The organism is Arthrobacter sp. H5 (assembly GCF_000520595.1).
Taxonomy (GTDB): Bacteria; Actinomycetota; Actinomycetes; order Actinomycetales; family Micrococcaceae; genus Arthrobacter_D.
Genome location: NZ_KI914993.1, coordinates 38016 through 95087, shown reverse-complemented (window position 1 = coordinate 95087; position 57072 = coordinate 38016). Strand labels below are relative to the sequence as shown.

Annotated in this window: 54 protein-coding genes and 4 pseudogenes (1 of these 58 cut by a window edge); 26 read left to right on the top strand and 32 right to left on the bottom strand. The window is 60.6% G+C overall.

Features of this window, described 5'->3' with window-relative positions:
- From Y708_RS0110700 to Y708_RS0110655, 10 genes are all read left to right on the top strand, one after another.
- Positions 1–182, top strand: the final stretch of a protein-coding gene (locus Y708_RS0110700; protein WP_253905770.1) for a F510_1955 family glycosylhydrolase. It extends 688 nt beyond the left edge of the window; the window shows 182 of its 870 coding nt (coding positions 689–870); its start codon lies off the left edge, out of view; it ends in the stop codon at positions 180–182.
- A gap of 2 nt (positions 183–184) precedes the next feature.
- Positions 185–955: a spermidine synthase gene (locus tag Y708_RS0110695; protein ID WP_028279934.1), complete on the top strand. Its 771-nt coding sequence runs from the start codon at positions 185–187 to the stop codon at positions 953–955.
- Between the two features lie 129 nt (positions 956–1084).
- Positions 1085–1375: a DUF1540 domain-containing protein gene (locus Y708_RS0110690; RefSeq protein WP_028279933.1), complete on the top strand. Its 291-nt coding sequence runs from the start codon at positions 1085–1087 to the stop codon at positions 1373–1375.
- A 182-nt stretch (positions 1376–1557) separates the two neighbouring features.
- Positions 1558–2784 carry a glycosyltransferase family protein gene (locus tag Y708_RS24305; protein ID WP_081746701.1) on the top strand — a complete coding sequence of 409 codons (1227 nt, stop codon included), beginning with the start codon at positions 1558–1560 and terminating at the stop codon, positions 2782–2784.
- Positions 2771–4030 carry a glycosyltransferase family 4 protein gene (locus tag Y708_RS24300; protein WP_051478893.1) on the top strand — a complete coding sequence of 420 codons (1260 nt, stop codon included), beginning with the start codon at positions 2771–2773 and terminating at the stop codon, positions 4028–4030. The genes Y708_RS24305 and Y708_RS24300 overlap by 14 nt, the downstream gene beginning before the upstream one ends.
- Entirely contained in the window at positions 4030–5160 is a 1131-nt protein-coding gene (locus Y708_RS0110675; protein WP_028279932.1) for a glycosyltransferase family 4 protein, read from the top strand. The genes Y708_RS24300 and Y708_RS0110675 overlap by 1 nt, the downstream gene beginning before the upstream one ends.
- Positions 5157–7010, top strand: coding sequence for an ABC transporter ATP-binding protein (locus Y708_RS24295; protein ID WP_051478892.1), 1854 nt, complete (start codon positions 5157–5159; stop codon positions 7008–7010). Before Y708_RS0110675 ends, Y708_RS24295 begins: the two co-directional genes overlap by 4 nt.
- A complete protein-coding gene (locus Y708_RS0110665; RefSeq protein ID WP_028279931.1) occupies positions 7007–8209 on the top strand; it encodes a phosphotransferase in 1203 nt (400 codons plus the stop codon). Before Y708_RS24295 ends, Y708_RS0110665 begins: the two co-directional genes overlap by 4 nt.
- Positions 8203–9327: a phosphotransferase gene (locus Y708_RS0110660; RefSeq protein WP_028279930.1), complete on the top strand. Its 1125-nt coding sequence runs from the start codon at positions 8203–8205 to the stop codon at positions 9325–9327. The genes Y708_RS0110665 and Y708_RS0110660 overlap by 7 nt, the downstream gene beginning before the upstream one ends.
- A 101-nt stretch (positions 9328–9428) precedes the next feature.
- Positions 9429–9719, top strand: coding sequence for a hypothetical protein (locus tag Y708_RS0110655; RefSeq protein WP_028279929.1), 291 nt, complete (start codon positions 9429–9431; stop codon positions 9717–9719).
- Between the two features lie 103 nt (positions 9720–9822).
- Here the strand turns inward: Y708_RS0110655 and Y708_RS0110650 are convergent, their stop codons facing one another.
- From Y708_RS0110650 to rsmD, 4 genes are all read right to left on the bottom strand, one after another.
- Positions 9823–11160, bottom strand: coding sequence for a UDP-glucose dehydrogenase family protein (locus Y708_RS0110650; protein ID WP_028279928.1), 1338 nt, complete (start codon positions 11158–11160; stop codon positions 9823–9825).
- A gap of 150 nt (positions 11161–11310) precedes the next feature.
- Positions 11311–11655 (bottom strand): type II toxin-antitoxin system PemK/MazF family toxin, encoded by a 345-nt coding sequence (locus tag Y708_RS0110645; RefSeq protein ID WP_028279927.1) that lies wholly within the window; start codon positions 11653–11655, stop codon positions 11311–11313.
- Entirely contained in the window at positions 11649–11897 is a 249-nt protein-coding gene (locus Y708_RS0110640; RefSeq protein ID WP_028279926.1) for a type II toxin-antitoxin system HicB family antitoxin, read from the bottom strand. The genes Y708_RS0110645 and Y708_RS0110640 overlap by 7 nt, the downstream gene beginning before the upstream one ends.
- 24 nt (positions 11898–11921) lie before the next feature.
- Positions 11922–12503: a 16S rRNA (guanine(966)-N(2))-methyltransferase RsmD gene (rsmD, locus tag Y708_RS0110635; RefSeq protein ID WP_028279925.1), complete on the bottom strand. Its 582-nt coding sequence runs from the start codon at positions 12501–12503 to the stop codon at positions 11922–11924.
- A gap of 239 nt (positions 12504–12742) precedes the next feature.
- Between rsmD and Y708_RS24290 the strand changes: the two genes are divergently transcribed.
- Positions 12743–13690 (top strand): phospholipase D-like domain-containing protein, encoded by a 948-nt coding sequence (locus tag Y708_RS24290; protein ID WP_035775960.1) that lies wholly within the window; start codon positions 12743–12745, stop codon positions 13688–13690.
- Here Y708_RS24290 and Y708_RS31015 read toward each other — a convergent pair.
- A complete protein-coding gene (locus Y708_RS31015) occupies positions 13635–14039 on the bottom strand; it encodes a hypothetical protein (protein ID WP_081746700.1) in 405 nt (134 codons plus the stop codon). The two genes, Y708_RS24290 and Y708_RS31015, sit on opposite strands and share 56 nt — an antisense overlap.
- Between Y708_RS31015 and Y708_RS31010 the strand changes: the two genes are divergently transcribed.
- Genes Y708_RS31010 through Y708_RS0110615 form a run of 3 tightly spaced genes read left to right on the top strand, consistent with a single transcriptional unit; the run spans position 14032 to position 16075 of the window.
- On the top strand, positions 14032–14430 hold the full coding sequence (locus Y708_RS31010; RefSeq protein ID WP_155853816.1) for a class F sortase: 399 nt from the start codon (positions 14032–14034) through the stop codon (positions 14428–14430). The two genes, Y708_RS31015 and Y708_RS31010, sit on opposite strands and share 8 nt — an antisense overlap.
- Before the next feature lie 57 nt (positions 14431–14487).
- Positions 14488–15225: a helix-turn-helix domain-containing protein gene (locus Y708_RS0110620; protein WP_028279923.1), complete on the top strand. Its 738-nt coding sequence runs from the start codon at positions 14488–14490 to the stop codon at positions 15223–15225.
- The gene (locus tag Y708_RS0110615) at positions 15218–16075 is read left to right on the top strand and encodes a Fic family protein (RefSeq protein ID WP_155853815.1); all 858 of its coding nucleotides are present in this window, start codon (positions 15218–15220) and stop codon (positions 16073–16075) included. The genes Y708_RS0110620 and Y708_RS0110615 overlap by 8 nt, the downstream gene beginning before the upstream one ends.
- Positions 16076–16099: 24 nt before the next feature.
- Here the strand turns inward: Y708_RS0110615 and Y708_RS0110610 are convergent, their stop codons facing one another.
- The gene (locus tag Y708_RS0110610; RefSeq protein ID WP_028279921.1) at positions 16100–18319 is read right to left on the bottom strand and encodes an ATP-dependent DNA helicase RecG; all 2220 of its coding nucleotides are present in this window, start codon (positions 18317–18319) and stop codon (positions 16100–16102) included.
- A gap of 245 nt (positions 18320–18564) precedes the next feature.
- Between Y708_RS0110610 and Y708_RS30410 the strand changes: the two genes are divergently transcribed.
- Entirely contained in the window at positions 18565–18726 is a 162-nt protein-coding gene (locus tag Y708_RS30410) for a hypothetical protein (RefSeq protein WP_216699772.1), read from the top strand.
- Positions 18727–18890: 164 nt separating this feature from the next.
- On the opposite strand, the gene Y708_RS28355 is transcribed toward Y708_RS30410, so the two are convergent.
- From Y708_RS28355 to Y708_RS24280, 4 genes are all read right to left on the bottom strand, one after another.
- Positions 18891–19211, bottom strand: coding sequence for a type II toxin-antitoxin system RelE family toxin (locus Y708_RS28355; RefSeq protein WP_081746696.1), 321 nt, complete (start codon positions 19209–19211; stop codon positions 18891–18893).
- Complete coding sequence (locus Y708_RS0110595; RefSeq protein WP_028279920.1) at positions 19208–19471, bottom strand: type II toxin-antitoxin system prevent-host-death family antitoxin; 264 nt, start codon at positions 19469–19471, stop codon at positions 19208–19210. The genes Y708_RS28355 and Y708_RS0110595 overlap by 4 nt, the downstream gene beginning before the upstream one ends.
- 237 nt (positions 19472–19708) lie before the next feature.
- Entirely contained in the window at positions 19709–20107 is a 399-nt protein-coding gene (locus Y708_RS0110590; protein ID WP_028279919.1) for a hypothetical protein, read from the bottom strand.
- Positions 20104–21855 (bottom strand): carbon starvation CstA family protein, encoded by a 1752-nt coding sequence (locus Y708_RS24280; protein ID WP_051478891.1) that lies wholly within the window; start codon positions 21853–21855, stop codon positions 20104–20106. The genes Y708_RS0110590 and Y708_RS24280 overlap by 4 nt, the downstream gene beginning before the upstream one ends.
- 177 nt (positions 21856–22032) lie before the next feature.
- Between Y708_RS24280 and Y708_RS0110580 the strand changes: the two genes are divergently transcribed.
- Positions 22033–22848: a hypothetical protein gene (locus Y708_RS0110580; RefSeq protein WP_028279918.1), complete on the top strand. Its 816-nt coding sequence runs from the start codon at positions 22033–22035 to the stop codon at positions 22846–22848.
- A gap of 56 nt (positions 22849–22904) precedes the next feature.
- Here Y708_RS0110580 and Y708_RS0110575 read toward each other — a convergent pair whose 3' ends face one another.
- Both Y708_RS0110575 and thiL read right to left on the bottom strand, forming a co-directional pair.
- Positions 22905–23852 (bottom strand): DAK2 domain-containing protein, encoded by a 948-nt coding sequence (locus Y708_RS0110575; protein WP_051478900.1) that lies wholly within the window; start codon positions 23850–23852, stop codon positions 22905–22907.
- Positions 23853–23874: 22 nt separating this feature from the next.
- Positions 23875–24890, bottom strand: a pseudogene (thiL, locus tag Y708_RS24275) (thiamine-phosphate kinase).
- 252 nt (positions 24891–25142) lie between these two features.
- On the opposite strand from thiL, the gene Y708_RS29125 reads away from it, so the two are divergent.
- The 6 genes from Y708_RS29125 (at position 25143) to Y708_RS0110540 (ending at position 32265) form a co-directional block, all read left to right on the top strand.
- The gene (locus Y708_RS29125; protein WP_155853814.1) at positions 25143–25316 is read left to right on the top strand and encodes a hypothetical protein; all 174 of its coding nucleotides are present in this window, start codon (positions 25143–25145) and stop codon (positions 25314–25316) included.
- Positions 25317–25367: 51 nt separating this feature from the next.
- Positions 25368–26498, top strand: a complete 1131-nt coding sequence (gene wecB, locus Y708_RS0110560; protein WP_275451106.1) for a non-hydrolyzing UDP-N-acetylglucosamine 2-epimerase — start codon at positions 25368–25370, stop codon at positions 26496–26498.
- Between the two features lie 53 nt (positions 26499–26551).
- Complete coding sequence (locus Y708_RS0110555; RefSeq protein WP_028279915.1) at positions 26552–27808, top strand: nucleotide sugar dehydrogenase; 1257 nt, start codon at positions 26552–26554, stop codon at positions 27806–27808.
- Between the two features lie 35 nt (positions 27809–27843).
- Positions 27844–30705 (top strand): glycosyltransferase, encoded by a 2862-nt coding sequence (locus Y708_RS0110550; protein ID WP_081746694.1) that lies wholly within the window; start codon positions 27844–27846, stop codon positions 30703–30705.
- Positions 30690–31460: a DUF6270 domain-containing protein gene (locus tag Y708_RS0110545; RefSeq protein ID WP_028279913.1), complete on the top strand. Its 771-nt coding sequence runs from the start codon at positions 30690–30692 to the stop codon at positions 31458–31460. The genes Y708_RS0110550 and Y708_RS0110545 overlap by 16 nt, the downstream gene beginning before the upstream one ends.
- Positions 31461–31572: 112 nt before the next feature.
- Complete coding sequence (locus tag Y708_RS0110540) at positions 31573–32265, top strand: FkbM family methyltransferase (protein ID WP_216699771.1); 693 nt, start codon at positions 31573–31575, stop codon at positions 32263–32265.
- A 509-nt stretch (positions 32266–32774) separates the two neighbouring features.
- On the opposite strand, the gene Y708_RS0110535 is transcribed toward Y708_RS0110540, so the two are convergent.
- From Y708_RS0110535 to Y708_RS0110465, 15 genes and pseudogenes are all read right to left on the bottom strand, one after another.
- Positions 32775–34100, bottom strand: coding sequence for a putative transposase (locus Y708_RS0110535; RefSeq protein WP_343212964.1), 1326 nt, complete (start codon positions 34098–34100; stop codon positions 32775–32777).
- Positions 34101–34170: 70 nt separating this feature from the next.
- Positions 34171–34734 (bottom strand): annotated as a pseudogene (locus tag Y708_RS31505) (putative transposase); the annotation flags it as partial.
- Between the two features lie 564 nt (positions 34735–35298).
- The gene (locus Y708_RS0110525) at positions 35299–36210 is read right to left on the bottom strand and encodes a hypothetical protein (protein WP_028279909.1); all 912 of its coding nucleotides are present in this window, start codon (positions 36208–36210) and stop codon (positions 35299–35301) included.
- A 283-nt stretch (positions 36211–36493) separates the two neighbouring features.
- Positions 36494–37942: a glycosyltransferase family protein gene (locus tag Y708_RS0110520; RefSeq protein WP_155853811.1), complete on the bottom strand. Its 1449-nt coding sequence runs from the start codon at positions 37940–37942 to the stop codon at positions 36494–36496.
- A 7-nt stretch (positions 37943–37949) separates the two neighbouring features.
- On the bottom strand, positions 37950–39224 hold the full coding sequence (gene wecC, locus Y708_RS24270) for a UDP-N-acetyl-D-mannosamine dehydrogenase (RefSeq protein ID WP_035775957.1): 1275 nt from the start codon (positions 39222–39224) through the stop codon (positions 37950–37952).
- Between the two features lie 11 nt (positions 39225–39235).
- A complete protein-coding gene (locus Y708_RS0110510) occupies positions 39236–41155 on the bottom strand; it encodes a glycosyltransferase family protein (RefSeq protein ID WP_028279907.1) in 1920 nt (639 codons plus the stop codon).
- Complete coding sequence (locus Y708_RS0110505) at positions 41152–41877, bottom strand: ABC transporter ATP-binding protein (RefSeq protein WP_253905769.1); 726 nt, start codon at positions 41875–41877, stop codon at positions 41152–41154. The genes Y708_RS0110510 and Y708_RS0110505 overlap by 4 nt, the downstream gene beginning before the upstream one ends.
- A 151-nt stretch (positions 41878–42028) precedes the next feature.
- A complete protein-coding gene (locus Y708_RS0110500) occupies positions 42029–42922 on the bottom strand; it encodes an ABC transporter permease (protein ID WP_028279905.1) in 894 nt (297 codons plus the stop codon).
- Positions 42922–44715, bottom strand: coding sequence for a glycosyltransferase family 4 protein (locus Y708_RS24265; protein ID WP_035775956.1), 1794 nt, complete (start codon positions 44713–44715; stop codon positions 42922–42924). Before Y708_RS24265 ends, Y708_RS0110500 begins: the two co-directional genes overlap by 1 nt.
- A complete protein-coding gene (locus Y708_RS0110490; RefSeq protein ID WP_253905768.1) occupies positions 44712–45908 on the bottom strand; it encodes a glycosyltransferase family 4 protein in 1197 nt (398 codons plus the stop codon). The genes Y708_RS24265 and Y708_RS0110490 overlap by 4 nt, the downstream gene beginning before the upstream one ends.
- A 171-nt stretch (positions 45909–46079) precedes the next feature.
- Complete coding sequence (locus tag Y708_RS28350; RefSeq protein ID WP_081746688.1) at positions 46080–46262, bottom strand: type II toxin-antitoxin system RelE family toxin; 183 nt, start codon at positions 46260–46262, stop codon at positions 46080–46082.
- Positions 46263–46342: 80 nt separating this feature from the next.
- Positions 46343–46564: a type II toxin-antitoxin system RelB family antitoxin gene (locus Y708_RS0110480; RefSeq protein WP_028279902.1), complete on the bottom strand. Its 222-nt coding sequence runs from the start codon at positions 46562–46564 to the stop codon at positions 46343–46345.
- Between the two features lie 109 nt (positions 46565–46673).
- Positions 46674–47248, bottom strand: a pseudogene (locus Y708_RS24260) (DedA family protein).
- 76 nt (positions 47249–47324) lie between these two features.
- Positions 47325–47549, bottom strand: a complete 225-nt coding sequence (locus tag Y708_RS0110470; RefSeq protein ID WP_028279901.1) for a hypothetical protein — start codon at positions 47547–47549, stop codon at positions 47325–47327.
- Positions 47539–48096: a PepSY domain-containing protein gene (locus Y708_RS0110465; RefSeq protein ID WP_028279900.1), complete on the bottom strand. Its 558-nt coding sequence runs from the start codon at positions 48094–48096 to the stop codon at positions 47539–47541. Before Y708_RS0110465 ends, Y708_RS0110470 begins: the two co-directional genes overlap by 11 nt.
- 273 nt (positions 48097–48369) lie before the next feature.
- Here Y708_RS0110465 and sigK point away from each other — a divergent pair, with 273 nt between their 5' ends.
- From sigK to Y708_RS0110450, 3 genes are read left to right on the top strand one after another with little or no spacing between them, the layout of a single operon-like run.
- Entirely contained in the window at positions 48370–48981 is a 612-nt protein-coding gene (sigK, locus tag Y708_RS24255) for an ECF RNA polymerase sigma factor SigK (protein WP_051478890.1), read from the top strand.
- A gap of 3 nt (positions 48982–48984) precedes the next feature.
- Complete coding sequence (locus Y708_RS0110455) at positions 48985–49254, top strand: hypothetical protein (protein WP_028279899.1); 270 nt, start codon at positions 48985–48987, stop codon at positions 49252–49254.
- A gap of 22 nt (positions 49255–49276) precedes the next feature.
- Positions 49277–49951 (top strand): nucleoside/nucleotide kinase family protein, encoded by a 675-nt coding sequence (locus Y708_RS0110450; protein ID WP_028279898.1) that lies wholly within the window; start codon positions 49277–49279, stop codon positions 49949–49951.
- Between the two features lie 683 nt (positions 49952–50634).
- Here the strand turns inward: Y708_RS0110450 and Y708_RS0110445 are convergent.
- The 3 genes from Y708_RS0110445 to Y708_RS0110435 all read right to left on the bottom strand — a co-directional run bounded on the left by Y708_RS0110445 (position 50635) and on the right by Y708_RS0110435 (position 53099).
- Entirely contained in the window at positions 50635–51954 is a 1320-nt protein-coding gene (locus tag Y708_RS0110445; protein ID WP_028279897.1) for a sensor histidine kinase, read from the bottom strand.
- Positions 51947–52624, bottom strand: coding sequence for a response regulator transcription factor (locus Y708_RS0110440; protein ID WP_028279896.1), 678 nt, complete (start codon positions 52622–52624; stop codon positions 51947–51949). The genes Y708_RS0110445 and Y708_RS0110440 overlap by 8 nt, the downstream gene beginning before the upstream one ends.
- An 82-nt stretch (positions 52625–52706) precedes the next feature.
- Positions 52707–53099 (bottom strand): MerR family transcriptional regulator, encoded by a 393-nt coding sequence (locus Y708_RS0110435; protein ID WP_028279895.1) that lies wholly within the window; start codon positions 53097–53099, stop codon positions 52707–52709.
- Between the two features lie 200 nt (positions 53100–53299).
- On the opposite strand from Y708_RS0110435, the gene Y708_RS0110430 reads away from it, so the two are divergent.
- A complete protein-coding gene (locus Y708_RS0110430) occupies positions 53300–54823 on the top strand; it encodes a SulP family inorganic anion transporter (protein ID WP_028279894.1) in 1524 nt (507 codons plus the stop codon).
- A gap of 37 nt (positions 54824–54860) precedes the next feature.
- Here Y708_RS0110430 and nhaA read toward each other — a convergent pair whose 3' ends face one another.
- Both nhaA and Y708_RS29120 read right to left on the bottom strand, forming a co-directional pair.
- Complete coding sequence (gene nhaA / locus Y708_RS0110425; protein ID WP_028279893.1) at positions 54861–56210, bottom strand: Na+/H+ antiporter NhaA; 1350 nt, start codon at positions 56208–56210, stop codon at positions 54861–54863.
- A gap of 252 nt (positions 56211–56462) precedes the next feature.
- Positions 56463–57072 (bottom strand): annotated as a pseudogene (locus tag Y708_RS29120) (hypothetical protein); the annotation flags it as partial.

Sequence of the window (57072 nt, the reverse complement as noted above, 5' to 3'; positions counted from 1 at the left end):
TCGTGAGCCCAGATGCCGGCTCCACCTGGGAGGAACGCGGAAGCATCGGGGAAACACCGGCGGCGTTCACCGCACATCCCACCAGTCACGGGCCATTGGAAATCTGGGTAGCCACCCAAGCCGGAGTGTCAGTATCCACCGATGACGGCCAAACCTTCACACCGGTTGCACCAAGGAGCTAGGCATGTATTCGAGCCAATTCCTCAGTCACATCGGCTCCCACGCTGAGATCGACGGCGACGCCTTTAATGACGGCGCTTTCATCCTGAGTATCGGCGGCGCCCAACAATCACACGTCGATCTGGCCAACCCCGGCAACGTTTTCTACGAGTACCTTCGCCGCATCGCCAACGTTCTGGACGTGTTCAAGCCAGCCGACCAACCCATTCGGGTGCTCCATCTCGGCGCGGGCGCCCTGACGCTTGCGCGCTACGTCCAGGCCACCCGCCCTGGATCCGAGCAGGCTGCCGTGGAGCTGGAACGTGAGCTCCTCGACTTTGTTGTTGAGCATCTGCCGCTCCCCGTAGGGACCAACTGCACCATCCTCATCGAGGATGCACGGGCCGCGGCGGCGCGCTTCCCGCCCGGCTCCTTTGACGCCGTCGTCCTCGATGTTTTCGCTGGCGCGGATGCGCCCGGGCATCTCGCCGATGCGGGCTTCTACCGCGAGCTGACCGAGCTGACCGCCCCGGGCGGGGTGATTCTGATCAATGTCGGCGATGATCCGCCACTTGCTTTCGCGCGCCGCCAGATGCGGTTGCTGCATCAAACCGGGTACGACGCCGCCGCGCTGGCTGATGCGGCAATGTTCAGCCGCCGGCATCCCGGCAATATTGTGCTTGCGGCCGTGCGGGACCAGTGGCCACCGGCCTGGACCGAGGCACTGCTGGCAGCCGGTCCGCATCCGGCCGCCGTCCTGACGGGTGTTGATCTTGAGGAATTCGCAGCGAATTAGCTAAGTGCAATTACCGGTTATTTACGATGCATTAATGTGCGCTATTGTTCGCCTGATTTGTACTGAATTATTTGGTCATCAGCAGTACATTGAATACACCGTTTCGACCGCAGCGATGATGGAGCAACCATGACCACGGAAGTAACCAGCGTTTCCGATTGCAGCGTCCACAACTGCGGGTTCAACCACGATGGCTGCACAGCGTACGCCATCACTGTCAGCGGAAGTCCCGAGCACGCCTCCTGCGCAACGTTCATCGACACTTCCCAGACTGGCGGACTGCCCATGGTCCTTGCACATGTGGGCGCCTGCCAGCGGACCGAATGCACATATAACAGCCACCTGATGTGCAACAAGCATGACGTGAAGATCGGCTCCGGCGCGGACGTTGCCGACTGCCTTTCCTACGCACCCCGCTAGGCGGTAGTCGACTCACGGATCTCTAAGCAGCCGCAAGCGGCTTTGGTCGATCACCGAAAACGTGCACGCCCCGCGCATGAGAGGTCTCTCATCCTTCCCTCACCCCCGTCTCATAGCGGCATGGCTGAATGGGTAACCTGCGGCAGATTCGACAACGCCGCAGGGAAAGTTGGGGAAGCACCATGGCTTCTAATGGGACCAAGGAACTGCGGATTGTCCTGTACTCGCACGACTCACAGGGACTGGGGCATACCCGCCGCAACCTTGCGCTTGCTCATGCCCTTGCGCGAAGCCTTCCGGAGGCAACAGGACGTGTGGTCAGCGGCCTGCTGGTAACAGGTGAGTCCACTGCAACCCGCTTTGAGGCTCCCGACGGGTGGGACTGGGTGGTGCTCCCCGGTATCCGGAAGGGCAGCGACGGCTACCTGCCCCGCAATCTTGCGATCAAACAGAAGAAGCTCATCCGGCTGCGCTCACAAATTATGAACGCGGTGTTGCGAGAGTTTGAGCCACACCTGGTGGTGGTGGACCGCCACGCCTTTGGCGTGGACCGCGAACTCACCAAGGCGCTCAGCCGTCTTCGTGAAGACAGGCCCAAATGCAAGGTGGTGCTCGGCCTGCGCGAGGTGCTGGACAGCCCCCAGGTTGCACAGCGCGAATGGCGTGAACTGGGCGATCTCCGTCAGCTCCGCAGGTGCTTCGATGAACTGTGGGTCTACGGAGACCCCGCGGTCCACAATCCGGTGACCACCGGCGAAATCCCCGCTGACCTGGCCCATCTTGTCCGGTTCACCGGTTACCTTTCCGCTGGCCGCCCGGCCCGACGACGCACCAGTGGAGCGTCCAAACCCTACCTTCTCACGATGGCCGGCGGCGGCTCCGACGGCCTCGCCATTACGCTCACCGCGGCTCGGGCCACGGTTCCCCACGGGTACCAACACATCATTGTCACCGGACCCCAGATGCCCAAGGAACACCGGGCACAGGTTGAGGACGCCGCGGGTCCACGCACAGAAGTGCTGGGATCGGTGCGCGACGCACTCGCCGAGATCAAGGACGCGTCGGCGATCGTGTCGATGGGCGGCTACAACACGGTGTGCGAGATCATGAGCACCAATACACCGGCGCTGATTGTGCCGCGGACCCATCCGCGGCGGGAGCAGCTGATCAGGGCCGCGTCGCTGGCGAAACACAACCTGCTGGACATCTGCCATCCTGACCAGTTCACCGCCGACGCGCTGTCCCGCTGGTTTGAATCCGTGGCCGGCACAGTGGTTTCCCGGGCGGGAATTCAGCTTGATGGACTTGAGACGGCCTGCCGTTACGCCACCCTGCTGCTCTCCGAGTTCAACGCGGCGCCCAACACGGCCGCGCATCACACCGATTGGCACAGCCATGCAGCCGTCTGACGCGCCCCGCATCGGCTACGTGCTCAAGATCTACCCGCGCTTCTCCGAGACCTTCATCGTCACGGAAATCCTCGCGCGGGAGGCGGCCGGCGAGCAGCTGGAAATCTTCTCGCTCCGGCCACCCGTGGACCCTCGGTTCCACCCTGAACTGGCACGGGTGCAGGCACCGGTCACTTACATCACCCGGCCCCACAAGCTGTCGGAAGCGTGGCCGATCGTTGCCGCCGCGCAGCGTGGTATTCCGGGCTTTCAGGGCAAGTTCGCCCGGCTGCTACCAGAGCTCGTGGACTCTGACCCCGGCGAAGTGCATCAGGGAATCGAGCTGGCCACGCTCCTGACACAACGCGGGATCACGCACATGCACGCCCATTTTGGGAGCATCGCGGCACGCACAGCCCATATAGCCTCAGCCATCACGGGGATCCCGTTCTCCTTCACCGCCCATGCCAAGGACATCTTTCACGAGCTGGTCGACCCGGAGCAGCTCGAACGTCTGCTGGCAGGGGCCCATCACACCGTGACCGTCAGCGATTACAACCTCGACTTCCTGTCCGCGTTCTCTCCGGAGAACGCCGCCGGGATCCACCGTGTGTACAACGGATTGGAGCTTGGCCGCTTTCCCTACCGCGCGCCCACGGCGCCGCACGCCCCGTTGCGGATTGCCGCCGTCGGCCGGTTGGTTGAAAAGAAAGGATTTCCGCTACTCATTGATGCCGTTGCGGACCTGGGCCGACAGGGCATTCCAGTGGAGCTTCGAATCGCCGGAGGTGGTGAACTCCAGCAGGACCTGGACCAACAGGTCCGCAGCCTCGGCCTTAGCCCCACCGTCACCCTGCTTGGCCCCCGCACGCAAAGCGAAGTAGTGGAGCTGCTCCGCTGGGCCGATGTTTTTGCCGCACCCTGCGTGGTGGGCGCCGACGGCAACGCGGATGGCCTTCCCACCGTGCTGCTCGAGGCAATGGCCATTGGAGTGCCGTGCATCGGGTCGGACGTCACCGGCATTCCGGAGGTCCTGAAAGGCGGCACCGGGCTCCTGGTCCGCGCGGGCGTGGTGTCCGATTTGGTGGACGCCCTTCGCACCACAGCCTCCCCCGCGTTCGACCGCGCGGGGGTGACCCGCGCGGCGCGCAGCCTGATCGAGGGAAATTTCGACGCCCGAAATCAGTCGACCAGGCTGCGGGAACTGTGTACGGGTGAGCATGCACTGTCCGGTGCCGCTCCGGTTCATGAGCAGGTGGCATCCTGATGCGCGTCGCCTATCTGTGCGTTGATCCGGGCGTTCCCGTGTTCGGTTCCAAGGGCGCCTCGGTTCATGTCCAGGAGATCATCCGGGCGTGGCGTAACCGCGGCGCGGACGTTGGAATCTACTGCACCCGTACGGGTGACGACATCCCGGCCGACCTCGCGGATGTGCCCGTGGTGGTCCACCGCCTTCCCAGTGGCTCCGGGGCGCAGCGTGAGCAGGCCCAGGCCGATGCCGCGGCAACCCTTGCGCAGCGGATTATCGACGACGGCGCCACAGCGGTGTACGAGCGCTACTCGCTGTTCAGCGATGGTCTGGCCCGGGTCACGGAGGCCCTGGATATTCCGGGTTTCCTTGAGATCAACGCACCGCTGATCGACGAGCAGCGCAAACACCGCGCGCTCCATGACGAACAGGCCGCTTACAAGACCCTGCGGACTCAGGTGGCGGCCGCGGCGCGCATTGTCTGCGTGTCCGAACCCGTTGCCCAGTGGGTGCGGGAGAGGGTGGACGCCGGGCAGCACCCGCGCATTCACACCATCCCCAACGGCGTGAATGTCGAGCGGATCCAGCCGGCGATCGAGGCTGACGGCTGCCCCGTCGTGGTCTTCGTGGGAACCCTCAAACCGTGGCACGGCGTCGAAACCCTGATCGAGGCACAGGCCGCGTCCACCCAGGACTGGACCGTCCGCGTGGTCGGAGACGGTCCGCAGGGTGCGCACCTGCGAAAGCTCGCCGCGAAGCTCGGCGCCAGGGTGCACTTCACCGGCGCTGTTCCCCCGGAGAGCATTCCGGCCCAGCTGGCCGGCTGCGCCCTGGCCGCCGCCCCCTACCCCGCCACCGACGATGCTGCGGACCAGTACTTCTCGCCTCTGAAGATTTACGAGTACTGCGCCGCCGGCCTGCCCGTGGTCGCTTCGCGTGTGGGGCAGGTACCGCAGATTATTGACGACGGCGTCACCGGGCTTCTGGTTGAACCGTCCAATCCGCGGGAGCTCGCGGAGGCCATCGATGACCTGTCCAGCGCGCCGGTGGCCCGGGCGGCGATGTCCGCCGCGGCGCGAGACATGGCCGCCGGCAGCCACAGCTGGACCGGCGTCCTCACACGGATCACGGAGGGCATCACACTGTGAAAAAAGACACTGTGAAAAAGGGCATTGAGCAAAAACCTCTCCGCAGGACGCTTGGCATCGTCAAACCCCATCTGGGCGGCCATAAGAAGCTGATGGCGGGTGGCGTGGTGGCGCTGCTCTTCGAGGTGCTGTTCCGAATCCTTGAGCCGTGGCCCGTGAAGTACGTTGTCGACGCCATCTCGCGCAGCCTCGGGGCGGACATCGCGGGAACCGGGCCGGAGGCCACTCCCCTGTTTCTCCTGGCCTGCGGCGGTGCCCTGGTGTTTTTCACTGGAATGCGTGCGGTCTGTAATTTCTTCGCCACCTTGGCGTTTGCGCTGGCCGGCTCGCGGGTTGCCACGTCGCTGCGCGGGAGCGTCTTCAATCATGTGCAGTCGCTATCTTCGCGCTACCACTCCTCGGCACGCACCGGCGACACAGTGCAGCGTCTGGTAGGAGATGTTGGAAGGCTGCAGGAGGTTGCGGTCAGCGCCGGCCTTCCTTTGCTGGCCAACTGCATCACGCTGGTGGCCATGGGCGGAGTGATGTTCTGGCTCGATCCCCTGCTGGCCCTCGTGGTGGCGTCGGCCTGCGCGGGATTCCTGCTCCTCTCAAAACTGAGCACCGGGAAGATTACCGTAGCCGCCCGGAAGACCCGCAAGGGTGAGGGTTCGCTGGCCAACACGGCGCAGGAAAGCCTGGGTGCCATTCGCGTGGTCCAGACTTACGGCCTGGAAAGCACCCTGGCCGACCGTTTCGGCAGCAGTAACCAGAAGACGCTCAAGGAAGGCGTCCAGTCGCGCCGTCTCGCAGCCGCGCTGGAGCGCCGCACCGACGTCATCGTGGGTGTGGCAACCGCCGTCGTGCTTGCCGGTGGCGGATGGCGGGTGGTGCAGGGCGCTATGACGCCCGGTGACCTCGTGCTCTTTCTGATGTACCTCAAGACGGCGATGAAGCCCCTGCGGGACCTCGCGAAATACACCGGAAGAATTGCCCGGGCCACGGCGTCCGGCGAAAGGGTGGCTGATCTTCTTGACGAACAGGTGGATATCAAGGACGGCCCCGGCGCAGTCCCGCTGGGCAAGGTGTGGGGCGGGCTCGGCTTCCGAAACGTCACGGCATCCTACGGCGATGCTCCCCCGGTGTTGCGGAACGTCAGCCTTGATCTCCGGGACGGCCGGAACACCGCCATTGTTGGGCCGTCCGGCTCCGGCAAGTCCACGCTGGTTTCACTGCTGGTGCGCATGATGGACCCTGTCTCCGGCTCCGTGCACGTCGACGGCCTGGACCTGCGCGGGGTGACCCTGGCCTCGCTGCGGTCCAACGTCAGCCTGGTCCTGCAGGATGCGGTGCTGTTCACGGGTACCATCCGGGACAACATCCGTTACGGACGGGTCGATGCCACGGACCATGAAGTGGAGAAGGCCGCCCGGATGGCGCACGCGCATGGGTTCATCGTCGATTTCCCGGACGGTTACGAGACTGTGGTCGGCGAGCGCGGCGGCACGCTGTCCGGCGGCCAGCGCCAGCGGATTGCGATTGCCCGCGCCCTCCTGCGCAACTCCCCCGTGGTGATCCTCGACGAGGTCACCACCGGCCTGGACCACGATTCACGCACCGAGGTCCTGGCCGGCCTCGCCACACTGACAAAGGATCGGACCACTGTGACAATCACCCATGAAGCCTCGGTGGCTCTGAAGAGCGACCGGGTGGTGTGGCTGCAGGACGGCCGCATTTTGATGGACGGCACGCCCGAGGACCTGATGCGCTTCCCACTCTTTTCATCGTGGGTGGGACAGCAACGTGCGGCGTCGGCTTTCCAGCCGGCCGGCCGTGCTGAGCGTGCAACTGTCGCGGGAGGCCCGGCATGAACATGGTGCGCACACAGCTTGATCCATCCCTCCCTGGCCTCGACGCGCTCTTCGACGAGGACCGCCTTAGTGGGCTGGTGGGCAGGCCCGTGAGCGCGGCCCACCTGCGCTGGAAGCCCGGCGTTTCGGCGGTTACACGCTTGCACGACGACGACGACGACGGCGGCGTCCGCTGGGCGGCAACGCACAGTGAGCACGCCTCAAGGAAACTGGAGAAGACCTTCCGCCGGGCTCACACTCAGGGACTGGAGGTGGAGCGGATTGAGTTGGGGCAGGATGACCTGGATGGCGGCACCCTTGTGAGCGGTCCCATCAGCCTGGACCCCCGGCTGTACCGGGCGCTGCAGCCTTTCCGCCGTGATGGGATGCGGGATATTTTCGCTTCTCCGGCGGTGAGGGTGCTCAATTACAACCCTTTCCGAAGGGTGGTGTTCGCGGTGGATGGCAGCGTGGTCTGCCGGGCCGGAGCCTCCCGGTCGGTTGACCATTCGCTGCTGGAGCGGCTTGCCGCCAGCGGCATCCCGGTGCTCACTCCGGTCCACCCCCCAAACCTTCCCTGGGGTGCGCACCTGCAGTACTTCCCCTGGTTCGGCAGCGGAGACTTGAGCACTGTGCCGCAAACTCCGGAGGCTGGACCGTCGTCGTACGCTGCAGGCGAGGCGCTCGCGCTGCTGCACGCCCAGCCTCCCGCTTCCGGGACGCACACCTGGCGCGCACCAGCCGGCCGTCTGGCTTCGCTGATCCGGGAGAACTCGCACCTGTTGCCCGAGAGTGCCGAGCGTCTCCAACGGGTGCACACCGGTCTTGAACCACTGCTTCGGCGTCCCGGCCTGGCCGCGCTGGTCCACGGCGATTTCTCCGCCGACCAGGTGTTAACCGCTGGGAACGAGGTACGGCTCACCGACTTTGACCGCTGCACCTACGGGGCTGCGGCGTCGGACCTGGGAAGCTTTGCGGCAGTGGAAATTCTCCACGCCATGCCGCTACCGCCGTCCACCGATGTGCTGGGGCTGCCGCGGACCGCGGCGCTGCTTGACGGTTACAGCTCCGGCCGGTTCGCGGTGAACACATCCGAAGTCCTTGGCTGGACGGTGTTTCATTTGCTCAACCGGCTGCGTGAACCGTTCCGTGCCTGCTCGGCCACCTGGCGGAGCGACATGACCGCCCGGCTGGACCTGATAGAGGAGATCCTGTGGTGATTCACGTCCCGTCGGTTTTGCCCGACCGGCAGGGCCGCAACCTCACTGTGCACCGGGCGTGGCCGCGTGACGCCGGCCGGCTGATTTTCGAAGCAATAGAGGCGGACAGCGGCCGAATCCGGGCCGGCTCAATCGATGCCTCAGGCCTGGTGCGCGTCGCTCCGTATGGGGAAGACCCGGTGCTTGTCGGCTTGCCGCGCGCGGCCGCAGAGGCCACGCTTCTGGTGCACCGGTACAAGCGCCGGGCGGTGGTGCGCGGAAGCAACGGATACACCAAGATCCTGGCCCGGGGAAAAGCGCGCTCGGTTGCGTCGTCGCACAATGCAATGACGCGGTTTGCAGCCGCTTCGGGCATTGTGGTGCCCGCGGTGATCGACCAGACCGCGGGCAACGTGACCGTGACCGCGGTGCCCGGACTCAGTCTGCATGACCTGGGCAGTGGGCTGCCCGCCTTCCCTGACCGGCGCAGCGACAGCCAGGATCACTGGCAACGGGCGTGGCAGTTGTGGTCGCTGAGGTGGCCGCGGCTGGCTGTAACGGCCCCGCCCGACGGCGGTTCCCGCGGAGCGCTGGCAGGTGGCACGTTGGCTGCCCACACGGCAAGGGACGAATGCGTGACTGTGTCCCGCTGGGTTGCCCACGCCGCGGCGTTCGGGGCGCTCCCCGTGGCGGAAGACCGCCTGCACAGGGCTGCGGCACGGGTTGCCCACCTGCTGTTGGCGGGAACCGGGCCCGCCGTTCTTGCACACCGGGATCTGCACGATAAGCAGTTGCTGTTCAACCCTGCGGGCAACTCGGTGGGTCTCATTGACTGCGACACGCTTGCGCTCGCGGAGCCCGCCCTGGATCTGGGCAACCTGTTGGTACACCTCGATTTCCGGGTTCTGCAGGGGACGCTGCCCGAGTATGCTGCCGCAGTTGCCAGACGGGCTGTGCTGGACGCGGCGGATGCCATGGAGGTTCCCAGGCCGCGGCTGCGCGCCTATGCGTCGGCAACGGCTTTGCGGCTGGCGTGTGTGTACGCGTTCCGGCCTCCCCACCGGGAGCTCGCCGCGCGCTGGTTCGATGCGACCGAGGCGGATCTGGCAGATCGCGATATGGGTTCCGCGTGCGCCTGATTCGCCCGGCCGGTCACCGCCGCATAACGGTGCAGTAGCAATTCGCTAACGGTCGCGCGCGCCGCGGTTCGCCGAACGCCGCGTGGCGCAATACTGGCTCCATGGGGATTCAAAATAACACCGAAAACTTCAGGTCGTACAGCTCACAATTCCAGCGCTCGATGCACTGGGAATACATTCCCGCGCTCATTGTCCTGACGGTTGTGGCCGCCTTCTGGGTGGGCGCCTCGCTGGGCTGGTTCGCGGTGCTGAAGGTCCCGGACTCGCCCGTGGGTAACGTCCTCTGGATGTACCTGATGCTGGCCGCAGTTGCTGCGTCCGTTGTGTTCGGCGGCGGCGCTCTGGCGGATCTGGCACGCAGAGTCAACCGGCGCGGCAGCCGCTCAAGTTGAACATCCTTTCTGCCCACTGAAACAGGCAACTGAGTGTGCAGGAGTACATCCTGCCCACCGAACGAGCCGAGTCAGTGGGCAGAAGTGTGGGTACAGTGCCGCATCAGGCCACAACCGGAGCCATCGCCGGGACCTTTGGGCGGCCAAGCGCACGGTAGGTCCAACCAGCCTCACGCCAGGTCTGCGCGTCGAGGCAGTTGCGTCCATCCACGACGGCGGCACGGGACACCAGCCCGGCAAGCCACTGCGGGTCGATTCCGCGGTACTGCTCCCACTCGGTCAGCACCAGGACGGCGTCTGCTCCGCGGACGGCCTCCTCGATCGAGTTCGTGTAGTTGAGATCGGGGAATCTCTTCGATGCGTTGGGAACAGCCTGCGGATCACTGGCTGTGACAGAGGCTCCCTGCAGCTGCAACTGCGCGGCGACGCTGAGGGCGGGTGAGTCGCGGACGTCGTCGGAATTTGGTTTGAAGGCCAGGCCAAGCACCGCGATGCGCTGGCCCAGCAGGGATCCGCCGCACACCTCACGGGTCAGGTCCACCATGCGGGACCGGCGGCGCATATTGATGGAGTCCACCTCGCGCAGGAAGGTCAGTGCCTGGTCGGCTCCCAGTTCACCGGCTCTGGCCATGAAAGCCCTGATGTCCTTCGGCAGGCAGCCGCCGCCAAAGCCAAGGCCGGCGTTGAGGAATTTACGTCCAATCCGGGCGTCGTGACCTATTGCATCTGCCAGCAGGGACACGTCGGCGCCGGACGCTTCGCAGACTTCTGCCATGGCGTTGATGAAGGAGATTTTCGTCGCGAGGAAGGCGTTCGCAGAGACCTTGACCAGTTCGGCCGTCTCATAATCCATCAACAGGCGGGGCTGGCCGTCGGCGAGCGCCTTTGCGTAGACCTCGTCGAGCAGGAGCTGCGCGCCGTTGTCCTGTTCGGGCAGACCGTAGACCAGCCGGTCCGGCGCCAGGGTGTCCTGCACGGCGAATCCTTCGCGCAGGAATTCGGGGTTCCACACCAGCGTCGCTTCGGGGCACTGGAGGCTGATCTTCTCGGCGAGTGCACGTGCTGTCCCCACGGGCACCGTCGATTTGCCCACCACCACGTCTCCGGGGCGCAGGTGTGGAATCAGTGCGTCGATGGCGGCGTAGACGTGGCTGAGGTCTGCCCCGTTTTCGTTGCGCTTCTGTGGAGTGCCAACGGCGACGAAATGCACGGAGGAACCGGCGGCGTCGGCCATATCTGTTGAAAACCGGAGCCGTCCGGACGCGATAGAGGACGAGAGGAGCTGGGGCAGTCCCGGCTCGAAGAAGGGCGGCTCCGCGGCGTTCAACCCGTCAACCTTGGCGGGGTCGATGTCAATGCCGACAACGTCGTGCCCCAGTTCCGCCATGCAGGCTGAGTGGACTGCTCCGAGATATCCGCAGCCGATGACCGACAACCGCATAAGGGACCCCTTAGGTGTGAACTTCAGGTGGCGCCCGGTGCGCTACCTGACATTGACGCTACGCACGCTCCATGGGGTGAAGATGAACCCTGGATGAGAGTTAGATGAGATCCAGCTGGCCATTGGATGCAGCGTAGAAGTAGTTCTGCGTCAAACGTCCAGGACCACGCGAAGCCCACGGTCCACGTCCTGAAGCACTGACATGGGGATGTCTCCAACATGCTCCGCGAGTTCCGCCTTGTTCACCGTGGCAAGCGCTGTCACATTGACCACAGAGTCCTTCGATAGACCCGTTGCCCCAGCAGGAAGAAACACATTTCCCGGCATGGTGGACAAGCCTGTGTTTGAGGTGATGACCGCGACCAGCACGGTTGCGAGGCGGCTGGTGTTGAAGGAATCAGCCTGAACCACCAGGACCGGCCGGCGTTTCGCTGGGCGGCTTCCGACAGCCGGTCCGAGGTCCACCCAGTAGATTCCACCCCTCCCGACTACCATTCGTCGGTGTTGCGTTCCAGCGTTGCGCGCCCGCCGGCCACCGCCGCGGCCAACGAATCATCAATGCCTGTCTGCTGCCCGATCGCCTCGTTTATCTGCTCCGTTATGGAGCGTGCATCAAGTTGATGCAGATAGGCGTCCGCAGCGCGCGCAAAAAACTCTGAACGGCTCATGCCAAGCGCGCGTGCACGTCGGGTGGCCTGATGATAGATCTCGTCGGGAACTGAGATTGCAGTCTTCATCCACTCAGTATAACCGGGTATAACCTACCTATTCAAGAAGGTGGCTGGCTCCGCGAACCAAAGCCGCGTCTCGCCGTACTTCTTCTCCGCGAACCGTTCCAGCCCGGCCGGCCACTCCGGTTCCGGTGACCGGGAGGAACGCTCAAGAACGACGACGGCGCCCTCGGCCAAGTGCGGAACAAGGCTCTCGAGAATGGTCACCAACGGGCCGTCGGCCAGCGGATACGGCGGGTCGAGGAAAACGAGGTCCCACAGGGTGTCCGCGCCAGTTTTGTCCAGGTAGGGCTCAACCTTGGAGCGGTGCGTGCGGACGCACGTCCAGCCAAGGGCTTTGTTGACCAGGTCCCCGTTTGTCCGGCACACGGCAGCCGCCTTGTCCGCAGACTCGACCAGGTCCACGGTGGCCGCGCCTCTGCTTGCGGCCTCCACCCCCAGCGAACCGGACCCGGCAAACAGGTCCAGCACGTGGGCACCACTGATCACGTTGTAGGCGTCGAGCCGTGAGAACAGAGCCTCCTTCACGCGGTCGGTGGTGGGACGGGTTGTCTGCCCGGAGACGCTGGTCAGCGTGGTGCCCCCGGCTGCTCCGGCGATGATTCGGGTCATGGGAATTTACTCTAATGGCGTTGCCGTCGACAGGTGCGATCCTGCGGCGGCAGGGTCCACGAAATCATGCCGCCGGCAGCCGCCGCCAAACTGCGGAAAAACTGAGGAAAATACACTGGTGTAATAGGGGTCCACATGGTCAAATTAGCTCAGCCGAGAAGCAGACGCATCCGCGAAAGTGCGACGGCGGATGCCACTCAAGGGGGACTTGAGGGCCACCTCAAGGAAAGAATCCTTCGATGAAAACTCGTTCATGCCTACTGTCCATTGGCTCTTCGGCCGCTCTGGTGGGCGGCTCGCTCTTCTTCGCAGCCGCTCCCGCAACCGCCGCCCCCGATTCACCCGCCTGCATCTCAGCAACGAGCGCTCTCAACGTTGTACTGGACTCAGCGACTGTTGACCTCGCCCTCGTCCAGGAGCTCAAGGTTTCCATCACGGCGATCGAAGCCGCGGCCCTCGAACTGCAAGCTGCATTCGAAGCCGCCGACTTGGCTGCAGCACCGCTGTATGCGGAATTCGAAACGGCGCTGCAGGCCGCCGAGACCGCGGCAGCCACCCTGGATCAGGCGGACATTGAGCTCGCTGCGGCCGTGGCCATTCAAGCTCAAGCGGAAGTGCGGCTGGCGGCGGCAAACGCAGCACTCATTGCCGCGCAGGAAGACGGCGACAACGACTTAATCGCCATAGCCCAGGCAGAGGTGGACGCTGCTACTGAGGCCGAGACAGCAGCAGCGTTGACGGTTACCGAGCGGCAGACGGGGCTCGATGCTGCAGTGGCAGCGTTCGCCGCCGCTGAGGAAAGCGTGATCGTCGCGGAGACAGCGTTGAGCGAGGCACTCTTCACCGATGCCATCGCAGCAGCGGAAACCAAGTACTTCACCGCCATCGAAACCACCGAGGCGCTGCTGGCCACGCTGGGCGCCCGCCCAGGAACCAATCCTGAAACCATTCGGTCCCTCGTGGACACCGTCATCGCGACCTGCGCGGCAACCGCTGTGGCCAACACTCCCGCAGCTCCCGCTCCGGTCGCCGCGAACGTTGAGGGCCGCGGTCTGAACATCCAGACGGCCGCGGCCGACGACGGCGTGGGCGGGAACGTTCTGTTGTTCGGCGGTCTCGCAGGTGCCGGCGTCATGTTGTCTGCGGCAGGTGCGTTCGCGCTTCGCAACAGGTCCAAGACCAGCTGAACCAGTCCATGCAAAACCCCGCCGCCACTGCTGCCTCCCGCCCCAGGTCCATCCAACGATTGAGAATCTGGGGTGCGGGTCTCGCTGTGGCGGCGGGCATCGCCATTGCGGCGGTGGCTGGAACGGGAATGGCCTCGCAGACACCGGCCGAACCGGTTGCCGCCAGCACAACGGCTACACCCGCTCCCAGCGAAAGCGCGTCACCGCCACCGTCGTCGTCGTCGCCGTCGCCGTCGTCGTCGTCGTCGCCGTCGTCGTCGTCGCCGTCGCCGTCGAAGCCCGGGCCGTCATCGGGACCTGCGGTGTCGGCACCGACCTGGTTGACGGTGGAGTCGGCCGGGATGGACATGAAGATTCTGCCGTTGACTCCCACAGCCGAGGATGAGGCGTCCCAATCCCTCGTGCCTCCGCTGACGGATGACGCTTACTGGCTGACAACATTCGGGAAGCCGGGCGACGGTTCCACGGACACCACGTACATCACCGGGCACAGCTGGGAAGGCCGTGAGGCCCCTTTTAACCGGCTGAGCGGCGACGCCAAGATCGGCGATACCATCACGCTGACCACCGAAACGGGCAAACTGGAGTACGTGATCGACTCGGTGACAACGCATGACAAAAACACACTGAAGGACAGCGATATCTGGGACGTCGTGCCCAACAGACTCGTGGTGATCAGTTGTTACACCGAGGATCTGTGGGGCAAGAATGTGGTTGTGACGGCGATGCCGAAGTGGTAAATGGTCCGCCAGATACTGTCATTGCCTATACGCAACGTGGCATCTAAACTTGTTTATATGCAAAATACTGTCTCCGCAGCCCTGGCCACGTCGCAGCACAACAAGCGAGAGCTTGCAAGGCGGGCCGGCGTTTCGGCCTCGACAGTCACGCGCATCCAGCAGGGCAGCATCGACCCGACGCTCGGAACGGCCCGCAAAATCCTCGCGGCGGCCGGCCTGCAGTTGCCAGCCTTCCCGGAACCATTATGCGATCCAACCCTGATCCGCGCGGCACGCAGCATCCTCTCAGAGCAACCGTTTTTAGCCGAAGATTCGGAGAAGGTCGAGGAGCTTATGCGCTGGTCCAGCCGGGACGGCGCCCCGAACCCGCGCGGTCTTGCCCGCGAGGCGGGACGGTCTGCTCCTGCCCCGCTTCGTCCAGGTTCAATAACTGTGCGCACTGACTGGAGTACTTTGCGCGTGTTCTCAACGATTGCCGCCACGAGGTCCGGCTGGGCGGCGAGCGGGTCCTCGGCTGCGGCGGCCATCGGCGCTGAGGAAACCTCCGGCCCTACCCTTATCTACGCCGAGAACCAGCGCGCGGCAACCCGGGTTGTCGAGGATCACTCCGCCGGCTCACATCAGTTCATCCTGCTTCCCTTCGACGGGTTCAGCGAAAACGGGGCCTGGCACCGCGGGGGCATCACCTGGGCGGATCCGTTGCAGATCATCATGGACTGCTATGGAATGGAAGAGACCGTCAGCCAGGCCGAGCAGTTGACGTCCACATGGCAACAGGAGCACCGCAATGACTGAGAATTCCGGATGGGGTGTGAGTTCAAGCCACTACAACACCGCCCGGCGATCAGACGTTCCACGCGAACAACGCCCCGGCCCGGATAGCCCGCAACAATCGACGGACCGCGTTGCGGCGATGGGATTCACGTGGGATTCGTCGGCCGTGGACTGGCACAGCATCCAGCACATGCCGATTGATCGTGCTTTGGCCAGGTTCCGCGGACAGCTTGCGGGACACGTTTGGGACGCGGCGGCGCTTGAAGGCAACCCGTACACCCTGCCCGAGGTCCAGACCCTACTCGAAGGGGTGACTGTGGGAGGACACCGTCTGGAAGACGAACGTCAGGTTCTCGCCCTCGCCGAGTCAACGGAACTGGTGCATAATCTGGTGCGGAACGGAAGATTTTCGGTTTCCAAGGAAACCGCGGACGCGCTGCACGCTGTGGTGGCGCCGCATGAGGCAATTGAAGCCGGCCACTTCCGTGGCGAAGGAAGCGTGCGCGGTGGCGGCACGGTCAACCTCGGCGAGATGGGAAGTTTCACCGCAACAAGCTCCGACGACGGCGGAGCCCTCTTACGCGCGGAGTACCGACACGGTGTGGAGTACCTGGCGTCCTCGGTTGATCGCCCGGCAGAGCGGGCAGTTGTCTACTTTTGCCTTGGCACGCGCCGGCAGTTCTACTTCGATGGAAACAAACGGACATCGCGGCTGATGATGAACGGACAGCTCTTACAGGCCGGTCTTGACGCGATTTCCATTCCGTTCAATCGCAGGCTGGAATTCAATCAGCACCTCATTACGCTCTACAGCGATGCTGATGCAACGCCGTTGATGCAGTTCATCGTGGGCTGCCGTCCCCGCGGTTGAATGCAGCCCGGGCGGGGGCGCCACTCACCCCTTCTCCAGGAACGCTTCCTTCTCCGGGTTCAGGTACAGGTCCAGCGCCACGGCCAGATCCGGGTGCTCCACCAGGTCGGGATCCGCCGCGACAATTTCCTGCGCGTCCTCCCGGGCCTTCTCAATGATCTTGCCGTGCTGAATGACCTTCAGGAAACGCAGCGCCGAGCGGCCCCCCGACTGCGAGGACCCGAGGATGTCACCCTCGCGCCGCAGCTCCAGGTCCTTCTGCGAGAGCTCGAACCCGTCGGTTGTTGCGGCTACGGCGGAGAGTCTTTCACGGCTGGGATGCTCGGGCTCAAGCTGGGTGACCAGCAGACACGTTCCAGGGTGGCCACCCCGCCCTACTCTGCCGCGGAGCTGATGCAGTTGGGAGATACCGAACCGGTCTGCGTCCATGATGATCATCAGCGTCGCGTTGGGGACGTCGACGCCCACCTCGATGACCGTGGTGGACACCAGAAGGTGGATGACGCCGTCGTTATAACGGGCCATTGTCTCCGCCTTGTCCGCCGGATCCATGCGCCCGTGCAGCATGCCAATGCTGACGCCTTCGAGGGCGGGCACCGAGCCAAGCGATTCGAAGATCTCATTGACGGAGGACAGCTCCTGTTTGAACCGTGAGGGTGGCGGCCCCTCGTAGAGTTCCACGGCGGTTGAGTCTTCCTCGTTGTCCCCGATCTTGGGGCACACCACATAGACCTGGCGGCCGGCGTCGACCTCTTCACGCGCACGCGACCAGGCGCGCTCCAGCCAGCGCGGGTTCTCGGCCAGCCCGACGACGTGGGTTGAGATGGGCGCGCGGCCCGCCGGGAGCTCCGAAAGGGTGGATACCTCAAGGTCGCCGAACACGGTCATGGCCACCGTGCGCGGGATGGGCGTGGCCGTCATCACCAGCACGTGCGGTGAGGTGGCGGCCTTGGACCGGAGGGCATCGCGCTGCTCTACGCCGAACCGGTGCTGCTCGTCCACCACGATAAGCCCGAGGTCGAAGAACTGCACGTTTTCGGAGAGCAGCGCGTGGGTGCCGATGATGATCCCTGCATCCCCCGATGCCGCTTCCAGGAGGGCCTGTTTCCGCTGCGCGGTGGGCATGGAACCGGTGAGCAGCACCACCCGGGTGCCGTCGGCGGCGCCTCCCAGCATGCCGCCTTCGGCCAGCGGGCCAAGGGTGCGGGTGATGGATTGGTAATGCTGGGAAGCGAGCACTTCGGTGGGTGCCAGGAGGGCCGCCTGCCCGCCGGCGTCGATGACCTGGAGCATTCCACGCAGTGCCACGATCGTCTTGCCGGAACCCACTTCGCCCTGAAGCAGACGGTTCATGGGGTGGGCCTGGGACAGATCTGCGGTGAGCTGCTCCCCCACCGTCTTCTGGCCGTCGGTAAGGGTGAACGGCAGCCGGGCGTCGAACTGCTCAAGCAATCCGCCGGCGCGGGACGGGTGCGACGTCGCTTCCTCCCTGATTGCCTGGGCCCGGCGTCGTGCCAGCGCGGTCTGCAGGACCAGTGCCTCCTGGTAGCGGAACCGGTGCTGGGCGCGGTAGGCATCCTCGATCACGTGCGGGCGGTGGATGAGTTCATACGCCTGGGTGATGTTCATCAGCTTGTCCCGGCGGGCAATGGCCTGGGGAATGGGATCGTTCAACTGGGAGTGGACCAGGTTGTCGAGGATGGTGGTCACGGACTTCTGGATTGCATCGCTGGTGACTTTTTCCGATGCCGGGTAAACGGGGATGGGTCGCTCCAGGAACGCGGGATCTACGGAGTCCTCATCCTCGAGGAGCACGTAGCCGGGGTTGGTGAGGGTGAGCCGCTCCCGGTAGACGGTGGTCTTGCCCGAGAAGATGGCTCGTGTTCCGGGCGTGAGTTCCTTTTCCGCCTTGTACCCGTTGAAGAAGGTGAGGCTCATGCCACCCAGGCGGCCGCCGTCGTCGTCCGTGATGACCACTTCCAGCAGCTTGCCCTTGCGGGCGCGCATGTGGCGAGAGTTGGCGGACTGCACCCGGGCAATAAGCGTGACGTCCTCATCGATGGGGACATCGGAGATGGGGGTGAGCTCCCCGCGTTTGAGGTAGGTGCGGGGGAAGTGGTTGAGCAGCTGCCCCACGGTGTGCAGGTCCAGGTGCTTGGCAAGTTTCTTGGCTGTGGGGCCGCCAATGGAGCGGTCCAGTGAGACCTGCAGCTCCGCCGGGAGCCTGTTGTCTACTGGCAGCATGGTTGATGCGCTGTGGTTGTGGTGGGCACCGTGATTCCTGGTGTGGGTTACGTCGGTGGGCCGTGGTGCCCGGCGACTCGGCTTTTTTCGAGCTTAGCGCAGGGTACTGACACGGCGGCGGATGCAGCGCGACAACAAGGTGCGGGCCGGGCGGTGAGCTTGGAATACACGCCGGTCTATTTAGTGGGGTTGGGCCAGCGTGGAAACATGGCGTTTCTGAAGGGGACATCCGGCACGCCGTCCGCATGGCTATGCGTCGGGTCGCCATGGGTGAGGGTCCCACGATGCTCATAGGTCCGGGGGAAGAAGGAACACTATTGGAAATCGGTGTTCTGGACGTCGATGGCGAAGACGCCGTGGTCATTCACGCAGTGCAGCTACGGCGAAAGTTCTACGGATTTCTATGATGAGAGGTAATCATGGTTCGGCACACAGACGATGAAATCGAGAAGGCGGCCAGCCGGTTTGAGGACCTGGCTGACCAGCTGGACCCTGAGACCGCTCAGGTGGACGATGCCAATGATCTACGGCAGATCGCGATCGCTTCCGAGCTGTACGCGCGGACGAGGCACTACTGTCTGAAAACATGGAGATCGCTCGGGCGCATGGTAGATCGTGGAACCAAATTGCTACGGCGCTGGGGGTTTCCCGTCAGGCTGCACGGCAGGACTACGGTGATGATGAGGTCGTCGTCGTGAATGTCATAGATTACGCGATAGTCCCCTACCCTGATCCGCCACGCATTTTCTTCCCCCACAAGTTTCGTTGCGCCGGGAGGCCTTGGATTGTTCTCAAGCGCGGCGACGGCGTCCAGGACTCGCGAACCTACCTGACGCGGAAGCTTCCGAATCTGCCGTGCTGCGGCCGTGGTGAATTGGACAGCATGGCTCATCCGTGCAGTTGGCTCCGCACCTCTGTAAGGCTCACCCTGGTGCCGTCATCTTCGGACTTCGCTGCGCGATAGGCAGCGACATCCTGCGCCGTTTCGAACTGCTCCAGCAACTCAAGGTCATCCACGCTAATCACCACCGCCGAGAGCTTTCCATTACGGGTGATACCAACGCGTTCATGACCATACATAGCGCGACCAATGACTTCGGAGAGCTGTGACCGCAGCTCTCGTGTAGTTAGGGTGGTAGTTACTGTTTCCATTGGCTAATTGTAACACTGTGTACACAGTGCCAAGTAGGTGCACCTTGGAGCGAAGGCCCGCTGCCCTGCCCCTCGGTCCGAGGGGCAGCTCAATATTGGTAGCGACACTGAGCCATCCAGATGCTTGAGCTGTTCGGTGAGCGGACAGCGCGAGACGCGCGGCATTCGCTGGGGAGCGAAAAAGGTAGGCGGCCTCCTTCAGTGCGTTGTATTCGCGAGCCAAGCGGCACACCCGCGTCAGCCGAGGACGACGGCGTCCATCACCTTGGCCAGCACGGCATCGGGACCGAGGTCCTCCACGCTTCCGATCACTTCGCCGTCCACCAGCACGGTGCCGGCAGTGGTGGATCGGCTCGCCTGCCGCAATGAACCCTTGACGCCGAGCCCCCTGCGCCAGGCAGCCTGAAAGGCGGTGGGCAGAAGGAAAATGGTGTTGCTGGCGGACGCCACCTGAATGTCAGCGTGCGGCAGTTCCCGCCTCAGCAGCTGATATGTGCGGGCAAAGGTGCCGCACTCGGACGTGCCGGCATGGTCATGGTCCTGCTTGGGCAGAGCAATGCCGTCCGCCCCGCCGCTGCAGCATCCTCCACCTGCAGCGGCGTCATTCCATGGCCTAACCAGCACTATCTGAGTCATCGCGGCGCGCTGTCCTGGTCCGCGTCAACGGATTCGCTGTCAGCAGGTCCCGTGATTTTTCCACTAGCCACGTCCGCCCGGGCTCCGCGCAGGGCAAGGAACGCTTCGACGATCAGCCACATGGCCAGGACAAAGATGATCAGGTCCAGTGGTGCGAGCACCCATTCGCCGGCCTGGACAAAGTTGATCAGGTTGGCGATCAGTGCCCAGCTGGTCATGAAGAGCAGGAAGACCAGCGGAATGATCACGGGCCAGGCGCGGCGTCCGCTACGGGTCACCCAGACGGCGATGACCGCCAGGGCAAGGCCCGCGGTGAGCTGGTTGGTGGTGCCGAAGAGCTGCCACAGCACACCGAAGGTATAGCCCTGTTCGCCGCCGCCGGGAAGCAGTGCCATGGCCAGCGGTACTGCTACAGCTATGGATGTGGCCAGCGTGATGTTCCGGGCGATCTTGGTCCAGCCGGCAAGTTCGGCGATCTCCTGCACCACGTAGCGTTGCAGGCGTACACCGGTGTCCATGGTGGTTGCTGCGAAGGCAATCACCACCACCGCTGCGAAGACCACACCGAGCTCCAGCGGAATCCCAAGGTTGTTGGCAAAGGCGGCAATTCCCTGCACAAAGTTATTGGTGGCACCGCCGGACGCTGTGGCGAAGTCCGGGTAGAGAACGTCCCAGTCCGCGCGGGTCGCGGCGGCGCCGGCTGTGACCGCCAGTACCGCTCCTACAGCGAGGGATCCCTCGCCCAGTGCGGCGCCGTAGCCCACGTGCCGGGCGTCGGTGTCCTTGTTCAGCTGCTTGGCCGTTGTTCCTGACGCTACCAATGAGTGGAAGCCGGATATGGCCCCGCAGGCGATCGTGATGAACAGGAACGGGAAGATTGACGGCGAGCCTTCGGGCACATCGTTGAATGCTGGCGCAACAACTGTTTCCCAGCCAACAATAATGCCGATCACAATGATCGCGAGGGCTACAAAGAGCTGGTGCGAGTTGATGTAGTCGCGCGGCTGCAGCAGCATCCAGACCGGGATGCGTGAGGCGATGAAGGTGTAGGCGAACATGATGATCACCCACAGGTTGCGCGGGTTGTCGATGCCCAGCATGTCTGCCAGCGGGGCGATATCCACCGGGAACTGCTGGCCAACAAAGATCAGGAAGTAAAGGATCACCACGCCTATCAGGGAGGGGATCAGCGCCGCAGTGCGTTTGCGGTAGATGTACTGGCCAATGGCAATTGCGAAGGGGATCTGCAGGAAGATGGGGATCACGGCGCCGGGGTTGGCGACAAACAGGTTGCCGATCACCACGGCGAAGACGGCGTTGACCAGGGTGAGCAGGAAGAAGATGATCAGCAGGAACAGTGTGCGCGCCCTGCGGTTGATCACGTCGCTGGCCAGGCTGCCGATGCTGCGGGCCTTGTGCCGTACGGAGACAACCAGCGATCCCATGTCATGGACGCCGGCGGCGAAGATGGTTCCGATGACTATCCACAGCAGCGCCGGTCCCCAGCCCCAGAACACTGCGATGGCCGGGCCCACAATGGGCGCTGCCCCGGCCACGGAGGTGAAGTGATGGCCAAAGAGAACGTGTTTGTTGGTGGGCACAAAGTCCACGCCGTCTGAAAACTCGTGGGCGGGAGTGACAAAGTTGGGATCCAGCGCATACGTTTTCCTGGCCAGATAGCTGGAATAGTAGCGATATCCGAGGAAAAAGAGCAGGCCCACTACGGCGGCGATAATAGGTGCTGGCATTACGGTCTCCCTCACGTCACTGTGATGACCAATTGCTCGCAGAACAATGGTTTACTGCTGATGGAAAGCAAAGTGCACCCCGAACTTCGCGGGCGCCAACTTGGGTGTCATCCTAACACCCCTGTTGCCTCGGGTAATGGATGCGGACGGGTATGGCAACGTATCAAGGAGAAGCCAGTGGATGTTTCCGGGACTACTGTGGTGGCCTCGTCGGTGAAGGCTTCATCGGTGATCGATCTTGCGTGGTTGGATGGCAGCGGGGCACCCGACGCCTGCGCCGCCGTCGCGCTGTGGTGGCAGGGCAAGCCCGCAGTCGCGTTCACGTACGCGTATGCCGACCTGGCGCGGCGGGTTGCGGCCTCTCCGGCAGCGGCCCTGGTTTTCACGGAGACCCGGTCGACGGGCAGATCCTTTGCACCGGCGGCCCTGCTGGGCCGGCCCCGTCTGACCGAGGACACCGACGGCGCGGTCTTCAGCGACGATCTACTGGAGCAGGAACTGCGGCGCTATCCGCCGTCGCGCGTTTTCGCTGACTCCTACCTGTTGCGGCGGGAAAACTGGTGGTACCTGCCGCGGCTTATTGTGCAGTTCGACGTGGACGCTGGCGTTCCGGTTCCGGTGCGCACCCCCGGTGCAGCGGATCAGCACCTGCTTGTCACGGCCGTGGACGGCCGGCTGGTGCCGCGTCTGGTGGCGGTGGGGCACGACGACGGCGGCGGCAGCCTTGCGCTCACACCAGCGGACGGGCGGGCGCTGCCGGAGGGGCAGGCCGTGTTGATCGGCCAGGATGCAACGTTCCCGGATATGGCTCAGTGGACGTCCTGGCGGTACCGCGGGATGAGTACCGGCAGCGAACTGGTGGTTACCGAACGGCCGGCCCGGGTGGGTCTGGAATCTACGCCGACCATCTGGCAGCGGTACAGGCTGCAGCGGGACTTTTCAAAGTCGTGCCGGTCCGGCATTGCCGAGGCAGAGAAACGCGCCCGGAGGTGAGACACCGCCAGTCATGCAGAGTTTCACGGGCGGTAGGAGGTTGTGCCGGAAGAGGTTTACCCGCTGGTCTCTTGGGCGATGACGGCTCCGGCGCTGGCAAGCTGCGTGACTGAAACGTTGGTGGGCTGGCCGGCGTCTTCGATGAGTTTCAATGCAGGTGCGGCGTCGGGGACGTGCACGTGGACGCGCCACCGGTAGCCCTCTTCGACTTCGGTGACGGCGCTCATGATCACAGAGTCACCCAGCTCGTCCAGGTGCAGTCGGAGCGTGGCTGCGTCCAGCGGGCTGAGGTTGATGGTGCACATGACCTCCACACCGTCGGTGTCGATGCCGTTATGGATGTGGGGCGCCTGGACGTCGTAGCCGTGCAGTCCGTCCAACAGCTCGTCCAGCAGCTCCTCGCCCAGGGAGGCGGCGCGGAGGGCGTCCATGATGAGCAGGAATCCCACTCCGCCGGCGTCCACCACCTTGGCTTTAGTGAGGACGCCGAGCTGGCTTTCGGTCTGCACCACGGCTTCCAGGGCGGATTCGACGGCGGCCTGCAGGGTCATTGCAAGGGCGTGGTTGCTGTCATCGCCATGCTGGACGTTGTCCACGGTTGCGGCACCGATCGCGGACGCTTCCAGAACTGACAGCATAGTGCCCGGCACGGGGTCGCTGAGTGCGGACCAGCTCCGGATCTGCGCACGGTTCAGCGCGGTGGCGAGAAGTGGTCCGGAGAGGCGGGCGGCGCCGTGGAGTGGCTCGGCCACTGCCGAGAGGAATACGGCGAAGAGTGTGCCCGAGTTTCCCCGGGCGTCTTCCATGGCTGCTTGGCCGGCTGTCTTGAGGAGTTCACCAAGGTCCTGGGTCTCCACTTCAGCGGCGGCGCGGGCTGCGGCTCGCACGGTTATGTAGAGGTTGGTGCCCGTATCGCCGTCCGCCACGGGGAAAATATTGATCGCGTTCAGGCGGTCGCTGTGATTGCCGAGGGACTCTTCAGCCTTGCTTAACCATCGCTTCATCGCAGCTGCGTTGGCGGTGATTTTAGTCTGCAAAGTGATCCCATCCCACGTTGGCTGGAGACTGTGACCCGATGGTCACGCCGGTCAATCCGGCCTCCACCGAGCCTACCGCAGCGAAGCCTTTCGGGAGCATAACGGTTGGGTCAAAGGTGGCTAACAATCCGTGGTCCTCTCCCCCGCCAATCACCCACTCCATCGGGGCGATTCCCAGCAACCGACCGGCTGAGCCGAGCGGCTCCGAGAGCGATGATAGAACCGACGGATCCAGGTCAATTCCGACGCCGCTGGCTGTGGCTAGGCGGTTTGCGTCTTTGACCAGTCCGTCGGAGATGTCCAGCATGGCTGTGGCACCGGCTGCGGCAGCNCCGCCGGTCCGGCTGCCAGCGGAGGCCGTGGTTGAAGCTGATTAGTCACCAGGCTTAGCAATTCAGCCTCCAGCGAACCTATCGCATGGGAGGACTCGAGGATCGCCCAGCCTGCTGCAGCACGGCCCACCGTTCCGGCGAGTGCAACGACGTCGCCGGGACGGGCGCCGGAACGCAGAACAGCTGGCCTGCCGTCGAGCGAACCGGTGACCGCAGCGGTGACGACTATCTCGCGTCCAGCGCCGAGGTCTCCCCCGATCACCCGGCAGCTGTCCGCACCGAGTTCACGGATGGCCGCGGTCAGTCCGTCCGCGAGATCCTCCACCCAGGCAACTTCCGTCTCGCCGGGAAGTGTGAGGCTCACTACCAGGGACGTGGCCCGGCCGCCCATCGCGTTTATGTCGCTGAGGTTCTGGGCGGCAGCTTTCCAGCCGACATCGAATCCGGTTGTCCTGTACCCGTTGGGCCACTGGAGACGAAAGTCCATGTCCTGTACCTGGGTGTCGATGGAAACCACCACGTGGCCGTCCGGCGCAGTGAGAACTGCAGCATCATCGCCGGGACCAACGACGACGGCGTCTCTTGCACTCTTGCTGTGCGCACCCGTGTCGAGACGCGGAAAGATCCGCTCAAGAAGGCTGGATTCGCTCAGTTCGGCGACTATGAGTGGCATGCTTCAACCGTACTGGGCGGCACGGACATCCTGCGTCGGCTGTGGACCACCGTGGATCCGGCGCGCGAGCGGTGCGCTATATAGTGGAACGGAATTTGATTGGTCCCCGATCCCGGTGAGTGGAGGTGCGCTGAGGTGAGCCCTGATGAACGTCAATTGCCGGTCGCGCGCCATATGAAGGGCGGCAAGAGTAGATTGGCCCACGGCCGACCCCCGGAAACACGCCGATCACGACGGCGCGATGCTGCTGAGATGCAGTCACCGCCTGAGGCCGCCACCCAGGATGAACTACCCACCGCATCCCGGCCAGCGATTCGGGGTCAGGATTCCTCTTACAAACGCAAGAGGACGGTAGCGCTGATCATCACGGTGCTGGTGGCGCTTAGCATTCCTGCGTTGATTTTGGCTCTGGTGCTGCTGGGATAAGGTTGTACCGTCAAATCGCCCAAAAGCTAGGGGAATTTTTTGCCCGTCATCATGCCTATCTATGGCACCCGGCCAGAAGCCATCAAGATGGCACCAATCGTGGCGGCTCTCAAAAGCTCAGAGCATTTCGAATGCATAGTAACGGTGACCGGGCAGCACCGGGCAATGCTGGATCAGGTGAACGAGCTCTTCGGTATTGTGCCTGATCATGACCTCAACATCATTCAACAGCGGCAGACGCTGAATTCCATCATGACCAAGACTATCGACGGACTGGATCAGCTCTTCGAGGCAGCCAAACCGGATGCGGTCATTGTGCAGGGCGACACGACAACCTCTACAGCTGCCGCCATCGCAGCGTTCTACCACGGAATCCCTGTTGTGCATGTTGAGGCTGGGCTCCGCTCTGGTAACCTTTTCTCGCCCTTTCCCGAGGAAGCCAACCGTAAAATTACCTCGCAGATCGCGAGCCTGCATCTCGCACCCACATCCACCAGCAAAGCAAACCTGATGGCGGAGAATGTCCCGGAGAAGGACATTGTGGTCACTGGCAACACTGTTATTGACGCTTTGCTGGCGACAGTTGCGAAACAGGTACCGTTCACCGACCCGCAGTTGGAGGAGCTTGCTTCGTCCGGCAAGCGCATCCTATTGGTCACGACCCATCGTCGCGAAAACCAGGGCGATGCCATGCGCGGAGTGGGACGGGCCTTGGCGCGCATCGCTGATGCCGAACCCGAGCTGATCATCGTCTTGCCTGCACACAAAAACCCCGTAGTCCGCGAGGCTGTGTTGCCTGCTCTTGAGGGAAAGAGCAATGTGATTGTCACCGAGCCACTGGCGTATGGCGAGTTCACCCGACTCCTGTCCCTGTGCCATGTTGTGCTCACGGATTCGGGAGGAGTACAAGAAGAAGCCCCCAGCCTGGGCAAACCCGTTCTAGTGATGCGCGACAACACGGAGCGTCCGGAAGCTGTGCACGCCGGTACAGTCACTCTCATCGGGACCGATGAGGAACGAATCGTAAATGAAGTGGATCGACTGCTCAACGATCAGGCGCATTCCGACTCGATGGCCAATGCGGTCAACCCCTATGGCGATGGACTGGCCGCGAAGCGGACTATTGCTGCTATCGGTCACCTGCTCGGTCTCGAAGATCGGATCGCCGATTTTTCTGCCTGAACCTAGAATGATCAACTGCGTTACATCTTGTAGTCACCAGAATGGAAGAGCACATGCAAAACATCGTTGTTATTGGTCAAGGGTATGTGGGTCTTCCGCTAGCCCAGGCAGCGGCAAACGCCGGATTGAAGGTTACAGGTCTCGACCTGAACAAAGAAACGGTAGATAATCTCAATTCGGCGATCTCTCACATCGATGATCTGAGTGACGCGGATATTCAACTGATGCTCGATGCCGGCTACACAGCCACGACAGACTCATCAGCAATCGCGAGCGCAGATGTCGTAGTCATTTGCGTTCCCACCCCATTGGGAGAAGCCGGAAGTCCCGATCTAGGAGCCGTAGCGGGCGCAACACAGGCCATAGCTGAGCATATGACAGCCGGAACCCTTGTAGTCCTCGAATCCACGACGTATCCGGGGACGACCGACGAACTTGTACTGCCAATTCTTGAGACATCGGGGCTCGTCCTTGACTCTGACTTCTCGCTAGCCTTCTCCCCTGAACGAATCGACCCTGGGAACCCAATCTATGGTTTGCAGAATACTCCAAAGGTTGTCGGTGGCACCACCGAGAATTCCACTCAGGCGGCCACGAAGTTCTACGCACAATTCATAGATACCGTCGTGCCCGTGAAGGGCACGAAGGAGGCGGAGACAGCCAAGCTTCTTGAAAACACTTACCGGCACATTAACATCGCACTTGTGAACGAAATGGCCAAATTCTGCGACGAGTTGAACATCGACTTGTGGAACGTAATCGAAGCGGCAAAGACGAAGCCTTTTGGGTTTCAAGCTTTTTATCCAGGGCCGGGCGTCGGTGGCCATTGCATACCAATCGATCCAAATTATCTCAGCTATCAGGTACGTAAAGCACTCGGTTATCCGTTTCGATTCGTTGAACTTGCGGAAGAAATCAATAACAGCATGCCTAAATACATAGTTCAAAGGCTTCAAAATCTACTAAATAACGACGAGCGTGCGCTCAAAAACGCCAAAATTCTCTTGCTTGGCGTTACATACAAACCAAATATCGCTGACCAACGAGAATCCCCGGCCCTCCCTATCGCGCTTCTACTTCGCGAGAAGGGAGCACACCTCGCTTATCACGACCCACGAATTGAGAACTGGACCGTCGGTAGTGACACGCTAGCATGCGTTGAGGATCTATACGTCGCCGTAGATGACGCCGATATCGTTCTGTTGCTACAGAATCACAATGAATATGATGCGGATAAAATCAGTGAACGAGGCGCCGTTGTTTTTGACACCCGGGGTGCATCAACGAATCCAAATATCACGCGGCTATAAATCAAGACCACACAGGAACAGGTAGCAAATTGAAGATGGACCTAGGACGCAATCAGGTTGCAGCAGGAGCCGCGACGTTACTTGGCACGGTGCTAATCACAATCGGCTATTTGACGAGCATAGCTGGAATCCTAGTTGTCGGCCTAATTGCTATCACTTCGGGCTTCACAGTTTTAATGCTGTCTATAGCGCGAAACCTAAATCGCTTAAAACTACAACAAGACCGAGCGTTCAAGAAGACCAATGCAAGAATTACAAATTCGAACGAAAATGTGCCAAACATTGTTTCGATATCTACTCCAGCTAAAGCTCCCTACAAACCCCAGAGCATAACATCCGCTGACAATCCAGGTTTCGGCAGCACACGAGGGTCGAGCGGCCTGTACTATGGCGTAACGCCTGAAGCATACTATGGAGAAAAATTTCACAAGGATATATTTCTGGGTGAACGCTTCTGCCTCAGGACGAACAGCCGGCGCGCAAGAGAAATCGTCGCAATGAGTGCAACAAACTTGCAGTTCTCCTATCGAGAGACAATTCTCCTCATACGCGCTGTCGCGTCGTCTCGGGTAGACAACAACGTGGTCGCGATACTGAGCAGATGGTACCTGAAATCGCTGACCAGCCTCGCGAGAATCTTGATCAATCAGAATATTGATCGCTCGGATCTATCAGACGCTGTTGCCATTTATGGCGTAATGATCAAGTACTTCGGCGTGCGCTCGCTAACAGGCACTGATGTTGCATACTACCTAGAAGCCCTCGAGCAGACTGATGAACCCTTAGTTCTTCGCGCTGGCTTGAACCAGCTTAATGGGCAACTCAAAAATCCGGTGCAATCGAGTCTAATTCGATGCAATCTGGCTCTGCGGGAGGGCCTCTCAGTCTCGACCTCCGAGCAGCAGTGGCTCGAATCATTGAATGAAATGTATCGCGTCAATGGATTCACCAACTTGGCGTTGCACGACGATGGTCAAGATCTCGTTGATCGGCTCAGACCGGCGGAAACCGGCAAATCAATCGACGGGCCACTCGTATCTATTATTATGCCTACCTTCAATGGATCCCATTTCATTAGAACAGCAATACAATCTTTGCTTAATCAGACTTGGCGAAACTTGGAAATTGTTATTATAGACGATGGTTCAGACCCCCAGCACGTTGCAGCAATTCGGAAGTTGCGGGAACTTGACGATCGAATATGCATCGTTGAGGTGTCCACCAACGTCGGTGGATATGCCGCCAGAAATATTGGTCTGAGTCATATCTCGGGGAAATACGTCACTGTACACGACGACGACGATTGGTCCCACCCTCAGAAAATCGAAATTCAAGTTCAGCATATGATTCAGAACCCCGACGGTATTGGCAACATGTCCTATCAGACGCGAATTGCCGAAAACGGTACTTTTCTGAGAATTAACGATAACCCCAGTTTCAATCAAAAGAACTATTCTTCACTCATGGTACACATCGAGCTTTTCGATCGAGTCGGAGTTTGGGATGAAGTGAATCGAGGAGGAGATGCCGAGTTCCATGAACGAATTATCGCCATAATTGGGAGGCGCATAGAGGGAATAGAAACTCCTCCGATGTCTTTCACGAGATATCGTCTAGGGTCTCTCACCGCCGGGGAGATTCGTAAAGGGCATCTGGATCTAACTAGACAGACCTACTCGATCCTATTTTCTGGCTGGCACGAAACCCTGCGACAAGATGCTGGGACCCCACGCTTCGATCTTAGCGCTCGACCATATGCAATCCCAGAAGGAATGAAACCAGGGTTGCGCCACGCCCATCGAGGCAAGTTTGACGTAATATTTGTGACTGATTTTCGATTCTCCGGTGGAAACTCCACCCTAGTTTTGTCTGAAATCAAGGCCCTAAAGAACCTCGGATTGCAAGTTGCGATTGCGCAACTTGACTCCCCAAGCTTGCGTCGGCCGCGGCCTTTCAATTCTGTGATACACCGATATGTCTTAGAAACAGAAATACCAATAGTCGCGCTGACGGATTTAGTTGATACTTCAATTATGATAGCGCGGCATCCGACCGTGCTTCAGTTCGCAGACCGCATAAAATCGAACATACGAGCTGAAGTTGTATACCTAGTTGTCAACAACGTACCCATGAGCAAGAATGCAGTTGACTCATACTTCGACCTCGACACATGCATGACGAACGCTATTTCGGCATTTGGGTCGCCAGTGCTCATCGCGCCGGAATCAACACAAACCAGAGAATTATGTGCGATGTTATCGCCAGGCGTCGAATTATCCGAGCAGAATTGGCCTGGGTTTATTGACATCGCGGCGTTTTCGCCCAAATTAGAGAACAGAGAATGGAGGGACCGACCCGTAGTTGGGAGGCACTCTCGCGATCATCGATCAAAGTGGCCCGATACGGTAAGCGAATTCCGTGATGCTTATGGCAGGAACGAAATTTTCGATACGAAGATTTTGGGTGGTATAGACACAGTTCGGTCTGAATTACCTTCAGAAATTCGTGACAGTATAGAAGTTATTCCATTTGGCGGAATGGAACCTTCGGACTATCTAGGCACGATAGATTTTTGGGTTTATCAGCATAGCGCTTCACTCACGGAGTCATTTGGCATGGCCATCGCCGAAGCGATGGCTTCTGGACTGGTGGCAATCCTACCGCCCTACTTGGAACCAATGTTTAAAAATGGCGCAATTTACGCAGACGCTGCGGAAGTGCCGTCCATCATACAAGATTTTTGGGCCAATAAAGACCGCTACGTTGCTCAGTGTCGTGCGGCCCGGCTCGTAATCGAGGATCTCTACTCAGAAGGTAGTTACCAAGAAAAGATTCAAGGCATTCTTCGAGACACTCGTGAAGCAACGCCATCGGAGGATGAATGGCTACGCAGATAAATATCTTCATTTTTGGAAGCTGCGTCTCGCGGGACGCCATTGGCTATTTACCAGCCGATTCTTACTCGTTGTCGAAGTACATAGCACGGCAGTCGCTGATTAGTTCGTTCTCGCCGTCGTTACGCGATCATCCTGCGCTAAAATCAACAAACTTAGATTCGGGCTTTCAACAGGAGATGCTGAGGGGCGACTTCGAGTCGTCCTTAGTAGCAGAGTTGTGCGACAACGCACATCAAATTGACCTTTTGCTCATAGATCTTGTGGATGAGCGTGGCGGTGTGTATGTAAAGGACGACGGAAGCGTCATATCTAATTCCCTAGTTGTCCAAACCAGCGGAGCCCTAAACCTTGCGTCTGAGAATTATCGATTGGTCCGCTTCGGCTCCGATGAACACTTCAGCCTTTGGAGCAATGCCTTCGACATGTTGGTTGATTTGCTAGGCAAAACCGGTCTAATTGGCCACTTGATACTGCTAGATAATCTGTGGGCACGTGAAACTATTCAAGGCGAAACGTTTCCTCTGTCAGAGGGGGGAGTAGATCCCAACTTGATGAATGATCGGTTTCAGCGATATTACTCTTATGCTCGCGAACACGTGGGTGAAGCAGTAGTGAAAGTTCCTGACATTCTCTGTGTCGCTGACGCCAAACATAAGTGGGGGTCCGCGCCGTTCCACTATTCCGATCAGTTTTATTTCTATGTCAGTCACCAAATCCGTCGACGATCTGAAGGCCTGAATGTCTCCTCAAGTTAGCTCGAGCGTCGCTACTATAACACGCGGGCGTGAATATTCTTTGGAATTTGCCAGCCGCACAGACCACCTATTTCAGTCTGTTGTTCAAACTGGGAATTTTTACGAGTCGAAGATGTTGGACGCTGTTTTCCCCTTTCTTCGGGAAGGCGATCTGGTTATAGACGTCGGAGCGAACGTTGGTAATCATTCGATCTATTTCGCAGGGGAGGCTGGATGTCGAGTTCTCGCTTACGAACCAGTCGCTGAGGCCTACGAGCTGCTCGAGAGGAACATTAGCGCCAATGGTGTCGGTCACTTGGTTGGATCTAGGAACTATGCTTTAGGGGAGTCCAGATCTTGGGCCTCAGTTAGTTTTCAAAACAATGAGAATCTGGGAGCGACGTCTCTGCGGGTGCAGGGGACGACCTCGGGGATCGCAGTTCGACGCCTCGATTCTATTCCCGAGCTGGCTGATACTTCAGTTCGGTTGATAAAAATCGATGTTGAGGGGATGGAGATTGATGTCATAAAAGGTTCATTTGAAACTCTCGATCGGGATAAGCCGATCGTCGTATGCGAGTGCCAAACTGAACCGTTGTTCGATGAGGTAGCAGCAAATCTGGCGATGTATGGTTATAAAGCGACAGAATGTTTCAATTCAACCCCGACCTATATATTTCTCGCGAAAGATTTTTGTGAGTCGTCGGATTACTCCATGGGTGAGTACTGGCAAGATGCGGTTCTCAGAAATAGCAGAAGGAACCAGGAATTGTCGAGCGAACTTCAACGTCTGCGTCGCCTTTTCGATCTTTCTCAGCGGAAGTAATGATCGCTTGATTATCAGTTTTGAAGAGCGACGTGGCCTCTACGGACCGGATCGGTCTTTGACCGTTTGGCGCCTCAGGAAGCGATCAACCAGGCCCCTGCTACGCTGCCGGAGTAAGCCTGTTGGTCTTTTTGCCCCGATGAGTATTTGAAGCTTTGAGCGCCACCTGTTCGTGCGGTTCAGCGCCGGGGTTCGTGCGAGAGAGCGCCAGCGGTCGCGTGGCCTTGGCGCCGCTGACGCCCTCCGTGACAAGTTGCTAGTAGTACTTTGTTAGGTTGGGGCGTCCGTGCGTTCTCAAAGCCCGGCCATTGGAATGGCGGCTGGAGGGCCAGGTGGTCGCCATCGCGCCGTCCGCAGCATTCCGCAAAACGCTGCGGATGTGGCTGCCCCCTCACCGCAGTCAGCGTCGATGCCTTCCATTGAGCATGCTTGGGAACGCCATGGTCAACCGCGGTCCGACAGCGCCTGACCCCAGGACTCCTGATGTGGCGACGGAATTTGTGTAGGGCTTAGGTGGGGTTTTTGATTTCGTAGCGCAGGATTTGGTTGGTGCCGGGGTACCTGGTTTTGCTGTTGGTGAGGTGTTCGCAGAGCTCGGCGGCGGCGGTGGTGGCGCGTTGGGTGGGTAGCGGGTCCAGGCGGATGGTCAGCTGTCCGGGGATGGTGGGGTCGATGTCGCCGCTGGTGGTGAGGATCTGGTGGATGAGGGTGTGTGCTTCATCGTTCGCGCAGGCGTAGGTGGTGTTGATCCGCAGGTCCCTGGCCAGCGCGGTGACGGTGTTGAACGCGGCGATCCTGATTGCGTGGGTCAGTTGCTTGGTTTCGGTGTCCAGGACGAGTTGGTCCGGGGCGATATCGCCGAGCCGGATGCGGGTGGGGATGGCGCGGTGGGCCGCTTTGGCGGCCTCGTGGTCCTGTTCGGCGGCGCGCAGCGGCGCGGTGATTGTGTTATGGGTTTGATTGCTGATGGTGATGGTGCTCCTGCCGGGCTCCGGGGTCCGTGCGGCGAGCAGGCCGGCATCGGTGGTGGCCACGGCGTTCTCGTAGCGGGCGCGGGTGGCGAGTACTTTTTGGTGCGCGGTTTTTTTCGCCGGGTTCGGGACCATCCGGTCGGGATCGTCATCGCTGGTTGTGTAGGAGTCGTGGGCGTCGAGGTCGAAGTGCATGCGGGCGTAGCGGAAATGGTTTTCCTGCCGCCAGCGTGAGCCCATCCGGTAAAGCAGCTCACCGGGTGCCAGGTCGGTCCGGGTGGTGAGCAGGTGGATCTGGCGTACGGCGCCTTTGCCGTTGTCGATCAGCCGGGTGATCTGACGCATGGTGAAGACTTCGCCGTTCTTCCTTTCCCCGACCGGCAGGTCCGCCGTGGTGTCGGCGGCAACCCACCGGTGGGTGCGCCCGGTGTCATCGGTGTGGCAGATGCCGGTGAACAAGTTGGCGGGGATGTCGGCAATGTTGCCCTTGCGCCAGGTGAGCACGTCGAACCCCTGGGCGTTCATGTGCTGGAACAGGGCCGGGGACCAGCCGCCGCGGTCGAAGCCGACCAGGATCCGCCGGTTGTCGCCGACGGCCCGGCGCATCTCTGGCAGCAGGCGGCGCAGTTCCATCGCCAGCGAGGCACCGGGTTCGGCCATCACCACCAGCACGGGGTCACCATTCGCGTCCGAGACCCAGGTTTCGACGGTGGCCGGGGCCGGGAACTTCAACCGGGTCGAGTGCGCCTTGCCGATTTTCCGGGTGCCCTGGTAAGCGCGTACGTGCCCGTCGACGTAGAGTACCGCGGCCAGGTCCTGGTCCTTGCCGGCCTGGAGTTTCAGTGCCGCCATGGACGCCAGCAATCCGGCGGTCTTGCCGGTGGCGGCCAGCTGCCCGATCCGGCGGCGGATGGTTTTGACCTNCCGGCGCCCGGTCCAGGCCCAGGACCCGTCCCAGCACGTGCGGGTCGATCCGGGTGGCGCCCTCGGCCCGTGATTCTCCCGTCAGGGTCCGGAACACGGCCTCGCACAGTACGGTGTCCAGGCCGTAGAATCCGTCCGGCAGCGCGCCGAAGGTCTGCCTGGCGCAGGAGAGCAGCCCGGTCATCTGCAGTGCCGGCAGTGCCAGGAACAGTCCGGCCAACGGTACCCGCGCCGCGGGTTCGAACACGGGATCTGCCTGTTCGATGAGCCCGGCGCGGGCAGCGGCGCGTCCCGTGGTCCTGGCCTCCGGCGCCGGCAGCACCGGCAGGGCCGGCGTTGATTTTCCGGGAGCCTTGGTTTGCCTGCCGGTGGTTTCCCTGCCGGTGGTTTCCGGTCCCGCGGCCCTCGGCTGCAGGGCGATGGTCCGGCGGACCGTGCCGTCGGAGACCCCGACGGCCGCGGCGATCCTGCGGAACGTTTCCCCGGCCCCGCGGCGGTGGAGGATCTCGGCTTGAATATCAGGGGTCACCCGGGAGGGGCCCTTCGGCCCGCGCTTGTCCTGGACCAGTCCCATCAAGCCGTCGGCCGCGAGCTGTTTGCGCCACCGCCACAAGGTCACGTCCTCGACGCCGAAGGCAACGGCAACATCGACCACCGACGCGGTCTTCGTCAGCGTGAGTTGGACCGCTGCCAGCCTGCGCAGCCCGTCCTCGCCCGCGTCCCAGGCATGGACCAGGCCGCCGTGGACGAAAACCCGGCCGCCGTCGGCATCCTCGACCAGGGCCGCCGCGGCCCCGACCGGTACCGCGCCGGGTTCGGCGACAAAGGGAAGCGTGGGCTGGGCAGTCATCACACCCATCTTTCCACCCCTCCCGCATCAACAATTTACTTACATCAATTATTGCTCAGAATGGTCAAAATTAATAGAGTTCACCCCAAAAAATCCCTGACAACCATCAGGATCCCGTCAAACGACAAGTGGCTATGTCAGGAGTCCTGGACCCAAGAGAGCAACCGTGGGCAGTTACGTGTCTTGCAGGTGACGACCGATGGCCAGCGCAGCGAAGGCAGCAGTTAGGTGGTCATCATTCCGGATGGACCACACACCCTCAAGGCTGAACTTCGCTTACCAATAGCATCAGGGAACTACAGAGTCGGGCGCCATCATTGCGCGTTGACGCAGGGCCCATCGTTCTTGGGCTCCTTGTTCGAAACCTAGGGCGGACATCGCTACACTCCAGTTCGGTGCGTTGTCGATCAAACCGCGGAGTAGATCAGTCACGATGGGACCATCTGGCATGACGTGTCGCGGACCGGTATCGACCAGATGTACCCAGACGCGATCGTTGCCTTGCGCCGCTCGGAGATACGGCAATAAATTACCTTCGAAATACGGGGTGTCCTGAACGTTCTGGATGTACGCAACTGTGTTTGTCTGCCCATTAGTGGGAATTGATGCGGTGACGGGCAAACGGGTTTCAAGCTCTGTTACAGGAATATCCGGAAACGCGCCGGGGGCCAACCTATGGAACTGAGTCGGCTTATTAAGTAATTCGACGCGCGGATTCACGCATAGGGTGACGGACTCGGGAATCTGGAGTCCGTATAGCAGGGCCCCGAATCCACCGGCAGACGCGCCGAAGAGCACGGCTTGTCCTTCTACGCCGGCTTTAGTCGCGTGGTTTACGATATCGGGTAAGTAATCCCCAATTCTATGGTTCGTGGTCCCCAAGAACCATCCAGTGGCTGGTCGGCCCTCCATCGCGAAATTGGGGTCGGACATGGACAAATGGTTTACCTTCAGGCCAATCGCCGTTTTTTCGCCAGGGAAAACGGGATAGGTGTCCCATCCCTTCACCGGGAGCGCCGAGGCAAACGTCACGAGGGTGGTTTCTGATCCGCGGTTACGGAAGAGCGCGTGAAATACTCGGTCACCGATGGCAATTTCAGAAACGCCTTCACGGATGGGTGTCGTCAAAAAGTCTTCGACGGATTCGTATCGGTGAATCTCTTCCGGTTCAAACTGAGAAATATCCAAGCTGCGTTGCATAACGAATATCCTACAAGTAGATGGCCCACATTGCCTACTAGCCACGGCAGTGACGAAGTGTAAGTCCTCCATTTCCAGAAAGCCCAATGGAACCACAGATGTGGCTTTGATGATATGTCCATGTTGGCTATCACATCGTCGAATTGGATCGACAAAACTAGCAAAATCGCCACTGCAGCGGCGAAACCGAGGGCAGTTCCCTTCGAGCCAGTCTGATATCCGATGCGCGCCAGAAATTTGTCAATACCTCAATACAGAGAGGCCTTGAGCCCAGTTACGGGACCTACCGAGACATAGCGATGATGTCTATTGCCTCTGCCGCACCGTCGCCAATCTTCAACTCGCTCAGACGCATCTTTATCAAGTCTCTTGTTTCCAAATCGGACAAAGCGTGAATCGCTCGTTCCAACTCGGTAACGTCAGCCGCCATCAATCCAAGCCCTTTTTGATTCATACCCTGCGCTCGGCGAACTTGGTCATCGGTACTGGTCTGGTAATTTGGAACCAAGACACAGGGCAATCTGTGGACGAGTGCTTCGTGGATGGAATTATAACCAGCCGCAAATACTCCGAATTCAAATACCTTTAGAAATCGCGCCAGCGGATACACCCGGATTGAGACTGCTCCAGGCGGATGTTGTAGCGATGGCGAAGACAGCGGTGAGAAAGCCACGACAGCGCGCCATTGCTTGCCGAGACCTGTAACTGTCTCGATCGCGCGCTGACGAATGTCTTTGATATCGTTGATTGTCCCAGCACCCAACTGGATGAGAACGTAGGAGAACGCAGGATCAAGATCAAGCTCGCGCAATAATTCGTTCCTACTAGCCAATACCGAACTATCACCTATTGTAATAGGCGAAACCATCATCGGAACGTTCCGCTCGTATACATTCAACATGGGGCCCAAATTGTCGATATCGTGACCCACGTCCGCAGGTTCAATTATCTTGTCCACATGGCTCATAGGTGAGGCTAATTGAGAACAGTCTCGACCTCCCTTCCAAAGCCCGCGCCGCAGCCAAATCAACTCCACGCCATGTCGACGGCAGGCTTGCGTAATTCCCCGATACACCCAAGTTCCATCAAACACCACCGTATCCACACTATTATGCCTGAGGGCCGAATCCACAATCTTAGAAAAATAATGATGCCACTCCTGCCAGTCAACGCCTAGCTCGTCCTTGCCCATTGGAGTGAGTACGTCGAACCCAGCCTTTTTGACCACATCGGACTGCTTCGCCAGCGACAGGAACGCCGACTGAAATCTCGGCTTTCCTTTCATCGCTATCGCCAAACATCGAGTTAGGTGTCCCATGCCCGCACCGTTGCTAGTCACAAACAGCACGCGTTGAACTTCGCTACCGTTCATTCTCGTCGAGAATGTGATACTTGACGGTGGGACTAATGGATTTGCGCCAAAGTCCAGGCCCTCAGCAATTCGGATTAAGAGATCCAGTTTGCTTTCCAACGCAGATATTCGAAGATTGATTTTGTAATCGTGTCGGGATTCATCAGCCCTAACCAGAGCAATAGTATCCCCGATTTTTCGACCGAGCGCACCTCGAAGTCTGAATAGATAATACAATATCACCGCGAGTATGCAAATAATCAAAGCAACTGAGAAAATTTCAAATAGATCTCGAGAAATAGCATGAATAAACAAAAGAGGCACACAGATTGCTAGTGTGGTGAAGACACTAAAAATAGCCAATTTTGATTTAGCACTCACCCCCTAATCAACCCCGACTATTCTTGAGAGGGGTAGTGTTAGCAAAAAGACCGCATGCGTCGATAGTTTCAGCCCATTGGACTTCATCCTTTAACATTTCCTGAAACTGAGTGTGCTTCACAAGAAATAGAGCAAGATCGCTCTCTGCTGGAACATATTTTTTCATTAGACTCAAGTTGGCGTACCCGCGAAGCTGCTCCGGAAGTGCCTCGATATGTGGTTCTACTATTGTGATTGGCAGAGAGTGGACCGCCCGAGCGATCTCGTAAGCTATTTCCAACGCGGGGGACTCTCGCAAGTCGTCAATGTCCGGCTTGAATGTGAGTCCAAATATCGTAATCGACTCAACTTTTTCGTGTTTGACGCAGTCGAGAGTTTTCTGTACAACGTGCTTTGGTTTCGCATCATTTACCTCACGGGCAGCGCGAATAAGTATCGACTTTTCAGGTGCAGCATCCACGATGAACCAAGGATCTACGGCAATGCAGTGCCCGCCCACTCCCGGACCCGGTCGGAGAATCTCTACTCGAGGATGGTGATTCGCTAACCGTATTAGTTCCCAAACGTTTAAGTCTAGTTGATCACATATCATTGATAGTTCATTTGCAAATGCTATGTTCACGTCTCGATACGAGTTTTCGACAAGTTTTGCCATTTCCGCAGTGGCAGCGTCGGTGATATGAATCTCGCCCTGACAAAATACTTCATACAACTCTTTCGCGAGCAGTGCCGCCTCCGACGTTATCCCACCGACAATCCGGTCGTTTGTCACAAGCTCGATCATCACTCGGCCGGGAAGGACGCGTTCCGGACAATGAGCGAGGTGTAGGCGGGCCCTTCCATTGTCCCCCGTCAAACTAAGGTCAGGACGAAGCTCAACCAGGTATTCTCCCAAGTGCTGAGTTGCTCCCGGAGGCGACGTCGATTCCAGGATAATTAACTCTCCACCTTTTAATTTTGGAGCTATCCCTCGCGCCGCTGCATCGATATAGGAGAGATCTGGGCTCTTATCCAATTTGAACGGGGTTGGCACGGCAACAATATAGGCTCTCGATTCCGGAGTTTCAGTGGAGGCCGAGAGATTCCCTTGACCCACCGCCCCTGTGACGTAAACGCTAAGATCAGGTTCGGCAAAAGGAACCTCCCCACGATTAACTGCCTCAACGGTGGATCGATTAATGTCGACACCCACCACCCTAATTCCATTGGTTGCCAATATTGCAGCAGTGGGAAGTCCGATATAACCGAGGCCGATTACAGCAACTGATCCGATTGAATTCACTGATTTAACCCCTATATTGATACATGAACCCTAGGTAGTCCGAAGAACTTTACATCTGCAGATGCCAGTAACTTCTCTGTCTCGACATCCCAGGTGTGACCACTATCTTTTCTGTACTGGAAATAGTTAAATCGATCCGATGAGTAGACAGATCCGCCCGCCGCACTAACGGTCTGCAGAAAGCGTGTGTCTTCGCCCGTCATCACAGCTTTGAACGGATATTGAGTAAAAACGCTGCGATCGCCCATTAGCGTAGGCCCCATGACCATTCTGGTAAACCGATGCTCCCTGTGTGCGAAACGCAGCATCGTTGCATCTTTGGATTCAAGATACATATAGTGCGCCTGCTTACCCACTATGGTTGCGCCGGAATAATTCAGTGCGTGCAACTGGTCTGAAAGATAATTAGGACCATAGAAATCGTCGTCATCCATTTTCGTGACGACTTGCCCGCCAGCCACCGCTACACATCTATTGAGACACTCACCGAGGCTGACCTCGCGATCCGCCGTAAGCAGGACGAAGTTGCCTACACCGAACTGCTCAGCAAGAGTATCAATGGTCGTACGTTTGGGGGTAAACCCATGCGTAAGCAGAACGAGCTCCGCCTCGACGTCCATCTGTGATCCGAATGTCCGGAACACATGCTCCAACTGGTGGGGTCGAATAGTTGAAACCAAGGCGGAGATGGCTGGTTTAGCAACCGGCTGTGCGCGATGCCCAAGGACCGACCCCACGACCGTCTCCGCACGGTGCGCGTAGGTGTGGTGCGACCATATCGTTCTCTGTGCCTTGTGAACTAGCCGGTCGGCCAGCTCCGAGTTGCGAATGAGGGCAAGCGCCATGTGACTCGCCTCCTCGCGTTCGCTGACGCAGACAAGCTCGTCTCCGGTGAAAAAATTCCGAATGGCTTCGCTGGGCGTGCTCAGGACCGACCCGCCCGCGGCAGTGATTTCGAAAATTCGCCGCGCACACATGCTCGGCGAGTCGACGACCGAATTCACGTTCAGGAAAACCTTATACGCTTTGTACGCAGTGAGCATCTGTTCGTAGCTCAGCGATCCGACCACATGCCCGTTGTACTGATCCGGAAACTGATAGCGTTCTTCACCCCCCAACTGGCGGGAAAAGATTTCCAAACCAGTCTCCATTCGGGAATTAACGTCCAGAGCACCGCCTAATACAATGTCCAGCTGCTCGCGGCGTTCGGGATACTTGTTCGCAAAGTACATTCCAGCGAACGCGATGTCCCGCTCCCGGAAACCGAAACGCGGCCGGACTGGATTGTGGATGGCCGGTTGTGCCGCAAAAGGGAGTGCGTAGACCCGTTCATGGCCCAGTGCTTCTATGTAGTCCACGATTTTGTTGGAATCGCTCGTAAAAACTACGTCAAACTTTCGCGCCGCGGGAAGAAAGTCATTGTAATGAGGCGGGTCTTCCTTGTTCCACAACACTGTTGGAATGGCATGCTGATTACACCAAGCCATCAGGTCGAGAAAGTCTTGCTTCGGGCCCGATGTTCCAGTCAGCTGATATTTCCACTGTGCTTGATTACCCGACCACGCAGACTCTACGAATAGAAAATCAACTGCGTTTTCTTGCAACTGTTCCATCCACGAGTGACGGGTCAAAGCAATAGTATTCCACTCATACTGGAACGCCAACGTGGAAAAGTCGTCGAGTATCACCGCAACTGTGAGATCCGTGCGCCGGGGTTCCCTTGCGACCGGCTTGGCTGGAGTGAACTGTAGCGTTCTGTTTCGTCCGCGCCTCGCCCAGCCCCCCTGAGCGCCGTGGACATTCTCCAGTCGACGCATTCCGAGTTCAGCCTGTCGTCGCGTGCTAAATACGCGAAGCTGGCGCAATCCGCCTTTGCGCAAGTGCCAGATGCTCCGGCGAAGATTGGAGATAAGTGCCGGCGTGGGGCTCATGCGCTTCTCCGGCCTGGCGTGCGTTCTAGCACCTGGGTAGCGATCAACTTCTGACGGGCCTCCAACCGCATTTTAGATGCAGTTTGGTTGTTTCCTTTGGAAAGGTGCCTAGCGAACCCCGCATATGCACCGGTCACTTCTGCCGGGTTGCCGTCCATGAGCAGGTCCCCTTGATCCAGCCAGATCACGCGCGTGCACATCTCAGTGATTGTCTCAAGACTGTGGCTCACCAAGAAAACGGATCCAGCTTGCAACCGTAACTCATCCATCCTGCGCTTGCTGCGGTCCCGAAACTGTGCGTCGCCCGTGTTTAGCGCCTCATCAATAAGCAGGATCTCGGGGTCGATGCTGGCTGCGATTGCAAAACGCAATCTGGAGGACATACCTGCCGAATAAGATTTCATTGGCAGGTGAATGGACTTATCCAATCCGGACAGGTCAACTATCGAGTCAAACCGCTCGCCTATCTGGTTCCTCGTCAGACCCATGGCTAGGCAGCCGAGGACGATATTGTGATCTCCGGACAGCTCCGGGACTAAAGCGGCATTCACTCCCAACATGATGGGAATGCTCGATGCATAGACCGCGCCGGTGGTCGGATTACTTTGCCCGCTGATCAGCCGCATCAATGTGCTCTTGCCGGAACCATTTCGCCCTACGATACCGACGGACTCGCCACGTTCAACCACTAAAGACATCTCGTTGAGCGCATAGACCGACACTATCGGTGACTCGCCAATAGATCGTCTCATTCGTCCAAGGATTCCGGTCCGGCCCGCGGTGGCCCTGACCTCTGTGGAATGCACCCGATACGTCATGCTTACGCGGTCGATTACTACAGTCGCCTGCTTCCGCGGCAGTCCCTCGGTCAAGTCACTGCTCACGGCCATAGGATTCCTCCGCCTTCCAGAAGAAAATGAATCCCAAGATAACAGCGCCAAGTGCCCATACGGTGAGCACAGCCCACGACTGCCATTCCGGCACCATCGCATACAGGACAGAGTCGCGCATTATATCCAAGACCAGATACAGAGGGTTCAATTTGACGATTGCAAGTACGGTTTCGTTCACGATGAGATTATCGAATGAGAAGAACACCGCTGAGCTATACATCCAGACCCGTAAGGCAAAACTCAACAGGTGGGTGACATCGTTGATCGTGGAGATGACGCGCGCAAGCACTAAACCAACTCCAAGGTTGAACACCATCTGCAGCAGTAGAGCCGGAACGACAAACAGCCACAACCCTGTGATCTCCTCGCCGGGAGGGAACAGCAGGATCAGCACCAGCATGGCTAAGATCACCGGCACTCCGGCCAATAGTTCCCGAATATTAACAGCAATAGGCAAAGCTGCCCTTGGGAAGTTGAAGGCTTGAATTACTGCCCGATTGCTTTGGATAGAGCGAGCCCCATTTGTGATTGCTCGGGAACTCAGCTGAAAGATGAACACGCCAATGATTAGGTACCCTATGAAGTTCGCAATGCCTCGTCCGGTCTGCAGCAGCAAGCCAAAGATGAGGTAAAACGTCAGCCCGTTGAACACCGGATTGAGGATTAGCCAGGCGCTTCCCAGCCGGTCACGGCGGTTGCCGCTCTGAACCCGGGCTTTGGCGTCGTAAAAAATGAACTCCCGATGGTCCCACAACTGAACCAGATAGTCGAGAAATCCGGGTCTCGCCCCGACGCGAATCAGTCCGCGAGTGTCGACTGGAAATGACCTTATCTGGGCCGGTTCCGGCAGCGCCGGCGGGACAGCTTTAGCCATCAGAAAGCGTGTCCCAGACCCGCATAGGCGCCCAGAACAGCCTCGGCGCTTCTTGTCCAAGTCCGCTCAACCATAACTTTCCGGCGCCCAGTCGCGCCCATTGAAACAGCTGCAGGGGTAAGCCGGGCGCCGTCGTCGTCAATTAGGCCCGCCACAGCGGACGCAAGCGCCTCAACGCTCCCGGGTGCAACCAATGTTCCGGTCAATCCATCCTCAACTATCTCGCGCAGGGCGGGTAGATCACTAGCCACAACAGGTCGGGCGCATGCCATGGCTTCCACCGGTTTCAACGGGGTGACCGTCCGGGTTACATCCAGGTCTTTGCGCGGCACCACAAAGATGTCCAGCGCCTGATGGTAGAGGTGTGCCTGCTCGCGAGGCACCCGTCCGGTGAACGTAACACGCCCCTCGATACCCAACTCCCGCGCCAGCCGCATCAGAGCCGGGGCAGCGCTGCCGCCACCGACCATCAGACAGTGAAGGCTGGAATGATCGAGCGCCAGCAACGCAAAGGCCCGGAGCAGGTTGTCCAGCCCTTCGTACTCCACCATGCTGCTTACCGTGCCGATGAAGACTCCGTTGGCAGACAGTCCCAGCAGGTTTCGTGCTGCCCGGGAGTCCATCGGTTCATCCAGGAACTCATCCCCCACCGCGTTTGGGCACAGCAAAACATCCCCGCGGGCATCCCCTGCCCTCAGAATCTGCTGTTTCATGGCCTCGCCCAACGTCACTACCAGAGCCGCACTCTCGGTTGCATCGGCCTCCCGTTCAGAGAAAAGTTTATAGCGTTCGCTGGATTTCGCGGCATCGTTGCGGGTGGATGCCCAGGTATCGGCCAGTTGGCCCCGTACTTCGTAGACCCACGGGATCCCCAAGGCCCGGGCAACCTTGCGCACCACCAGGCCGTTCACGAAGTGCGTAGTGGTGTGCAGGACGGACGGCCGGAGCCGGAAGGCCAGTGCAAGAAGCTCACTTGCCTGCTGTTGAAGCCGCTCATCGAAGCCGCTCATCATGCGGTCCGGGATGAGCCGGTGATAGGTGACGCCGTCCAGCACATCGACGTCGTCCGCCAACAGCTTGCCCACCTGCACCGGATACCCGAGCCGGGTGGCGGCATGAACGGTCCAGCCGAGCTTGTGCTGGGCCTTCAAGATCGAATGCGACCTCTGCGCATAGCCGCTCCCCGTGTGCGGCAGGGAATTGGTCAGCACGTGCAGGACCGTATTTTCCCGCGGCTCATAGCCGTCCGCCCTCGCGAGCTGCGGCGTCCAGCCCTCGAATACCCGCAGCTCGCTCTCGACCCTGTTGGCTCGGGCGGTGAGACCCGCGGACCTGAGCTCAGCGACGGCACCCGTCATGTCGCCGTCGTACCAGCGGCGTCGTGCCCTCGTAGCGGGTGCGGCGCCCGCGTGTTCCAAGAGCGCGTCGGCCTGAATTGTGTCGCCTGCCGCGAGCGCGATGTCGGCCAGGCGGGCGGACTGGTTGCCGGATCTCCACGCGGTCGCAAGCGACCTTGGTCGATCACCGGGGGTGCCGGATCTCCACGCGGTCGCAAGCGACCTTGGTCGATCACCGGGATGTCGATCACCGGTGGGGATGGGGAAGCCTTGCAGATGGGCCGCCAATGCCGCTACTACTGGGCCTGGAACGATCTTTGCGGCTACCGCCGCCGCATTGCCGACATACGTTTGAGGGAGCCTACGCGAAATTTGGAGTATTAGAAGCACCGGGTCATCGCCCAGATGTTCAAACACAGTTGCAGCGGTCAGCCTCAGGTTGCGCAAAAGCCTCACCGGTGCGGTCCACCGCCGGCCACTTCGGCAAGAAGATCTATGTACTGCTGCCCTAGCGCCTCAACGTTGGCGTTGTTCCTGACCCACAGCCGGCCGTGACCGTTGACCTGCAGTTGTACCCGGTCATCGGCCAGCCACTCCCATAAACGCGCCAGCTTCTCCGGATCGGCTGCGACAACATGGCCGGCTTCGGCCTCCTCAAGGATGGCGCGAGCCTCGCCGCGGACTATGCCGGTGACGTGGCGTCCGATGGACAGCACCTCGTACGTCTTGGAGGGGATGGTGGTCTCGAAGGACTTCCAGTCATCCCGCAGGGACACGATGCAACTGTCCGCACTGCCGTAGAAGTCCATGATTTCCGGACCGTGCACCGGAGCGTGAAATTCGACCGGCGCGTGAAGACGTCCTGCCAGCTGAATGAGGTCCGGACGCATTACCCCGTGCCCCACCATCGTGAGCCGCATCCGATCCCCCACCAGGGCCGCTGCCCGGATCGCCACGTCAAGGCGCTGGCTCTCGCCGTGGTTGCCCAAGTAGAGCACTTCCAGGCGGTCCCGCTTCAGCGGCGGCGGATCGAGCTTGGTCAGGCGGGCCAGGTCGACGCCGTTGGTCACCGTCGCGACATTCGTCAGCCCACGGTCCCGGAGGGTGCGCGCAAAACCGTGAGTCACGGTCACCACCAGATCGGCGCGCTCCTGAATGGCCATAATGGCGCGCTCAACAACGCTCTTCGCGCTGCCCTGCACCAACCGCGCGTCCCGGGCGATGTCCGGCCAGGCGTCCCGCATATCGACCACCAGCGGGCGCTTCAGCATGCGGGCAGCAACGTAGCCGGCGCCCAGAATGGGGAGGCTGGGCACAGTGACAATAACGACGTCGGGCCTTGCACTCATCGCAGCCGCGGGAATGCTGCACGCGGCTGAGAACAAATGATTGATCAGCCGGCCAATGCGGGTGTTGCGGTGCCACAGAAAAGGTACACGGCGGATCCGCTCGCCGAACTCGCCCGTGGAGCGCATGAACGGGCGGCCGGCCTCCCCGCGTGTCAAGGTCCGGCGGCCGTGTGGGGCATGCGCAATCGGGGTCACCACATCGACGTCCCAGCCGGCAGACCGGAAGGAACGGATCAGTTGCGTCCACCGACGCTGTGGTGGGCTGTGCTCAGGCGCATAGGAATGCGTCAGCAGCAACACGCGCAAGCTTTCACCCCCAAGGTGAAGTCCGTGCAGATTTAGTGTGCGATCACCTGCGAGTCTAACGGCTTGTACCGGATACCTCCGCATATTCGGCACAGAACCGCGCCGTGAGGCCGGAACTCAATGCGATTCTCATCCGTTAAGACGCGTTTTGGCTTTCCTCCGCACCTAATACACGTCTCGGCGATGTCCGACCCTGAGGGCCAGGACCTCGAGCGTGGTTTCGGTGATTTGCACAAGGACGCGATAGCCACCGACGCGATATCGCCACGCACCAGCGTGCTTGGCCGTCAGACCCTTGCCGCGTTGTCTAGGATCATCAAGTGATTCGACCTCTTCGAGGTACGCCATCACCCGCCGATGAACCGCCCGGTCCAATTTCTTGTACTAGCGATCGAACTCTGCTGTAGTCGAAATCTGCCATCGTCCGGTCACCGGTCCGTCTCAGCCCTCAACTCAGCGAGAGGCCGACTGCGCTTGCCACCCGCCTCGAATGCATCAATGGCTGAATCTACCGCGTAAGCGTCTTCTAGATCGGCGAGGTACTCGTGAAGCGCCGTTCGCACGTAGAAACTCTTCGAGCGACCAGAGCGCTGCGCAAGCCTATCGAGACGCTCCTCTTCCTCAGGCGTCAGGCGAATGGAGATGGTCATCATGAGGCCCTTTCCAGAGAATAAGACAAGTTTACACTGGGTCTATCAGTCCGGCCCTCGGATTCATAAGCTGACGACTAATAGTGTGTCCGGTATTGGCTCTTGCCCGTTACCCCGACCGCCTGCTGCGCACCCGCCGGATAATCAACCAGGCGATCACCGCAGCGGCAGCGACGTAAATGGCAATGTCAAATATTGCGAATACTGATCCACCAACTGGTACTGGGTGCCCAGGAAATATCCGAGGCCCACCAGCAGGCAGTTCCACACCAGACTCCCGGCGATCGTGAACACACTGAACGTGATGAACGGCATGTGGGCGGCGCCGGCCGGAAGGGAAATCAGGCTCCGGACACCCGGGATCAGGCGGCCGAAGAAGACGGCGGAGCGCCCGTGCCGGTGAAACCAGCGCGCTGCCCGTTCGAAATCCTCCCGGTCCAGCAGCGGCAGCTTTGACATACCCCGCACCAGCCGCTGCTCCCCCAGCTTCCGGCCAAGCCAATACAGCAGCAGCGCGCCCAGCCAGCTGCCTACCGTCGACAGGATGAGAACAAGGATCAGATTCATGCGGCCCTGCTGGGCAAGAAAGCCCGCAAGCGGGAGCACAATTTCGCTGGGAATCGGAGGAAACACCGTTTCCAGCAGTGTCAGCGCACCCACTCCAATCTCACCGAGTGACACCATGACATCAGTGATGAGGCCGGTCAGCCCGGATTGCCCGCCCGGGCTCCGCCCACCCTGCGCCAGGAGGCCGGCGGCGCTAACGGCCATTTGCAATGGTGAAGGTGTCGGTGAAGCGGCCGTCCGATATCGGGCGGAATGTCCCTGTCAGTCTCATGCCCGGCGAAATCATCACGATGCGTACCAAGGGATCCTCCTCAGGAACGTCCACAAACCATTGCTGGCCGTACGTCCCTTCCATGCCGGGGAGCCGGTTGGGCAGGCACTTGACACCCGCCGCAGCCGGCCGACTGTTAGTCGTCATACTCCGGTGCATCAACTTCGAGGATCTGGAACTCCGGGCCAAGCTCAACATCGACTTCAGCGCCGTCATCCAGGATGATCTCCACCTCGAAAGTTGAATTGCCGTCGTCGTCCCGTTCCACCTTGGCCACGGTGCCCGCACCGACCTCTGCTAGGGCTGCCTCCGAAGTTCCGGTGCGTTCTGCCTCGGTCAACGGCTGCGCGGGGTTGTCATCGCCGTCATCCCGGTCGCCGCCGTCGTCGTCGTCCTCGGTTTCCACCCGGACAACCCCGAAAGATTCGTTAAGGTTGATGTCGTAGGCGGTGCCGTTGTCCAGCCTCACATCCACCTCGTACGCTGAATTGCTGTCGTCGCTGGTCTCGGCCTTGGTAACAGTGCCGGGCCCCACCTCCGCCAGGGCGGCGTCGCTGGCCTGGCGCAGGTCCTTGCCCTGCAGATGTTGATCGTCACCAGACGGCTCGTCGCCGGCAACCGCAACCGAAGCGCCTCCAACAGCCAAGGCGGCCGCTGCAGCCCCGACTGCGATCCATGCTGTTTTCTTCTTCACAATGATCTCCTTCCTCGTTGCAGCCAGTCTGCTCCAGGGTTGCTGAAGGGACGCTGAAATCCTGCAACTCCGCGAGGCCGTCCGTCCACTTTGTTCGCGACCGCGAACAACACGTCGCGCTGTACCGAATCGTCCGCCACCAGCAGGCAAACCTCGCCAGTTCAGCGATGTCTTGCGGTATCTTGGTCTTAGGACGGCCTCGGTTACCGATCCTCGCTATTCATTTAGTTACCGTCTGACCGCACGGCGTGCTAATAACAAAGGCAATCCGTCATGAAAAGACAAGGCCGCGCGAGCCTCAATACTGCAGGCCAGGAGAATCCGCTTCCCGCACCGGATGCTCGGGAGAGACTAACCAAACTCCTTCTCCGTATCGGCCAAGGAGACAGGGAGTCGTTCACAGAGTTCTACAAACTGACATCGCAACGGGTCTACGGTCACGCGCGCAGGACTATTGTTGACGTCGAAATCAGCAAGGATACAACGCAGGACATCTACCTCACAGTTTGGCAGGACGCCCCAAAATACAACCCGGCCGCTGGCAGTCCTATGGCGTGGCTGATGACCATCACCCACCGACGGGCCGTGGATAAAGTCCGTTCAGAACAGGCGGGTTCCACCCGGGAAGCACGATGGAGCGCGGAACAGCAGAGCAGCGACTACGATGTCGTGGCCGAAACCGTGGCCGCCAGGCTCGAAGCGCAGACCGTCATCAAATGCCTGGCCACCCTCTCCCCCGTTCAACGCGAAGCAATCAGCCTCGCCTACTACAACGGCCTGACCTACCGCGAAGTCGCCGAACATCTATCCGCGCCGCTGCCCACAGTTAAGACCAGGATCAGAAACGGGCTGAAACAGCTACGGACCTGCCTTGACGGGGCGTAGCCGGTGAGGCCCCTTGTCGAGAGCTGGGAACAAAGCCCCGGCGAGCGCACCCTGACCAAGAATCCGGAACAGCGCCTCGCCGACTTGGAATCAGCACGCTCCCAGCTGGTGCGCACCGTTCTCACTGCACGTGCCGCGTGTGAAAGAGCCACTTCAGTTGCTGCTCCGGCGTTCCACCGATCGGATGACGCGCAGTTGCTGCTCTGCGCAGCGGTGCGCGACCTGGAGGACCTGGACAACCAACTGGACCTGGCGCGCAGGCCGCATCCATGACAGGGCGCGAGATGCTTGCGGTATGAGCTCTGCGGATTCGATTACCTTGAGCTGTCTCCTCGAGAGGATTGCCGCTCTTCAGGATGCCCAGCCCGGCACCGTCATCATAGGGATCGTGGGCACGCCCGGAGCAGGTAAGACCACGCTCGTCGAACAATTGATGGGCCGGCTCAACGGCACGGAGACGAACCCTGAACGGCAACAACATGCACACGTTCCGCTGGACGGCTTCCATCTGTCCGATCAGGAACTGAGCCGTATCGGCCTGCTTGATCGCAAGGGCGCACCCGAGACCTTCGATGTATACGGATACGCCGCAACCCTGCAGCGGCTCAAAACTCCCCGGGAATCAGTGGTGTACGCTCCCGGTTTCGAGCGGGCAATCGAACAACCCATCGCCGGAGTTGTGCCCGTCTTTCCCAGTGCGGGCACCATTCTTACCGAGGGCAATTATCTCCTCCTTGATAAGCCGGGCTGGCGGAAGGTCCGGGAGCAATGCACTGAAGTCTGGTATTGCGTGCAGGACGATCGGGTCCGACTTGAACGGCTGATTCAGCGGCACGTGATGTTTGGCAAGAGTCCAACCGCCGCAAGAGAATGGGTTCAGCGTGTTGATGAGGAGAATGCACGCATCATCCGGTCAACGAGACACCGTGCGGACCTGGTTGTGGAACTGGAGCACTTGGGCGCAGCGTAGCGAACCGACGCTCCTTCATGGAGCGATGGGATGAATGGCGGCCAGCGCCGGACCGAGACGATCCTTGGCCAGAGATACGGCGCTTGCCGTGGGTAATGGCGCTGATCCGGGTCTGCGGAACGCCAATCGACTTGGCAAGTTGATAGTCGCTGATCTTCATTGGTGCCAGAATCGGCCTACGGTCTGCACCTCAGGTGCCTGGCTGCTGAAGCCGCTCGGAGCGCGATCCTGGAGGCCGAGCGAACGCACCGACGGGCACACCTTCGGGCCGAGACCGAGTCACTTCGAAACGATCCTGAGGACGTCAGGGCCTCCCGGGATCTCGCACATGAGATGGACGTAATCCGTGCGTGGTGACCTCTACCGCATAAAGGCACCCAAGAACCCTCGCGGGCACAAACAAGGCGGCGAACGGTTCGCAGTTGTAGTGCAATCTGACGACGCCCGCTGTCAACCTGGTTAGTAGCGCCGACATCCACCGGGAGGCGGGAGGCCTCTTTTCGTCCCGAAATAGAGATCAACGGCACAAAGACCAGGGTATTGGTTGAGCAATTGACGGTAGTCGACCCAGAGTCCCGGCTGGGAGAGTTCGCTGGCCGGTTGAATGGCGGGGAGATGCGCGCGGTCGAGGCAGCTCTGGTAGCGCTACTAGCCCTGGATTGACACCCCCCACGGCCCACCATTCACCCCTCGAAGGACGGGGCCGGCAGACGCACTTCCAGGCGCGCACCGCCCAGGCGGCTGTCCGTAATCGCCACCGCACCGCCGTGCGCCCGCACAATCTCTCCCACAATCGCCAGTCCCAGCCCGCTGCCGCCCGTGTTCCGCGCCCGGGCCTCATCCAGCCGGGTGAACCGCTCAAACACCCTGGTGCGGTCCGCGCCCGGGATGCCCACGCCGTCGTCGTCCACGGCAAACAACGCGATGCCGTCCATCACACCCAGCGACAGTGCAACCCGCTGGTCCGCATGCTGCACCGCGTTGTCCACCAGATTGCGCACCACCTGACCCAGCAGTCCGCGGTCGCCCAGTATGCGCGCCGCCCCCACGCCCGAGGCATCAACCTCCAGCCCGGAGGACTGGCGCAGTCGCCGTGCCTCAGCCAGCACCAGATCATCGAGGTCAACCTCGCTGCCGCCCGCCCTCAGCAGCTGTTCATCCGCACGGGCAAGCACCAGCATTCCCTGGACCAGCCGCTCAAGCCGGCCGCCCTCGTCAAGCACCGCTCCTGAAAGATCATCGGCGCTGACGCGGTCTGGATGGGCGCGCGCTACCTCCGCATACTGCCGCAGCGACGCGAGCGGGGACTTCAACTCGTGCGATGCGTCGGAGATGAACCGGCGCTGCGAATGCTGGGATTGCTCCAGCCGGTCCAGCATCCGGTTCATGGTGTGGGCCAGCCTGCCGATCTCGTCCGGCCGCTCCTCCCCCGCCAGCCGCCGGTCCAGGTTCTTCGCCGTGACCTCATCAACCTCCCGGCGCATCCTCTCCACGGGAGCGAGCGCGCGTCCCACCACAATCCAGGTGGACGCCGTGATCAACACAATGAGCAACGGGACCGAAACCGCCAGCAGCGTGCCGACCGTCCGCAGCGCATCATCGACGTCCTCCAACGGATGGCCCACAATCAGTACGGAATCGTCGTCAACCCCGTCCGCCAGCACCAGGAAATTCCCCTCGCCCGGAATCCGGATGGTCTGCGCCTGCTCCGACTCCGCAACGTCAAGCGGGTCCTCGGGCCCGCTGTCACTGGTCAGCTGAACGTCGCCCGAGGACCCGACCACCTGATAAAACCGTTCATCATCCCATTCCGGCAGGTCCTGTCCGTTGTCGAGCTGGGCCTCGAGGACTTCCAGGTCCGCCTCGACCGACGCGGACACCTCAGCAAACAAGGCACCGCGCAGCAGCGCAGCGAAAGCGACAGCGCCAATAACCAGTGCGACGCCGGCGATCACCGCCGCGGCAAGGGTGATCCTAGTGCGGATGGACGGCGTCCTAGCCACCGCCCGCCGCCAACCGGTAGCCCGCGCCCCGGAGCGTTTCTATCGCAGCCCGGCCAAACGGCCTGTCCAGTTTGTTCCGCAAGTGCCGGACATACACCTCCACAATGTTGGGATCACCCTCAAAGTCGAAATCCCACACGTTGTTAAGGACCTCCCGTTTGGATACCACCTGACCGGCGTGCCGGATGAGATATTCCAGGACGGCGAATTCCCGGGCGGTCACCTCAATGAGATCATCGCCGCGCCATACCCGCCGAGACGCAGGATCCACCCGGATATCAACGGCTTCCAGGACGGTGGGCCGCTCACTGGTGCCGCGACGGATGATAGCCCTCAGCCGCGCGAGCAGAACTTCGAAGGAGAATGGCTTGGTGAGATAGTCATCGGCACCTGTATCCAGCCCATCCACCTGATCGCCAATGCTGTCCTTCGCCGTGAGCATGAGGATTGGCACCCAGTTCTTCTCCTCGCGGAGGGTCCTGCAGACGGTGTACCCGTCCATCCCGGGCAGCATGATGTCCAGCAGGACGGCTGCGTACTGGCTCTCACGGGCCAGCCACAGACCGTCGGTCTCGGTCACGGCGACGTCGACGGCGAATCCCTCGGCTTCCAGCCCCCGGCGGAGACCGCGGGCCAGCCCCGCCTCGTCCTCGACCACCAGCACACGCATGAGTCTGACCACACCTTCCGGAAGGGGTCAAGCGTAACCGGCGTCCGCTCGTGTGGTCTAGACGGGTTACGTCCGAGCCGTTCTACTTGGTCTTCAATTCCCTGATGAATTGGTCGGCCTGTTTGAGATTCCGCGCCAGTTTGTCCCGTTTGTCCTCTGCCTGGCTGATGTAGCTGGCCAGCTGCCGCCTGTCGGACGGCTCCTCGCTTCCACCGTCCAGGCGGTCTACAGCGTCAAGGAGTTCGGCCATTTGCTCAAGTGAGAATCCCAGCGGCTTCATTGACCGGATGACTAGGAGCCGTGCAAGGTCGGCGTCCGTGTAGACGCGGAACCCTCCGTCGGTTCTGGTGGATGCCGGCAGCAGTCCGGTTTCGTCGTAATGGCGGATGGTCCGCAGTGACAGACCTGTCTGATCGGCGAGCTCGCCGATGTGCATGGTCCGTTGGGCTGTTGCTGATCCCTGCTCACTGGTCATAAGTTCACCGTTTCCGCTCCGATTGCAACTCTACCCTCACGTTAGGGTAGAGTTTTATATTGTACGGGGTGCCGGCGATGTCCTTCTGTCCGCCGCATCCCGCTTTCCATGCCGCGAAGGCCTTCTGCGCGAAGCCGCGCCCACAGCATTTTACGTAATCGGAGGCCGTTGCCGGCCTTCTTAGAGTGAACGGAGCCATCATGGCTTTAAAGACCACTGGAACCGAACAGCCGCTCACCCCTGAGCAGCTTCAGTCGGTGCGGGGAACCCTCATGTCCCCGCGGCGCCTCAAAACGGAAGTACTGGCGGGCCTAGTGGTGGCTCTTGCGCTGATTCCGGAGGCAATCGCCTTCTCCATTATTGCCGGGGTGGATCCACGCATTGGACTGTTCGCCTCCTTCACTATGGCTGTTTCGATTGCGTTCCTGGGTGGACGCCCGGCCATGATCAGTGCAGCAACGGGCGCCATTGCGTTGGTGATTGCCCCGTTGGTGGCCAGCCATGGCGTGGACTATTTTGTTGCCGCGGTGATCCTGGCCGGAATCTTCCAGGTTGCCCTGGGCCTAGCCGGTGTGGCGAAGCTGATGCGCTTCATCCCGCGCTCGGTCATGGTGGGATTCGTCAACGCGCTCGCGATCCTGATCTTTATGTCCCAGGTCCCGGAACTGCTCGGTGTTCCCTGGCTCGTGTACCCGTTGGCGGGTCTAGGCCTCGTCATTGTGTTTGGCCTGCCGAAACTGACCAAATCGGTTCCGGCACCGTTGGTGGCCATTGTCGCCCTGACCCTGATCACCGTGGTCGCCGCCGTGACCGTACCCACGGTGGGCGACAAAGGTGACCTGCCGGACAGCCTGCCATCCCTGTTCCTTCCCCACGTCCCCCTCACCCTTGAGACCTTCCAGGTCATCGCTCCGTTTGCGCTGGCAATGGCGTTTGTTGGACTGTTGGAATCGTTGATGACGGCCAAACTGGTGGATGACGTCACCGACACCCGCTCCAACAAGACCCGCGAGTCCTGGGGCCAGGGAGCCGCCAATATCATCACCGGGTTCTTCGGCGGGATGGGCGGCTGCGCAATGATCGGCCAGACCTTGATCAACGTCAAGGGCTCGGGCGCCCGCACGCGTATCTCCACCTTCACGGCCGGAGTTTTCCTGCTGATCCTCGTTGTAGTCCTCGGCGACATTGTGGCGGTCATCCCCATGGCGGCACTGGTCGCCGTGATGATCTTCGTCTCCGTAGCCACCTTCGACTGGCACAGTATCAAACCTTCAACCCTGCGCATCATGCCCAAGAGCGAAACGATTGTTATGGTCTCCACCGTCATCGTTGTTGTCGCCACCCACAACCTGGCCATCGGCGTCGGGGTCGGCGTTCTGGTGGCGATGGTGCTCTTCGCCCGCCGCGTGGCGCATTTCGTGACGGTGGACCGCACAGTTCAGGAGCTGGACGGTGAACAGGTCGCCACGTACAGGGTCACCGGCGAGCTCTTCTTCGCCTCATCAAATGATCTCTTCACCCAGTTCGAGTACGCCCTCGACCCGGCAAAAGTGATCATTGACATGAGCGAATCCCACCTGTGGGATGCCTCCACCATCGCCTCCCTCGACGCCATCACCGAGAAGTACCACCACCACGGAATCACCGTCGACGTGGCCGGACTCAACAACGCCAGCATCCTCATGCGCGAACGGCTCGGCGGGAAACTCGGAGCAGGGCACTGAGCCCGGCGGCCGCCACGGAAGGCGAAGTGCCGCTACCCTAGCGCCCGGCGTCCGGCTGCTGATAGACGTCCGGGACGCCGTCGTCGTCCGCGTCAACCCGCTCTTCCGCTTCAATGACGCGGTAACGCTTATTGCGAGCCCGCAGAATGATCGCGGCGAGCAGGGCTGCAGCGATGGAAGCGGTGAGGATGCCCACTTTGGCGTGATCATTGGTAGTTCCGTCTCCGGCGAAGCTTAGATCCGCGATTAGCAAGGACACTGTGAAGCCGATGCCTGCCAGCAGTGCCACACCAATGAGGTCCACCCATTTCAGTGTGGGATCAAGGTTTACCCGGGTCACCTTCGTCAGCAGCCAGGTTGTCCCCACAATACCGATGGGTTTGCCGACCACCAGGCCCAGGATGATGCCCAGCGCTACGGGGTCGCTCACCGCTGAGATGAACCCCTCCAATCCGCCCACGGCCACGCCGGCCGAGAAAAACGCGAAGACAGGAACCGCAAACCCGGCCGAGAGAGGGCGGAAACGGTGTTCGAACAGTTCAGCCAACCCTGGGCCGGCGTTCGGACCCCCGCTCGCACGGCTGCGGATCACAGGAACAGCGAATCCGAGCAGGACACCCGCCACGGTAGCGTGGATCCCCCCGGCGTGAACCAACGCCCAGACCAGAAAGCCCAACGGAAGCAGGATGAACCAGGCCGCAGCGGGTTTGAGCCCAAAGAACCGCCGGTACTTCTGCGCAAGAACTGTGTACACGGCCAGCGGAATGAGAGCAAGCAGCAACGGGATTGGGTCTATCGCATCCGAGTAGAAGACGGCAATGATCGAAATGGCCAGCAGATCATCCACTACCGCAAGTGTAAGCAGGAAGATCCTGAGGGCACTGGGAAGGTGTGAACCCACGATAGCCAGGACGGCCACCGCAAACGCTATGTCCGTGGCAGTGGGAATGGCCCAGCCCTGCAGCGTTTCAGGACTGAAAATGTTTACCCCCGTGTAGATGAGGGCCGGCACCGCGACGCCGCCGAAGGCTGCCGCCACCGGAACCACTGCCTTGTTGAAGCTTCGCAGATCACCGGCAACAAACTCGCGTTTAAGTTCCAACCCGACCAGGAAGAAAAAGACCGCCAGCAGACCATCGGCCGCCCAGGAACCCAAACTGAGCTCCAGATGCCATGGCTCATAGCCGATCCGGAAATCCCGCAGAGCAAAATAGCTCTCCGACGCCGGGGAATTGGCCCAGATCAACGCAGCAGCTGCGGCGATCACAAGCAAAATCCCGCCGACGGTTTCCTTGCGGAGGATCTCGCCCACCCGGAGTACTTCCGAATAGGTGCCGCGGCCTAGGACACCAGGCTTCGGTGCGTGGTCAGGTGATTTATTGGCCATGAGCGTGCTCCTGCTGGATTGTGGGTCGTCAATTGAACCTGCCGACCAGACTTCCCGGCTCACCTGTCCTTACTCTACCCAAGGTACCCGCAAATCGCTGACCCGCATCGCTTCCTTGCTGGGCTGCTGCGGACCAGATCCTGCAGGTCCTTCTGGGCGAAACAGCCAATCTTCGGCGTGTTGCGTTGCGACACGCGGCTTGGGCGTTAGAACCTGCAGGATTGGGTCCGCCCCAACAGTTGGTCGCCGCCGCTAACCCTTGAGGCCGCCGCGAAGCTTGCTGTAGTAGAGAATTCCGAGCCCGACCAGCACCAGGATCACAACAATCCGGGTCACCGGATGCTCTCCGATGGACACCTGCTCCGTGGCCGAGCTGGGGTCCGTGTCCGGCGCGGGCGCGGCAGACTCTGTTGGGCGCGGACTCGGAGCAGCGGTGGTGGGCGGCGCCGTGGTGGTGGGCGCCGTCGTGGTCGGCGCGGTGGTGGGCGGCGCCGCCGTCGTCGGGGCGGTGGTGGTTGGCTCTTCGGTGGGTTCCTCGGTTGGCTCGGTCAGATCGGTGACCTCGCCGGTGACCGGGTCCCAGCGGAAGTCCGTGTAGAACCGCGTCACAGGGTCAATGAGGCTTCCGGTCCCCGGTTCGATCAGGAAGCCGGTTGGCGGATGGATCAAAAAGTCCGTGGCCGGGTCGATGGTGAAGCCGGTGGCCGGGTCGACGGCGGGGGCCGGTGCCTGCTGCGGCGGTGGTGCCGGAGCGGGCTGCTCTTCAGCAGGTGGGGGTGGCGGCGCCGGCTCAGTTGTAGGTTCCGGTGTGGGCTCCGACGACGGCGTCGGATCAGCCGGTGGGTTCGACGACGGCGGCGGG

Bases quoted from the DNA above. Each gene is read 5' to 3' on its own strand.
- Y708_RS24305 (WP_081746701.1), top strand. From the start codon at position 1,558: ATGGCTTCTAATGGGACCAAGGAACTGCGGATTGTCCTGTACTCGCAC.
- Y708_RS0110575 (WP_051478900.1), bottom strand. From the start codon at position 23,852: ATGAAGCGATGGTTAAGCAAGGCTGAAGAGTCCCTCGGCAATCACAGC.
- Y708_RS0110655 (WP_028279929.1), top strand. From the start codon at position 9,429: ATGGGGATTCAAAATAACACCGAAAACTTCAGGTCGTACAGCTCACAA.
- Y708_RS24290 (WP_035775960.1), top strand. From the start codon at position 12,743: ATGAAAACTCGTTCATGCCTACTGTCCATTGGCTCTTCGGCCGCTCTG.
- Y708_RS0110650 (WP_028279928.1), bottom strand. From the start codon at position 11,160: ATGCGGTTGTCGGTCATCGGCTGCGGATATCTCGGAGCAGTCCACTCA.
- Y708_RS28350 (WP_081746688.1), bottom strand. From the start codon at position 46,262: ATGGCGTACCTCGAAGAGGTCGAATCACTTGATGATCCTAGACAACGC.
- Y708_RS0110675 (WP_028279932.1), top strand. From the start codon at position 4,030: ATGCGCGTCGCCTATCTGTGCGTTGATCCGGGCGTTCCCGTGTTCGGT.
- Y708_RS28355 (WP_081746696.1), bottom strand. From the start codon at position 19,211: ATGAGCCATGCTGTCCAATTCACCACGGCCGCAGCACGGCAGATTCGG.
- Y708_RS0110510 (WP_028279907.1), bottom strand. From the start codon at position 41,155: ATGAGCCCCACGCCGGCACTTATCTCCAATCTTCGCCGGAGCATCTGG.
- Y708_RS0110550 (WP_081746694.1), top strand. From the start codon at position 27,844: ATGGACCTAGGACGCAATCAGGTTGCAGCAGGAGCCGCGACGTTACTT.
- Y708_RS0110615 (WP_155853815.1), top strand. From the start codon at position 15,218: ATGACTGAGAATTCCGGATGGGGTGTGAGTTCAAGCCACTACAACACC.
- Y708_RS0110640 (WP_028279926.1), bottom strand. From the start codon at position 11,897: ATGAAGACTGCAATCTCAGTTCCCGACGAGATCTATCATCAGGCCACC.
- Y708_RS0110690 (WP_028279933.1), top strand. From the start codon at position 1,085: ATGACCACGGAAGTAACCAGCGTTTCCGATTGCAGCGTCCACAACTGC.
- Y708_RS29125 (WP_155853814.1), top strand. From the start codon at position 25,143: ATGCAGTCACCGCCTGAGGCCGCCACCCAGGATGAACTACCCACCGCA.
- wecB (WP_275451106.1), top strand. From the start codon at position 25,368: ATGCCTATCTATGGCACCCGGCCAGAAGCCATCAAGATGGCACCAATC.
- Y708_RS0110500 (WP_028279905.1), bottom strand. From the start codon at position 42,922: ATGGCTAAAGCTGTCCCGCCGGCGCTGCCGGAACCGGCCCAGATAAGG.
- Y708_RS30410 (WP_216699772.1), top strand. From the start codon at position 18,565: ATGGCTATGCGTCGGGTCGCCATGGGTGAGGGTCCCACGATGCTCATA.
- nhaA (WP_028279893.1), bottom strand. From the start codon at position 56,210: ATGGCCAATAAATCACCTGACCACGCACCGAAGCCTGGTGTCCTAGGC.
- Y708_RS24280 (WP_051478891.1), bottom strand. From the start codon at position 21,855: ATGCCAGCACCTATTATCGCCGCCGTAGTGGGCCTGCTCTTTTTCCTC.
- Y708_RS0110480 (WP_028279902.1), bottom strand. From the start codon at position 46,564: ATGACCATCTCCATTCGCCTGACGCCTGAGGAAGAGGAGCGTCTCGAT.
- Y708_RS0110645 (WP_028279927.1), bottom strand. From the start codon at position 11,655: ATGGTAGTCGGGAGGGGTGGAATCTACTGGGTGGACCTCGGACCGGCT.
- Y708_RS0110440 (WP_028279896.1), bottom strand. From the start codon at position 52,624: ATGCGTGTGCTGGTGGTCGAGGACGAGGCGGGGCTGGCCCGCGGTCTC.
- Y708_RS0110620 (WP_028279923.1), top strand. From the start codon at position 14,488: ATGCAAAATACTGTCTCCGCAGCCCTGGCCACGTCGCAGCACAACAAG.
- Y708_RS0110540 (WP_216699771.1), top strand. From the start codon at position 31,573: ATGTTGGACGCTGTTTTCCCCTTTCTTCGGGAAGGCGATCTGGTTATA.
- Y708_RS31015 (WP_081746700.1), bottom strand. From the start codon at position 14,039: ATGTCCATCCCGGCCGACTCCACCGTCAACCAGGTCGGTGCCGACACC.
- Y708_RS31010 (WP_155853816.1), top strand. From the start codon at position 14,032: ATGGACATGAAGATTCTGCCGTTGACTCCCACAGCCGAGGATGAGGCG.
- Y708_RS0110665 (WP_028279931.1), top strand. From the start codon at position 7,007: ATGAACATGGTGCGCACACAGCTTGATCCATCCCTCCCTGGCCTCGAC.
- rsmD (WP_028279925.1), bottom strand. From the start codon at position 12,503: ATGACCCGAATCATCGCCGGAGCAGCCGGGGGCACCACGCTGACCAGC.
- Y708_RS0110695 (WP_028279934.1), top strand. From the start codon at position 185: ATGTATTCGAGCCAATTCCTCAGTCACATCGGCTCCCACGCTGAGATC.
- Y708_RS0110430 (WP_028279894.1), top strand. From the start codon at position 53,300: ATGGCTTTAAAGACCACTGGAACCGAACAGCCGCTCACCCCTGAGCAG.
- Y708_RS24300 (WP_051478893.1), top strand. From the start codon at position 2,771: ATGCAGCCGTCTGACGCGCCCCGCATCGGCTACGTGCTCAAGATCTAC.
- sigK (WP_051478890.1), top strand. From the start codon at position 48,370: ATGAAAAGACAAGGCCGCGCGAGCCTCAATACTGCAGGCCAGGAGAAT.
- Y708_RS0110590 (WP_028279919.1), bottom strand. From the start codon at position 20,107: ATGACTCAGATAGTGCTGGTTAGGCCATGGAATGACGCCGCTGCAGGT.
- Y708_RS0110450 (WP_028279898.1), top strand. From the start codon at position 49,277: ATGAGCTCTGCGGATTCGATTACCTTGAGCTGTCTCCTCGAGAGGATT.
- Y708_RS0110595 (WP_028279920.1), bottom strand. From the start codon at position 19,471: ATGGAAACAGTAACTACCACCCTAACTACACGAGAGCTGCGGTCACAG.
- Y708_RS0110610 (WP_028279921.1), bottom strand. From the start codon at position 18,319: ATGCTGCCAGTAGACAACAGGCTCCCGGCGGAGCTGCAGGTCTCACTG.
- Y708_RS0110435 (WP_028279895.1), bottom strand. From the start codon at position 53,099: ATGACCAGTGAGCAGGGATCAGCAACAGCCCAACGGACCATGCACATC.
- Y708_RS0110470 (WP_028279901.1), bottom strand. From the start codon at position 47,549: ATGACGACTAACAGTCGGCCGGCTGCGGCGGGTGTCAAGTGCCTGCCC.
- Y708_RS0110545 (WP_028279913.1), top strand. From the start codon at position 30,690: ATGGCTACGCAGATAAATATCTTCATTTTTGGAAGCTGCGTCTCGCGG.
- Y708_RS0110555 (WP_028279915.1), top strand. From the start codon at position 26,552: ATGCAAAACATCGTTGTTATTGGTCAAGGGTATGTGGGTCTTCCGCTA.
- Y708_RS0110525 (WP_028279909.1), bottom strand. From the start codon at position 36,210: ATGCAACGCAGCTTGGATATTTCTCAGTTTGAACCGGAAGAGATTCAC.